Raw genomic sequence first — 51,706 nt, forward strand, 5'->3', positions numbered from 1 at the left:
CATTCGGCCCATACGCCTTTGGGCGGCGCGGGCAAGACGGGGCTTGCTGGACAGGCCGATCGGTTGCGCTAAACAACCGATCCTGAGAGGAAACCGCCGCCATGACACCCCCGATCTTCGACCGCCTGCGCCTGCCCGTGATCGGTTCGCCGCTGTTCATCATCTCCGGTCCCGAATTGGTGATCGCGCAGTGCAAGGCGGGGATCGTCGGCTCGTTCCCGGCGCTCAACGCGCGGCCGCAGACGCTGCTCGACGAATGGCTCCACCGGATCACCGAGGAACTGGCCGCGCACGACCGCGCCCATCCCGAGGCGCCCGCCGCGCCGTTCGCGGTCAACCAGATCGTCCACAAGTCGAACGATCGGCTGGAGCAGGACCTCGCCACCTGCGCCAAATGGCGGGTGCCGATCGTCATAACCTCGCTCGGTGCGCGCGAGGACCTCAACACCGCGGTGCACGGCTGGGGCGGCATCACGCTCCACGACGTGATCGACGACCGCTTCGCGCGCAAGGCGATCGAGAAAGGCGCGGACGGGCTGATCGCGGTCGCGGCGGGTGCCGGCGGCCATGCCGGCACGCTGTCGCCGTTCGCGATCGTGCAGGAGATCCGCCAATGGTTCGACGGACCGCTGGCGCTGTCGGGATCGATCGCCAGCGGCGGCGCGATCCTCGCGGCGCAGGCGATGGGCGCCGATTTCGCTTATATCGGCTCGCCGTTCATCGCGACGGAAGAGGCGAATGCCGCGCCCGATTATAAGGCGTCGATCGTCGACAGCCGCGCGGCCGACATCGTCTATTCCAATCTGTTCACCGGCGTGCACGGCAATTACCTGCGCAGCTCGATCGCCGCATCGGGGCTCGACCCCGACAATCTGCCCGAGGGCGACCTCAAGACGATGAATTTCGGCGGCGGCGACGGCAGCAAGGCCAAGGCGTGGCGCGACATCTGGGGGTCCGGACAGGGTATCGGCGTGATCGACAAGGTCGAGAGCGTCGCCGACCGCGTCGCACGATTCGGGGCGGAATATGCCGCGGCGAAGGCGCGCCTGCTCGGCTGAGCCGTGCGTCGTGTTGGACGACATGGACAAGATGGACACCTTAACGGAAACGATCGGCTCAGATCGTTTCCGTTTTTGACATGACGCCAGTCCTTCTCTTCTAGGCAGGGAAGGCCTTTGGAGGAGAACGGGGCGCGCCATGTCGCCGGTCTAGCGGGCGTCGCCGATGTAGGACAGACCGCGGTTCAGAAGGCCAGCGCGAGACGATCGTGGAGATGGTGGACCGGGCTCGGCGTCGGGTGCGGCACCTGCGCATCGTCGAGCAGGCCGACGCGGCGATGGAGATTGGCGCTGGCGGCGACCAGACCCTGCGCGCGCACCGGCAGCGCGCGGACGAGATCGGCGTCGAACTGCGGCGCGCTGCCGAGCCGGCGCGTCGGGTCGAGCGCCTCGCGCGGCTTGATCTCGCCGGCGTCGATGGCACGCTGGGTGAGCAGCCAGGCGATGACGTGCATCAACCGCGTGGTGATCTTGAGCGATTCACAGGAGAAGCCGACGCGGATCAGCGGATCGAGCGTCTCGCGCTCCAGCCGGCCCTCGCTGTCAAAATAGTCGCGCGCCTCGTCGGCGAGCAGCATCGCCTCGGTATAAAGCGAGTCGATCAGACGATCGTGGATGCGTGATTCGCTGCTGCTGCGGGTCATGACCGTTGGGTGGCACAAGCCCCCCGGCTTGGACAGGTGCCGCAACGGTCCCGATTGTGCCGATTGTGCCGAAGTGATTCGGTCCGGGACGAAATAATCTCAGGCGATGATGTCGGGGATCAGTTGATCCTCGCAATTGGCGATCTCGTCGCGCAGCCGCAGCTTGCGCTTCTTGAGTCGCGCGACCTGCAACTGGTCGGGCACGCCGGTCGCGGTGAGCGCGTCGATCGCGGCATCCAGATCGCGATGCTCGGTGCGCAGTGCGTCGAGCCGGGCGATGATCTGTGCTTCGTCCATGCCTAATCCCCTGCCGCCTGCGTGGCTCCCCTAGCCCAGCCGCGGGCGCGGACCAAGTCGTCGCACGTAGCCACTCGGCTAATCGCGTTCGTCGCTTTGCGATGAGGACTTTTAACCTCTTCGATGGTTTACTCAGTCCCCCAACACGCATGCATCAGGAGGAACCGAAATGCAGACGACGCATCAACAGGCACTGGAGACCAAGCATGCCGCGCTCGACCGCCGCATCGCCGACGAGGTCCACCGCCCGTTGCCCGACGCCGCAATCCTCACCGACCTGAAACGCAAGAAGCTGAAGCTCAAGGAAGAGCTCAGCGGCCTGTAAGGCCCTTCGGCCCCTCCCGTCGCGGAGGGGCCTTTTGCATCGGGGTCATGCGGGACGCCTGCTCAGATGCCCCGACGGTCAATCCCGCCTTATCCTTTGGGCCCGCTCACCGGCTTGCGGGCCTTCTTGGGATCGATCGGCGAGTCGAGTGCGATGCCGATCCGGCCTTCGGTGCACCAGGCGACCTTGCCGGTCACCTTGCCGATACCGCGCAGCTCCAGCGCCACCGGCGTGCCCGGCTCCTTGACGCGGGCGCAGTCGACCATCAGCCCGCCCTCCGACAGATTGCGGACGCGTACGTCGCGGACCGTCGTCTCTTCCTCGAAGCGCAATTGCGCCATGAGGAACAGGCTGTCGCGCGAACGGCTGCGCTGCGACCCACCGGCCGCATCGGCCTTGTCGAACGGGTCGTGGGAGTAGCTGTCCATAAACGAAGCCTGTGTGACCGTGCGGGATTAGGCGCCGGCGCCTAATGGCCGATGGTGGCGAAAGCGTTAACCGCCCACGCCGGTTCAATCCTCGCGCGAGATCTTCTCGTTGCGCTCGTGCCGCTCCTGCGCCTCCAGCGTCATCGTCGCGATCGGACGCGCCTCCAGCCGGCCGAGGCTGATCGGTTCGCCGGTCACTTCGCAATAGCCGTATTCGCCCTCGTCGATGCGGCGGATCGCCGCCTCGATCTTCGAGACCAATTTGCGCTGGCGATCGCGGGTGCGCAGCTCGATCGACCAGTCGGTCTCGCTCGACGCGCGATCGGTGAGATCGGCCTCGCGCAGCGAGTCGACCTGGAGCTGGTTGAGCGTGCCCGCCGCATCCTGAAGGATCGCGTCCTTCCAGCGCAGCAGCTTGTTGCGGAAATACGCCTGCTGACGCCGCGTCATGAACGGTTCGTCGTTGCTGGGTCGATAGCCATCGTCGGCATCGTTGGCCGCCGGCGGATTAGTCGTTACATCGTCTATCTGACTGACTTGCGTTGCCATACCACTCTCCCTCCGGCCCCATGATGACCTCGGGGCCGCCCCCAAATGGTTGAAGCGCCTATAATCGCGCCCGAAAGGAACCACAAGCGATGAGAGTTGCCGAATCGTACGCCTCGGCGTTCTTTTATTGCAGCATGCCGGCGGACAGAATGCGACCGCGCCGCGACGGGGCGGTCGTGGTTAACGGCGAATCAAACATCTGTTCCACTCTGGTACGTTAACGGCGATCGCGACACATCAGCGTGGTGAAAAGGCGATATCGGTGCGACAAAGTGCCGAAGGTTCTTGCACTTAATCGTTTCTTTGGCCCTTTGTCCTATGGCAGCACCGCCGTGCTGCGAGCGGGATTCTGGGGCATGGCCACCAGCAACGAGAAAGAGACCTTATGTCCGTAAGGATGGCCTTGGCGAAATTATGCGCTTGCGCATGCGGGGGAGCGTTGATCGGTGGCGGTGCCGTGCACGTCGCCGAGCGACCGAACCGACCCGTCTACGTCAAGCAGGTCAAGAAGCGCGTCGTCGTGCGGCGGCAGGTCGCCGCGGTGCAGCGCCAGGGTGTGCGCCGCCGCGTCGTCACGACGACCACGACGAGCTGCGCCCCCGCGGTCGTGACGGTGGCCAGCCAGGCGGCGCCCGTACCGGTGCCGCTGCCCGCGGCGCAAGGCTTCATCGGCGGCGGTGGCGGCGGCGTACCCGTGGTGGTCGGCGGCAGCGGCGGGTTCGGCGGCGGCTTTTCCGGCGGGTTCGGCGGTGGCTTCTTCGGCGGCGGATCGTCCGGATCGAGCGGCAGCGTCGTGATCTCGTCGACGTCGAGCGGCGGGTCAAGCTCGACCAGCAGTTCCTCGTCGGGCAGTTCGTCGTCGTCGGGCAACGTGTCGAGTTCGTCGTCGGGCAACATATCGAGCTCGTCGTCGACCAGCAGCTCGACCGGTGGCGCCAACGTCGACATCAACAACAATAACAACAATTCCAACAGCAATCAGAATTCGAACAACAACCAGAATTCCAATACGAACAACAACAGCAACAACCAGAGCCAGAACCAGGGGCAAAACCAGAACCAGGGCCAGAATCAGAACCAGAATCAGGGCCAGGGGCAGAACCAGAACAATTACGGGTCGAGCTCGAAGGGCTGGAGCACCAGCGGCGGCTGGTCGTCGAACGGTGGCTGGACTTCGAGCGGCCATCACGGCGGCCCGCCGGGACCGCCGGGATCGTCGGGCGGTCCGCCCGCGCCGGTGCCGGCCCCGCCGATGGTGCTGCTGTTCGGCGCCGCCGCCGCCGCGCTGATCGCCCGCAAGCGGTTCGCCAAGCCACAGGCGGCCTGATCAACGGACAGGCAAAGGGGTGCCGGATTCGCGTCCGGCACCCCTTGTCGCATCAGGCTGTCGTCAGGCGGCGCTGAGCGCCTTCTCGATGTCGGGCACCGGATGACCGGTGAGATCCTTGGCCAGCTCGCCGGCGAGGCGGTTGCTGACCTCCTTGTGATAGTGGCGACGCAACTCGCCAAGTGTCTTCGGCGGCGCGACGATGATCAGCGAATCGAACTCGTTGGCGAGTGCGCGGCGCTTGAGCATGTCGGCGGTGTCGGCGGCGAACCGATCCTCCTCCTGCTGATGGAAATCGACCTCGTCCATCGTGCCCATCTGCGTCGCGCTGGCACCGCCGGCGGCATCGGTCTTCTGGTCGCGATCGGCAGGATTGACGCGTTCCTCGGCGTGTTCAACCTGCAGGTTGGGGAATTCGGCATCGCCCTCGTTGCGGAAGAACAGGGCCTTGCGGCCGTCGGCGACCAGTACGAAGGCATTGTGGGGGACCTGCATCGGGTTACTCCTGATCGTTGGACTCGGGGGGTCAACGCCGCCGAGGGCGATGGGGTTGCCGACTTGCGCGGTCGGGGGCGCGGCGGCATAGCCGCCGGATCATGCACGACATCCGCGCCATCCGGGACGATCCCGCCGCTTTCGACGCCGCCCTCGCCCGCCGCGGCGTCGCCCCGCAGGCCGCGGGGCTGCTGTCGCTCGACGACGCGCGCCGCGTCGCGATCGCCGCCGCCCAGGACGCGCAGACCCGCCGCAACGATCTGTCGAAGCAGATCGGCCAGGCCAAGGCGCAGAAGGACGAGGCGCGCGCACAGGCGTTGATGGCCGAGGTCGCCGCGCTAAAGGATCTGCTGCCGCAGCTCGAGGCCGGCGAGGCCGATGCGGCGGAGCGGCTGAACACGACGCTCGCCGCCCTGCCCAATCTGCCCGCCGCCGACGTGCCCGCCGGCGAGGACGAGAGCGGCAACGTCGTCGTCCACCAGCGCGGCACGCCGCCAGCCTTCGCCTTCCCGGCGCGCGAACATGACGCGATCGGGCCAGCGATCGGCCTGGATTTCGAGACCGGTGTCGCGATCGCCGGCGCGCGCTTCACGCTGGTGCGCGGGCCGGCGGCGCGGCTGCAACGGGCACTCGGCCAGTTCATGCTCGACACGCTGACCCGCGACCATGGCTTCGAGGAAGTGGCGCCGCCGCTGCTGGTCAAGGACGAGGCGGTGTTCGGCACCGGGCAATTGCCCAAATTCGCCGAAGACCTGTTCCGCACCACCGACGGCCGCTGGCTGATCCCGACCGCCGAGGTGTCGCTGACCAATATCGTGCGCGAGGCGATCCTGCCGGCAAGCGAGCTTCCGCTGCGCTTCGCCGCGCTGACGCCCTGCTTCCGCTCGGAAGCGGGTGCGGCGGGGCGCGACACGCGCGGCTATATCCGCCAGCATCAGTTTGACAAGGTCGAGATGGTGTCGATCGTCGCCGAGGACGCGTCCGAGGCGGAGCACGAGCGGATGACGCAATGTGCCGAGAGCATCCTCGACGCGCTTGACCTGCCCTATCGGCGGATGCTGCTGTGCGCGGGCGACATGGGCTTTACCGCGCGGCGCACCTACGACCTCGAGGTCTGGCTGCCGGGGCAGGATACGTATCGCGAGATTTCGAGCTGCTCGACCTGCGGCGACTTCCAGGCGCGGCGGATGAACGCGCGCTACCGTGCCGAGGGGGAGAAGGCGACGCGCTTCGTCCACACGCTCAATGGTTCGGGGCTGGCGGTCGGCCGGACGCTGGTCGCGGTGCTGGAGAATTACCAGCAGGCGGACGGCTCGGTCGCGGTGCCGGCGGTGCTCCAGCCGTATCTCGGCGGGCTCGACCGGCTCGAAGCCAAGCGCTGACGGCATGGCGCGGGGGCGGATCGCAGGCAGTCTGGCGCTGGCCGGCCTGACGCTGTCCGCCTGTATCCCGAGCGTCAATGCGCCGCCATCGGTGGAGCGCGCGCCGCCGCCGCAACGCGCCCCACAGTATAGCGAACCCGCGCCGCGCAACGAACCGCCGCCGCCGCGGTCCACCCCGCCCGTTCGCCACCTGCCGCCGACCCGTCCCGCCGCACGCGGCGACGTGGCGATGCCGCGCACGGCGCGCCCGGCGTGGGAGGCACGGCCGGTCACGCCCGATGCGCGGGTCGTCGCCGAGCAGAGCTATGTCGTCGCGCCCGGCGATTCGCTGCGCCGCGTCGCCGAGCGTACCGGCGCGGGATCGGAGGCGATCGCGCGCGCGAACGGGCTGGCGCCGCCCTATACGATCCGCGCCGGCCAGCGGCTGACCATCCCGGGCGGGCGCTATCACCTCGTCCGTCCCGGCGAGACGGGCATCGCCATCGCCCGCGCCTATGGCGTCGAATGGTCGCGCATCGTCGCCGCCAATGCGCTCGAGGAACCCTATGTGCTGCGCGCCGGGCAGCGTGTGCTGATCCCCGGCGATCCCGGCGCCGCGCCAAGCCGTGCCGATCGCGCGGCGGCGTTCAAGCTCGACATCGACGACATCCTGACCGGTGGCGAGCCCGCGGCGGCACCGCGTCAGGCCCCTGCCAAGCCGGTCGCCAACCCCGACCGCGTGCTCCCGCCGACCGCCGTCGTCGCGGCGCCGGCACGGTTGCAGGGCGGCTTCGTCTGGCCGGTCGACGGCAAGGTCGTCCGCCGCTTCGGGCCGGGCAAGAGCGGCGAACGCAACGACGGGATCAAGATCGCGGTGCCGGTGTCGACGCCGGTCCATGCGACCGCCGACGGCGTCGTCGCTTATGCCGGTGACGGCATCGCCGCGCTCGGCGGGCTCGTCATCGTCCGCCACGGCAACGGCTGGACCAGCGTCTACGGCCATGCCGCCAAGCTGCTCGTCCAGCGCGGGCAGAGCGTCAAGCGCGGCCAGACGATCGCGCTGTCGGGCGATACCGGCTTCGCCGACCAGCCCGAACTGCATTTCGAGTTGCGCAAGGGCCGCACGCCGGTCGATCCGCAGAGCCAATTGCCAAGGCGGTAACATCCGGCAGCTGCGGAGGGTGACGGGCGCCGCGTCGCTTGCTAACCGGCGCGGATGACCTACCAGTCCGACCTGCTGAGCACGCTCGCCTCGCGCGGCTATATCCACCAGCTCACCGATGCCGCCGCGCTCGATGCGCTCGCGACGAAGACGGTGATGCCGGGCTATATCGGCTTCGATCCGACCGCGCCGTCGCTCCATGTCGGCAGCCTCGTCCAGATCATGTTGCTGCGCCGGCTTCAGGAGACCGGCCACAAGCCGATCGTGCTGATGGGTGGCGGTACCGGCAAGATCGGCGACCCCAGCTTCAAGGACGAGGCGCGCAAGCTGCTCGGCGAGGATGGCATCAAGGCGAACGTCGCGTCGATCAAGCGGATCTTCGAGCGCTTCCTGACCTTCGGCGACGGCCCCACCGACGCGGTGATGGTCGACAATGCCGAATGGCTCGACCGGCTGGAATATATCCCCTTCCTGCGCGACGTCGGCCAGCATTTCTCGGTCAACCGGATGCTGTCGTTCGACTCGGTCAAGCTGCGTCTCGACCGCGAGCAATCGCTGAGCTTCCTCGAATTCAACTATATGATCCTGCAGGCCTATGACTTCCTCGAGCTGTCGCGGCGCGCCGGCTGCCGGTTGCAGATGGGCGGCAGCGATCAATGGGGCAATATCGTCAACGGCATCGAGCTGGCCCGCCGCATGGACAGCACCGAGGTGTTCGGCGTCACCACGCCGCTGATCACCACCGCCGACGGCGGCAAGATGGGCAAGACGATGGCCGGTGCGGTATGGCTGCACGAGGATCAGTTGCCGCATTTCGATTACTGGCAATTCTGGCGCAACACCGACGATCGCGACGTCGGCCGCTTCCTGCGGTTGTTCACCGACCTGCCGCTCGACGAGATCGCGCGGCTGGAGGCGCTGCCCGGCGCGGAGATCAACGAAGCGAAGAAGGTGCTCGCCAACGAGGCGACCGCGATGTGCCGCGGTCGTGCGGCGGCGGACCAGGCGGCGGAGACGGCGCGCCGCACCTTCGAGGAGGGCGCCAGCGGCGATGCCTTGCCGAACGTTGCGGTATCCGGCGGGTCGATCGCGGTGGTCGATGCTTTGGTCGCGCTCGGTTTCGCCAAGTCGAAGGGCGAGGCACGGCGGCTGATCGCCGGTGGCGGCGCGCGCATCGACGGCGAGAAGGTGAGCGACGAGGCGGCGACGATCGCGCTCGGCGAGGCCGAGGTGCGGGTGTCGGCGGGCAAGAAGCTGCACGGGCTGCTCACCCCCGCGCGGTAAGGACTCGTAAACGCATCGCCCGGTAGGGATAAGTCCGAAATGGTCTGGAGTAGGATCGTTTCGGAGGAGTCTGGTGGTGATTGCAGCGACCCTGTCCGACGACCGCAGCGAACCGCGCGACGAGGTTCATCACCGCAGCAGCGCGATGCTCGCCGACGAGCGTCGCGTCACGGTGCTGATCGTCAATCTGTCGCCGTCGGGTCTGATGATCCGCAGCGACGTGGCGGTCGCGGCCGGCGACTGGCTCTTCATCCGGCTGCCCGCGGTGGGCGACGTGCGCGTCGTCGTGCGCTGGGCGCTGGGCGCTGGGCGGCCGGATCGGCTGCCAGTTGGAGCGGCCGATCCCCGCGAACCGCTATCATGCCGTGCTGGGGGCGATGGCAGGGTAGCGGTTCCTGGGGGATCGCGGGGCTCCCGCTTTGTCCTCCCCCTTGCGGGGCGGGGCAATCGCAGATGACTATTCGGCGTGCTGCGACGGTATTTACATTCCCGTCATGCTGGACTTGGTCCGGCATCCCGCTTCTTCGCATCGTCCGAAGAAGCGAGACCCCGGCGCAAGGCCGGGGTGACGGATTGGGTTTGGCAAGTCGTCCGGGTCACTCGATCATTCATATGCGATCGCCCTGCCCACAAGGAGGGAGGATAAAGCACGCTCCTCTGGGCGCGTTACCCCGATCGCAGCAGCGCGACCCCGGCATCGCGGTCGAACAAGTAGAGCGCCACGCGCGCCGCCTGCCCCCTTGGTCCCTCCAGCCCGCCGTCGCGGTCGATCAGCAGCCGCGCGTCGTCCTGCGCGCATTGCAGCAGGTCGGCAAGCATTTCGGGGAGCGCGAGGCGGAAGGTCACCTCGCCCGACTGGCGCGTGCCGAGCAGTTCGCCGCCGCCGCGCAGGCGCAGATCCTCCTCCGCGATGCGGAAGCCGTCGTTGCTCTCGCGCATCAGGGCGAGCCGCGCGCGCGACGTCTCGCTCAGCGAGGCACCGCGCAACAGCAGGCAGCGCGACAGACCGCCGCCACGCCCCACCCGGCCGCGGAGCTGGTGGAGCTGGGCAAGGCCGAAGCGATCGGCATGTTCGATGACAATCAGCGTCGCATTGGGCACGTCGACGCCGACCTCGATCACCGTCGTCGCGACGAGCACGCTCAGCCGGTTGGCGGAGAAGGCTTCCATCACCGCGTCCTTCTCGGCGGGCTTCATCCGGCCGTGGACGACGCCGATCCGCTCGCCGAAGCGGTTGCGCAGCGTTTCTGCGCGCATCTCGGCGGCGGCGAGGTCGCTCTTCTCGCTTTCCTCCACCAACGGGCAGACCCAATAGGCCTGACCGCCGTCGGCCATATGGCGGCCGATCGCGTTGATCACCTCGTCGAGCCGGTCTTCGGAGACGACGCGCGTCTCGATCGGCTCGCGACCCGGCGGCATCTCGTCGAGCCGGCTGACGTCCATCTCGCCATATTGCGCGAGGGTCAGCGTGCGCGGGATCGGCGTCGCGGTCATCGCGAGCAGGTGCGGCGGTGCCTTGCCCTTGGCCTGCAACAGCAGGCGCTGCGCGACGCCGAAGCGATGCTGCTCGTCGACGACGACGAGGCCGAGGTCCTTGTAGCCGACCGCCTCCTGGAAGATCGCATGCGTGCCGACGAGGATGTCGATTTCGCCGCTGGCGAGCGCCATCAGCGTCGCCTCGCGTGCCTTGCCCTTGTCGCGGCCGGTGAGGACGGCGATCTCGATCGGCAGGCCGGCGAGCAATTTGCGCAGGCTGTCGTAATGCTGGCGGGCGAGGATCTCGGTGGGCGCGAGCATCGCGCCCTGCGCCCCGGCCTCGACCGCGATCAGGAGGGACATGGCGGCGACCAGCGTCTTGCCCGAACCGACATCGCCTTGCAGCAGCCGCAGCATCGGCGCGGTCTGCGCAAGGTCGCCCTCGATCTCCGCCACCGAGCGGGTCTGCGCGCCGGTCGGTGTGTAGGGCAGGCGCAGCAGGTCGCGCAGCTGGCCGTCGCCGACCAGCGCCCTGCCCCGCCGCTTGCGCGTATCGGCGCGGACCAGCGTCATCGCGAGCTGGTTGGCAAAGATCTCGTCATAGGCGAGGCGTTCGCGGGCGGTCTTGTCGGCCGGGTCGGCGTGGATGCGCTGCAAGGCCTCGCGCCAGTCGGGCCAGCCGCGCTTGGCCTTGAGGCCGGGCTCGATCCATTCGGCGAGCTCGGGCGCGCGCTCGATCGCCTGCGCGGCGAAGCCGGCGAGACGGCGCGAGGTCAGGCCTTCCGACAGCGGATAGATCGCCTCGCGCTCGCGGAAGACCTCGTCGGGTTCGCCGAGGTCCGGATGGATGATCTGGAGCGTCTCGCCGTAGCTTTCGAGCTTGCCCGACACGCGGCGCGGCTCGCCGAGCGGCAGCAGCTTCTTCACCCAGCCCGACGAGCCGCCAAAATACACTAAGTTCACGCTATTGCCGGCCGCGTCGGTGGCCTGGACGCGGGTCGGGCCGCGGCCAGTGCTCGTCTTATAATCGCGTGGAATCAATGTGATAGCGATGATGCGGCCGGCATCGGCGACATCCAGCGCGTCGCGCGGCAGGCGATCGATCCAGCCGCTGGGCAGATGGAAGGCGACGTCGACGACGCGGGCGAGGCCGAGCCGGTCGAGCGGCTTGGCGAGGCCGGGGCCGACCCCCTTCAGGGCGGTGACCTCGGCGAACAGCGGATTGAGGATATCGGGGCGCATGACTACATGACCGCTATACCGTACCCGACCGCCGCGGCCAGCGGTTGCCGGGCGATTTGCATGGGATTGTCGATGGATCACGCCACCCGCCTCAAGCGCATGAAGTTCCGTGCCTGGCATCGCGGCACCAAGGAGGCCGATCTGATGATCGGCGGCTTCTTCGACGCGCACGGCGCGGACTGGACGCCGGAACAGCTCGACTGGTTCGAAACGCTGCTGGAGGAGCAGGACGTCGACATCATGGGCTGGGCGATCGGATCGCTGCCCTGCCCGCCCGAATGGGACGGGCCGATGATGATGCAGATGCGTTCGCTGAGCTACGTGCCGGTCAGCCGCTGACACTGTCGGCGGTTTGCGAAGGTCTCGCCGCCTCCACCCGTCACCCCGGACTTGTTCCGGGGTCCACCGGGCCGCAGGGGTCCGCTCATGCCTCCAGCCCCGCTCCCCGCCGCGGGGTGGACCCCGGAACAAGTCCGGGGTGACGGGGAATATTAGGGCGAGCTACCTGCTCCATCGGCCGACCCATTTCGTTCATGCCATCTCCCGGCGCCTCGTCCTCAAAGGCGCCCAACCGAGAAAAAAATGCCCGATCTGAAGACGATCCTGTCCGCCAAATCCCCGCTGACGCTCGCCGGCGTGCCCGCCGGGTTCCAGCCGTCGCTGCTCGCCGATCTCGCGCGCGCCGCGGCGCACAGCGGCAAGGGCGGCCGTGCGGTGTTCGTCGCGCCGGACGATGCGGCGATGCGCGCGGTCGCGGCGACGGCAGCGTTCTTCGCGCCCGAGCTGGAGGTCATCAGCTTCCCGGCGTGGGATTGCCTGCCCTATGATCGCGCCAGCCCGACGCTGCGCATCATGGCGGAGCGGATCGCGGCCTTGTGGCAGTTGCAGCGACCGAAGAAGACGCCGCAACTCGTCCTCACCACCGCCAATGCGGCGACGCAGCGCGTGCTGACGCCGTTCCGCATCCGCCAGCTCGTCGCGACGCTGGAGCCCGGCGCGCGGATCGATCGCGACGATCTCGCCCGGCTGTTGCAGGCAAACGGCTATGTCCGCACCGAGACGGTCCACGACCAGGGCGAATATGCGGTGCGCGGCGGCATCCTCGACCTGTTTCCGAGCGGCGAGGAGCAGGCGCTGCGTCTCGATTTCTTCGGCGACGAGATCGAGACGGTGCGCACCTTCTCCCCCGAGGACCAGCGCACCACCGGGCGGATCGACGGCTTCACGCTGCTCCCCGCGTCGGAAGCGCTGCTCGACGAGGAGTCGATCAAGCGCTTCCGCACCCGCTATCGCGACAAGTTCGGCGCCACCGCGACCGGCGATCCCCTGTATCAGGCGATCAGCGACGGGCGGCGGCTCGCCGGCATGGAACATTGGCTGCCGCTGTTCGAGGAGAAACTGGCGACGCTGTTCGACCATCTCTCCGACGACGTGGTGGTGCGCGACTTCGGCGTCACCGGCGCCGCCGAGGGGCGGATGGAATCGATCGCCGATTATTATGAAAACCGCCAGCGCGCCGAGGCGGCGCAGCCGGGCAGCTATCGGCCGCTCGCCGCGAAGACGCTGTATCTCGACGCCAAGGAATGGGCGGCAAGCCTCGATGCGTCGCGTGCGCATCTGACGACGCCGTTCCACGAGCCGGAAAGCGCCACCGTGCTCGACTTCGACGTCGACGGACCGCGCGACTTCGGCCCCGAACGCTCGGCCAGCGCCAACGTCTACGAGGCGGTGGTCGATCATCTCAAGGGCTTGCGCAAGGCGGGCAAGAAGCCCGTCCTCGCGAGCTATTCGGTCGGTGCGCGCGAGCGGCTGGGCAATCTGCTCAAAGACCATGGCCTCCACGGCGGCAAGGCGGCGGACAGCTGGCAGGAGGCGCTGGGCGTCGCCGATACGGGCAAGTCGGCGGGCGTCGCGCTCGTCGTGCTGCCGCTCGACCACGGCTTCACCGCGCCCGACGTCGCCGTGCTCACCGAGCAGGACATGCTCGGCGACCGGCTGGTGCGGCGCGCCAAGCGCAAGAAGTCCGCCGACGCCTTCCTCGCCGAGATCGCCGCGCTGACGCCGGGCGACCTCGTCGTCCACAGCGACCACGGCATCGGCAAATATCTCGGCCTGACCTCGATCCCGGTCGGCAAGAGCCCGCACGATTGCGTCGCGGTCGAATATGCCGGCGGCGACAAATTGTTCGTGCCGGTCGAGAATCTCGAAGTGCTGTCGCGCTACGGCTCGAACGAGGAAGGCGCGAGCCTCGACCGGCTCGGCGGCGAGGCGTGGCAGCGGCGCAAGTCGAAGATGAAGGAGCGGATTCGCGAGATCGCGGGCGAGCTCATCAAGACCGCCGCCGAACGCGCATTGCACCCCGGCGACGTGCTCGAACCCGATGTCAGCGGCTATCCGAGCTTCGTCGACCGTTTCCCCTACGCCGAAACCGACGATCAGGATCGCGCGATCGAGGACGTGCTCGGCGACCTGTCGGCGGGCAAGCCGATGGACCGGCTGATCGTCGGCGACGTCGGCTTCGGCAAGACCGAGATCGCGCTGCGCGCCGCCTTCGTCGCGGCGATGGCGGGCAAGCAGGTCGCGGTGGTCTGCCCGACGACGCTGCTTGCGCGCCAGCATTACAACAATTTCAGCGCCCGCTTCGAAGGCTTCCCGATGAACATGGGGCGGCTGTCGAGGCTCGTCCCCGCGGGCGAGGCCAAGGCGGTCAAGGAAGGGCTCGCCGGCGGCACGGTCGACGTCGTCATCGGCACGCATGCGTTGCTGGCGAAGAATATCGACTTCAAACGGCTCGGTCTCGTCATCGTCGACGAGGAGCAGAGGTTCGGCGTGACGCACAAGGAGCGGCTGAAGGCGCTGCGTGCCGACGTGCATATGCTGACGCTGACCGCGACGCCGATCCCGCGCACGTTGCAGATGGCGATGAGCGGCATCCGCGAGCTGTCGGTAATCCAGACGCCGCCGGTCGACCGGCTCGCGGTGCGCACCTACGTGATCCCCTGGGACCCGGTGGTGCTGCGCGAGGCGCTGCTGCGCGAACATTATCGCGGCGGGCAGAGCTTCATCGTCACGCCGCGCGTCGCCGACCTGCCCGATCTCGAGGAATATCTGCGCAACGAGGTGCCGGAGATCCGCTACGTCGTCGCGCACGGCCAGATGAGCCCGACCGAGGTCGAGGAACGGATGAGCGCCTTCTACGACAAGAAGTTCGAGGTGCTCGTCTCGACGACGATCATCGAGAGCGGCATCGACATCGCCTCTGCCAATACGATCATCGTCAACCGCGCCGACCGGTTCGGCCTGGCGCAGCTCTATCAGCTGCGCGGGCGGGTCGGGCGGTCGAAGACGCGCGCCTACGCCTATCTCGTAACCCCGCCCGAGCGGCAGATGACCGAGACCGCGGAAAAGCGGCTCAAGGTGTTGTCGGATCTCGATTCGCTGGGGGCCGGTTTCCAGCTCGCCAGCCACGATCTCGATATCCGCGGCGCGGGCAATCTGCTCGGCGACGAGCAATCGGGGCATATCAAGGAGGTCGGCTACGAACTCTACCAGTCGATGCTGGAAGAGGCGATCATGGACGCCAAGGCGGGCGGCATGGCGCTGCGCCCGCGCGACTTCTCGCCGCAGATCACGGTGGATGCGCCGATCCTGATCCCGGACGATTACGTGCCGGACCTCGATCTGCGGATGGGCCTGTATCGCCGCTTGAACGAGCTGGAGGACAATCGCGAGATCGAGGCGTTCGCCGCCGAGATGATCGACCGGTTCGGGCCGCTGCCCGACGCGACCGACAATCTGATCCGGGTGATCGAGATCAAGCTCAATGCGCGCAAGGCGTGCATCGCCAAGATGGACGTCGGACCGCGCGGCGTGCTGGTCGGCTTCCACGACGATACGCCGCCCAACGTTCCCGGGCTGCTGGCCTATGTCGAGCGGCTGAACGGCGTCGCGAAGCTGCGGCCGGACAGCAAGCTGGTGCTCCAGCGGGCGTGGCCGGATGCGAAGTCGCGGCTGCATGGCGCGCTGCAATTGTCCAAGGGGCTGGCGAAGGCGGCGGGGTGAACGGCTCGCGGCCATGCCTCGTTCGCCCCGAGCTTGTCGGAGGGCCTGCGTCTCACCTGCCCCCTTCGACAGGCTCAGGGCGAACGGAGGTGGGTGCGGTGGTCGGAGGGTCTGATGAAGGCAGCGGGGTAACGTAAGGGGGGACTGGGGTCAGGCACGCTTTCAGGATGCGTCGCTCGTTCTCCCCGTCTACCATTCGGACCGCCCTGCTGGGATGGAACCGCCCCCATCCGTCATCCCGGCGAAAGCCGGGACCCATGGCCCCGCTACGCTGGCGGCGGCACGCCACCACCGCACCCGTCCCGCAACCATGGGTCCCGGCTTTCGCCGGGATGACGAATTGGGGAGACGGTGGCGCCCCCCTACAATCGCCCTCTTCGCGTCTTTGCGTCTTCGCGTGAATTGATCCACCGCGCCTCTGCGCGCCCTTCGTAAACCCCGTCGCCGCCGCCGCAGGCCGCCCCCTCGACTCGCCTGTGGCCGAACCAGCACGGACCCCGCTCATCTGACCGCCCCTGCCCTTCCGGGTAAAAACGGCCGCTCAACTGCTATGATCGGAGACGATCTTCCAGCCGGCCGCCTGCCGCTCGAACAGCAGCGAGGTGACGCCGGCATCCTGCTTGCCGCCGGGATAGTCGAGCAGCCACTTCGCCCAGAGCATCCGATGGTTCGCGTCGATCCGGCGGAAGCCGAGCATGCGGAACGACAACCGCCCCCGCGCGGCAGGATCGGCACCGTAAGTCTTCGCATAGCGCGCGGCGATCGCCGGCTTGCCGCGGACGAGGCCGTCCTTGGTGACGAACACCGCATCCTCGGCATAGACGGCGAGGAAGCGCGGCATGTCGCCCGCGCTCCAGCCGGCGGCGCTGTCGGTCATGACCGCGGTGATCGCCGCCTCCGCGGTCGTCGGTGCCGCTGCCGCGGCGAGCATCATCGGTACGATCAGCATCGCGTCCCCTCCACCATCGCCGCGAGCGCCGTCTCGTCGAGCGGCTCGGCGAGCCAATAGCCTTGCAGATAGGCGCAGCCCTCCGCGGCGAGCAAAGCGCGCTGGATGTCGGTCTCCACCCCCTCGGCGATCACCGGCAGGTCGAGCGAGCGCGCCAGCGTCATCACCGCGCGCACCACGCCGCGCTGCCGCGCGGTCGCGGCAATGCCGCAGGCGAGCGCCTTGTCGAGCTTGAGATAGTCGAGCGGCAGCGCGGTGAGATAGGCGAGGCTCGAATAACCGGTGCCGAAATCGTCGAGCGCCACCCGCACGCCCGCCGCGCGCAACGTGGCGAGGACCTCGGCGGCAGCCTCCAGATTGCGGATCGCGCCGGTCTCGGTGATCTCGACGGTGAGGCGGTCGAACGGCACGCCGCTCGCCGCGACCCGGTCGAGGAACAGCGCGGCGAAGCCCGGCCGGCCGAGATCGCCGGCGGTGAGGTTGAGCGAGACGCGCAAGGCCGACAGCGCGGCGGGCCAGGCGGCGACGCGGGCGAGCACCAGCCGCTGGATGTGATCGGACAGAGCGATTCCGAGGTCGGCGCGGTCGGCGGCGGCGAACAGCGCGTCGGCGCCGAGCGGGCCGAGCCGGCCGTGATGCCAGCGCGCCAGTGCCTCGACGCCGGTGATCGTCCGCGTATCGATCCGCGCCTGCGGCTGGAACAGCACGTCGATCTCGCCGCGCTCGATCGCGAGATGAAGGTCGATCGCCAGCGAATCGAGCGGCGCGGCGCCCTCCGGCCCGGCGACGCGGATCATCGCGCCGTCGCTCGCCTTGGCGGCGACCAGCGCCTCGCCGGCGCGGCGGAGCAGCCGCGCGGCATCGTCGTCGGGGCCGCTCGCCGCCATGCCCCAGCGGCTGCCGAGCACCGCCTGGCGCGCGCCGACCAGCAGCGGCTGGGCGAGCGCGGCGTCGAGCGCGGCGGCGAGCGTGGCGAGCGTCGCCGGCGCCGCGGCGGCGGCGACGATCATGTCGCCGCCGGTCGGCGCGGCGACGAAGCCGGCCGGGCCGAGCAGCGCCAGCGTGATCGCCTCGACCCGCGCGCGCGCCGCGGCGATCAGCGCGTCGCCGACCGCGCGGCCGCGCGCCGCGTTGAGGATGTCGAGCCGCGACAGCGCGATCATCAGCACGCCGACCGGCGTGCCCGCGGCGAGGCGGCTGCCGATCCATGCTTCGGCATCGCCCGCCTCGACGCTGATGCCGATGCCGCGCCCGCGGCGCTCGCCGGGCTCGCGTGGCGGCGTGCGGGCGGCGAAGCGGATCGCCTGGTGGAGCTCGGCGGGATCGCCGCGGTCGATCAGAAAGTGGGTGGCGCCGGCGACGTGCAGTTCGTCGAGCGCCGCGCCGTCGTCGACCACCGCGAGCAACGCGCCGCCGGTCGCCCCGGCGAGACCGCCGAGCGCGCGGACGCCGGCGAGGGCGCCGGCGGGATCGCCGCGGCCGTCGACCAGCAACAGCGCCGGCCGGCTCGCCAGCGCGCGTGCCGCGACCCCCTCGCCGCCCTCGTCGGCGACGATCCGCCAGCCGGGCAGATCGCCGACCGCGGCGTCGCCCGCACTGCGGGCCGCGCCCGAAACGATGAACAGCGTCGCCCGCTCGGCCTCGATACCCATTGCCCCCTGCCTAAGCCCCTGACCGCAAAGCGGCAATGGCAGGTGGTGGCGATCTGTCGAACGGGAACGGACTTGTCGCTGGACGGTTGACCGCCTAGCTCCATCCTATGACCAGCGTTCTCCCCCAATCCGCCGCGGCGCTGGTCGATCCCCAGGGTCGCACCATCCGCTATCTCCGCATCTCGGTCACCGACCGGTGCGACCTGCGCTGCCGCTATTGCATGGCCGAGCAGATGACCTTCCTGCCGCGTGCCAAGCTGCTCAGCCTCGACGAGATCGCGATCATCGCCGAGCGGTTCATCGCGCGCGGCGTGACCAAGATCCGCCTGTCGGGCGGCGAGCCGCTGGTGCGCCGCGACGTCGGCGATCTGGTGCGGCGGCTCGGCCGCCACGTCGGCGCCGGGCTCGACGAACTGACGATGACGACCAATGCGACGCGGCTCGACCAGCATGCGCAGGAGATGGTCGACGCCGGCATCCGCCGGATCAACGTCAGCCTCGACAGCCTCGACGCCAAGCGCTTCCGCTACATCACCCGGCACGGCGACCTCGACCAAGTGCTGCGCGGGATCGCCGCGGCGAAGGCGGCGGGGCTCGCGGTCAAGATCAACATGGTCGCGCTCGCCGGGCTCAACGAGGACGAGATCCCGGCGATGCTGCGCTGGTGCGTCGACAAGGGCCACGATCTGTCGCTGATCGAGACGATGCCGCTTGGCGCGATCGACGAGGATCGCACCGATCGCTTCGTGCCGCTGACCCGCGTGCTCGCCGATCTCCAGACGCAATTCGCCTTGCACCGCGACGCGCATCGTACGGGTGGGCCGGCGCGCTATTGGCGGGTCGAGGGGACGGCGACGAAGCTCGGCCTGATCTCGCCGCTCACCGCCAATTTCTGCGACGGTTGCAACCGCGTGCGGCTGACCACCGAGGGCAAGCTCTATCTATGCCTCGGCCATGACGATCAGGTCGATCTCAAGGCGGCGCTGCGCGACGGCGGCATCGACGGGCTCGACGCGGCGATCGATCTCGGCCTCACCCGCAAGCCGGCGCGGCACGATTTCCGCATCGGCCGCGACGCCGCCCCCGCGGTCGCCCGTCACATGAGCGTTACCGGCGGATGAGCTACGAGCGGCGGGCGCTGGTCGCCTCCCCGACGGCCCCCGCCCAGGCCGCGGCGGCGGAGCTTGCCGACGCGCTCGACTGGGTCGATCCCGCCGAGGCCGACGTGATCATCGCACTGGGTGGCGACGGTTTCATGTTGCAGACGCTGCACGGGCTGCTCGACCGGCGCGCGGCGCCGGTGCCGGTGTTCGGGATGAACCTCGGCACGGTCGGCTTCCTGATGAACGAATGGCGCCGCCACGGCATCGGCGAGCGGCTCGACCGCGCCAAATCGTTCAAGGTGACGCCGCTCGCCGCGACGATCACCGGCATCGACGGCCGCGTCCATCGCGCGCCGGCGATCAACGAGGTGTCGCTGCTGCGCGAGACGCGGCAGACCGCGAAGCTGGAAGTGACCGTCAACGACCGCGTCGTCATGCCCGAACTCGCCTGCGACGGCATCCTCGTCGCGACGCCGGCGGGATCGACCGCCTACAATCTGTCGGCGCAGGGGCCGATCCTGCCGCTCGGCTCGAACATGCTGGCGCTGACCCCGATCAGCCCGTTCCGGCCGCGGCGCTGGCGCGGCGCGATCCTGCCCGACAAGGCGCGGATCACGCTGCGCGTGCTCGACCCCGCCAAGCGCCCGGTCTCGGCGGTCGCCGACCAGCGCGAGTTCCGCGACGTCGCCGAGGTGGCGATCTGCATGGACCGCGCGCGCGAGCTGACCTTGCTGTTCGACCCCGAGCACGCGCTCGACGACCGCATCACGATGGAGCAGTTCGTCTCCTGACACGAAGCTGTGGAAAAAGGTGACAACGGGGTTGCACTCCGATTTCTGGCGGCTATAGACCCCCTCCACGACGCAACGTTCCCTGATAGCTCAGCGGTAGAGCTCTCGACTGTTAATCGAGCGGCCGTAGGTTCGAATCCTACTCAGGGAGCCACTTTCTACCCCAGAATTGCGTCGTTTCTGCCTCCCTCAGGGTTGAGGCATTATGACACGTATTATTACACGCGTTATGACATTCCCGGTCTGTTCTAAGCCGCATCATCCAGCCGCGAATCGTCTTCATTGTCGAGCGGCGAACCCGCGATAATCTGGGCAATGTGCTCGACGCGCAGTTTGGCTATGCGGCGAGCCTTCTCCTGGTTCGCCTTGTTGTAGATCCGGGTGACCTCCAGCGTGCTGTGACCGCTGACCGCCCGAACGTCGTCGGTGCCGCTGTCCCCGATCTCCGTGATCCCGCCATGCCGAAAGCTCGTGAACTTCAGATCCTTCGGCAGCCCGGCGGCATCGCGAATGCGGCGGTGCAGCTGGACCTGATAGCTCGGCGTGTACGGCTTGCCGGTCCGCTCATCGCGCACGATCAGCCCGCCGTCCTCCGCCCGGTTCATCCGGCCGAGCTCGGCCTCAAGCTCGGGGTATAGCTCGAGCCGGTCATCGCCCTCACCATCGACCAACGGGATGTCGACGTGGTTGCCCGTCTTCGACTGCACCAGCGCCAGGCTGCGGCCCGCTTGGTATCCGTCCCAGCGCACGCCGCGGCTGACCCGACCATCCGGATCAACGAATCCGAAGGCGTCGTAGACTCGCTGGCAGGCTTCGAAGCACAGCGCAGCGGCTGTCGCCATGCTCTGCTTGCCCATCTGGCGCGCCGCCTCGCGGTATGCGTCATATTCGGCGCGCGTGGCGGCCCGATTGCCGCGCCCGCTGCCGCTGCTCGACTTGATGCCCATGCCCGAGAAGGGGTTGAGCTTCAGGCCGGTTGCCTTCGTGTGGCGAACACCCTGATTCCAGACGAGCCGGCACACCTGCATCATGTAGGAGCCCTGCCGCTCGCCGTGCTTCGCCTTCGCCTTTTTGTAGAGGGCGTCGGCGGCTGTCGCGTCGAACGCCGCGGCGCGGCGCTGCCCAACGGTGCCCGCGCGCATCTCAATCGCTGCGACCATGTCCATCGCCAGCCGGTAGCCGGTGCGCGTGTTGTGCCGCAGGTCGCCGAATTTATCGAGACGGCGATACCAGTCGAACAGCCAGGCGACCGATCCCGGCGTGAGCTTGGCCGTCTCGCCTTCTCGCCACTGCGTGAACGCCTCGTTGAGCGCCTTGGCACGGTTGATCGCGGCGGCGACGTCAGTGCCAAGCGGCGATGAAATGACCGGGCACGTCCTGCCGTGCCGCATTGCGGGCGGCGCTGCCCACTTGGGCCGAACCCAGAAATAGGCTCGCTCGCCGCTCGCGCGCTTATGCACCTGCACGTACGAAGGGAGGCGCTCATTCGCCAAAGTCGAGATCCTCTTCGATGATGGACGTGAAGAGCGCGGCGAGGGCCACGTCGAGATCGCTCCTGAGGGCCAGCATCGCCCCGCGCGGCCCACGGGGGCGGAAGTTGACCGCGCCCGCTTTCTCCCAGGCGCGCAGCTGGGCCTCGCCCACGCCGGTATAGGCCAGCGCCAAGTCGCGATTCATCCCAGCCGGCCAGTCCGGCAGCTTCTCCAGCGCCAAGCCCATCAGCGGCACTCCCCCATTCGATATTGGCGCCAGTACCGGTCCCACCGCACAGCAGCACCGGCCGCAATTGCGGCACACGACAGGCTGCGCCCGTCCGGCAGCGTGCAGCGCGCGACGATGCGGCTGTAGCTCTTGCCCTGCGGCTGGCAGGTGAGGCGCTTGCCGAGCGTCAGGCTCGACACTATCCGCTGAGCCCGCGCCGCGGCGCGATCGTCGCAGGTATAGGCGGCGCGGCGTGCGGCCGGACGGCGGCATGGCGCGGCGCTCTCGAAGTCTGGCGCCTGGATGCCAGCGATACGGATCTTCTGACCCGATCGGCACCAGAGCGGCCCGTCCCCGTCATGAACTTGCACGACCTCGCAGGTGAACGGCGGGAGCGGCGTCAAGATGCCTCCCCTTTGTCGTTCTGCTGGAGGGCGGCGCTAGCAAGGTCGAGCAGCCACGGAAGCGCGTTGACGGCCTCCACGATCAGCAGGGCATTCGGTCCGTACGGGTCGGTCCCGGCACGACGATGTTCAGCCATGCCGACCTCACCGACCATGCTATCCTTGGCGGTAGCTACGATGGGGCGGAACGGGCCGATGCCCCGGTCGTCGCGCTCAACACCCCGTATCCATCCCCAGTCGTCGTACAAGGTCGGGCGGTACACCCACGGTTGCGCGGAGGCCTCCGTCAAACGCTGACGAAGCTGCGTAATTTGCGCCAGCCGGTCAGCGCAGATCGCTGCAACGGCGGTGGTCATTGTCATGCGGGCGCACTCCACGCGATGATTGGTTCGGCGTAGGCGAGCATTAGTGGATGACGGGGGTGGCCACACTTTGCTGGTGCGCCAATCGCCATTGGGCGCAAGTGACCGAAAATGTCGGCCACCCTCTGCCAGCGCTTGCGCAAGACGCGTGGCTGCTTTGTCACCGGCCCCCACGCGAAGACCGCGCGATCCACCTCGGCGGCTATGCGCAACAGATGATCGTCGTTCTCCGGGCCGATCGGGTCTACCGCTTGGCCAAGCTGGCGGACGTCCGTCGCCCGATAGGCGAACAGATTGCCGACGATGATCCTGCCCCACTGGTTGCGGTCGCCAAAGCCACGGAGCTTGCGGATCGTCGCGTCGTCCTGCTCCGCATCGGCTGTGGACGGGTTGACCATAATGACGGCGGTGGCACCCATGCCGGCGCAATCGCGGGTCAGGCGATATCGATACTGACCGCAATCGCTGATGATAGCGCTCATGCCTCACCCCCGTCGCCAGCGGGCTTGAGGGCGGCTTCGGCGATCTCCATCGGGTCTATATCCGGGTCGGCGATCAACTCGGTCGAACCGTCTGGCATCTGCTTCAATTTGCCCTTGGCGATCCGCTTCAATGCCGCGCGATACCTCGCCGCCTGTTCCAGCAAGTCCCCGCCGGGGGTGGTGGCTAGAGGTAGGCGCTTCTGTCCGTCCGCCTCTGCAATCAGCGCGTCAATCCGATCCACGACAGTCTCTGCCGGGCTGTCATCGCACCAGAGCGTGTCAGTGGCGGCTTTCAAGATGGCGCGCTTGGCGACTGCAAGAGCCTGCCGCAGCATCTGCACCTCCCCGCCGCCCGTCGCATTGGCGGCTAGGGCCAATTTCAGGCGGGCATGTGCCGGATCGACATGACCCATGAAATCCCTCAGCGTGGCTTCGAGGTCGTCATCCATCCATTCCAGCTCATCGAGCCGATCGGAAAGGAACTGTGCCGCCTCCCCCAACCCCGCCCCGGTGTCGCTCGCGACCTTGGGCTCGCCCCCTTCCAGAGACGCAGGATCGTTCATCCACTGCTCGTCGGGTTGCGCGTGGCTGCGATGAAAGTCGGTTGTGCCATCTTCATTGCAGCATGCATTAGCGGCATCGCTCGCGACCTTGCTTGCATGGGGAGCGGCTTCAAGCGCCTCCGTAATCGAGCCGTGTCCCTTGCCCTGCGCAATTTCGAGCCACCAGCGCGCGTCCGATAGATATGCCGCGTTTTCGACTGCTAGATCGGTGTCGCTCGCGTCCTTGGGGGCTGCGGCGAGCATGGCGATCGTATAGTCGAGCGCCCATTGCTCATGCGGCCCGAGCCACTTTTCCTCGCGCTTGAACCGTTCGAGGAAATACGTCGCCCGAGCGGGGTTCATTGTTCCGATGCACCCCTCCCGCGTTTCCCCCGCCGGAACCGCGGCATCGCTCGCGGGCGGGGTGGCGATCTTGGGAGCGCAAAGGATCGCAACGATCTCTTGCATGACCAGCGTGATCTCATCCATCACGGGGTTGCATTTGAGGCCATGCAGCGACACCCAAAGGCGTTCCCACTGTTCGTCTGTCACTGCCTCGCGAACACATATGATATCTTCGCGAACGTCATCGGGAATGCTCGTGGTCGGGGTGGCTGGCACAACTTCGTCACCGGGAAGTAAATGGTCCGTCTCGCGATAGACGTATTCGTGGATGGGATTGGAGCAACTACAACCGCTGATAAGCCCGCCGCCTTCAATGCAGCAAAGAGCAGCTTTGTAACGGACCTTCATGACGGTAACTCCATATCAGCGTGCATGCGAGCGAGGCGCACAGCATCCTCACGGTTGTCGGTCCAATCGGCGAAAACTTTGTCGCCGTGAAAATTGATGCTATAGATATGCCAGCTATCGCAGCCGCTCTGTTCCGCGTGGAATATGCCAGCCTTGCTGTAGCACGCGAACGGCACCGCCCGCGCATCGGGCAGCACAGCGGGAGTGGGGGAAGAGGTCATGCTGTGGGGTCCTTTTTGATCGACGCGGCAACCCAGGCGCGCATGCGCTGCCAGCGCTCTTCCGGCGTCTCGCGGCGCTGCTCTTTCCAGTTCCATCCCTCTTCGTCGTTGAGATATTCGATCTCGCGGACCAATGGCTCGGCGACACCGAAAGCGTTTGCGATCGGGCCGGGATCATCTGGATCTAAGCTGCCAAGGTTGACGCCGCGTCGGACGCCAAGGCTGCCAATGGCACAGACATTGCCGTCACGCTCCAGGTCGCCCGTAATCAGGCGCTTTTCCGGCAGGGCATCAAGAGCGTCAGCCAAATCGCGCAGGAACGCCTGTCCGCGCTTGCCTCTGATCGAGCTGGCGACGACGCCGCGCCACCTGATGTGCGCCCAGTTGTCCTCTTGAGTGCCTTCGCCCTCGTGATATCCCGCACGGCTCACTTAGAACCCTCCTGCGTCGAAGGGTGGGCGGCGGCACGGGCAGCGTAGATGGCATCGTCTGCGCCATTCGGACCAGCCTTGATGATCCAAGGTCCGTAGACAGATGGCCCGTTTTCCGGAAACCACGATACCAGATCGACCAGCGCATCGTGCAACCGCTCCACCTCCCCCGCCATCGGTGCGGGGCTATGGGTGGCGAGGGCGGCGCGAGTGTCGCGCTCAACCATGTCGAGAGCCGCGTTGAAAGCAGCGCTCCACACCGGGTCCATCGTCGGCACAGAACGCTTCGCCAGCGAAGCACGCAAAGCCTTCCGCAGACCTTCCGCAACCGGGCGGGGGTCGGAGTGGGCGATGCGGTGGCGAAGGGCGGTGATGATCGTCGCCACCTCTTTGCGCTCGCCGACAAAGCCGTCTCCGTCGCAATGGCGGTGCATCATGTCGTATTCGACAAGGCGCATCACTTCGGTCAGGCGCTCGACGCTCACCGCCACCTCGTTGCTTGCGGCGGTCATCACAGCGAGATCCCGAACAGAGCGATCGAGACGATCAGCAGCGCGCGGACCGCGACGCGGAGCGCCGCCCGCGACGCGTGCCGCTCGCACCGGTCGCAACCGCAGTCGGCGGCATGCTCGAAAGGTCGATCATACGGGCACGCCGGCGGCGCATCGGCGAAGTTGGTCGGATAGTCCGGGTCGCGCAGCGCGCGAGCGATGAACGCGGCGATCATGCGCGCACCTTAAGGGCTGGCGCGGCGGCGGCTTCGACACCGCGGCGCTGGGGGTTGCGTGCGACGTGGGGCGTCGCCGAAGCAGCTGGGAAAACGGGACCGCGTAGCGCGGCGCGCATGCGTGGCAGCGCCGGCGCGATCGTCGCGACCATGGCGTAAAGGGAGAAGCCCCCTGCCCCGGCGAAGACGCAGGGGGACAGCACGCCGAGGGCGTGGGCGGCATGATCCATCAAGGTCATCGGCGATCTCGCAGATAGGGGTCGAATTCGGTTTGGCGGAAAGGTCGATGAGCCCAGCCGTCGGGCATCACCCATTGCAGCTGGCCGGCCGGGCTGATGATGCGGACCCGGCCGTCGACGCGGGCCTTGACCGGCACCAGCGGGCATTCGAATTCGAACACCTCAGGCAGCGTGCCGAGCCCGGTCCAGATCTCGCTTTGGTTCGCCTGGCGCTTCACCATCATCGACTTGGCGGTCGGGATATCGATGTTGAGGCGGATCATCGTCGCCTCCTGCTCCTCGGTGAACCGGGCGCCGCCCTCCCAGCCGAACTTGTTCTTCACCGCGCCGCGGATCGTGCCGAACCACGGGTCGCGCGGCTTGCTGGGAATCCAGAAGGCGGTCAGCGGCTGTCGAGCGATCGCCGGCTTGTTCGGATCAGCGAGCATCGCGGCTTGCCTCCAAATATGCGATCGCGTCGGCCCCTGCCTTGGCGCGCAGCCCGGCGCCGCGCGCGACGACGCGGGCGATCTTCGCCTCGGCCTCGGCCTCGGCATGCTCGCGCTCGGCAGCGGACCGGGCGATATCGATATGGCTCAGGACCACAGCCAAGGTCGGCAGCTGATCCTTGCGCGGCGTGCGCAGTCCGTTTGCCGTGGAGACGAGGAGCGCCAGCGCGCGGGGCGGCACGGCAAGCTTCTCGGCGCGCGTCCGGATGGTGTCGCGCAGGTCGGCCCGCTCCACTCGCATTTTGACGATGCGGCCGTATCCCTCGTTCTCGTCGAGATCGAGCAGCTGCTGGTCCATCTGCTCGAGGCGACGGACCGTATAGCGCAGGTCGTCGATCGCCTGGATCAGGTCGGGGTCGTTAATCGTGCCGACGGTCATCGCGACGCCTCCGCGGCGAACTGGGCTTCCCATTCACGGGCGCCCGGCCACTGCTGCCAGTATGCCGCAGCGAGCACCGTGGCGTCCTTCGTCGGCAGGCCGAGCTCGAACGTCCGCCACCCGATCGCGTGCTGCGTCGTGTGGCAGTGGTTGCAGAGCGGGATACAGTGCTTGTCGGAGACCTTCGTGCCAATGCCCTTGCCGCCTGCGTGGTCGACGTGGGCCGATACGATCCGGTTGCGCTCCTCGCCCGGCGCTTGGCCGCACTTCGCGCACGGCAGCTTGCGAAGCCAACGCTTGAACTCGTCCGCGCACTTCCATGCGGGGCGGCCGGCGCGGGGCGGCTTGCGGGTCTGGAACATCGACCGCGGAAGAGAGGCGGCACGCATCAGAACGGCACATCGTCATCGGCGGTGACAAACCGCTCGACACGCAGGGCCTCGAACGTCACGCGGGCGACCGGCGCCAAGACGAAGAAGGATCTTCCCGGATAGATCTTGGCAAGGCGCGATGCTTCGGCCTCAGCCGCCTCACGCGTCAGGTGGCGATACCGGGGCGGATCACGCTGCTCGCACCAGACGAGCCAGAATGGAATGACGCCTTCGACGTTCATGCCGCGCGCGCCCGCTTGGTGACGGTGCTGAGGCTTGAAAGGGCCGCGGTGAGGTCCGCGCCCTGCCCCTGCATCGACGCGCCGTGTGCGTGGGCATGGACGGTCCAGAGCTCGCGCCCGGCGACATGCTGCATCGAGATCGAACAGCTGCCGGACACGCCGGCCAGCGACCGGATGGCTTGCTGCGCGTCGGCGATCATGCGCGCACCTGCTGGCGCATTGCACGGCCGAACTCGCGGCGGCCGCGCACCGGCGTGCCGGAGTTGCGGCGCAGACCGCCCGCCATATCGATCAGGAAGCGCTCAGTCGCGCCATCTAATTCCGTGATGAGAGATGCGGCTTGTGCCACGGGGAGCCTCCATGCCGGTGCGTCCGGCTATGGGGAGCTATGTACGACCTTCGTATTAGCAGGTCAAACGATATTCGTACAACTGTGACAAAGTTTTCACATTGCTCAGTTCGCCTGCGTCCACCTCAAGGCCGCAAGCGTTCCTATCTTGATGTAGATTGCTCTTGCGATGTTGGAAAATTCGACTGAAGAACGAAACCAGAACTTACATGCGAAATTGCACGAGAGGAGCTACAATGGGTCGCGCGATAAGGCCCGCTGATGATGCGCAGCAGGATGCCGATTTCACCCGCGCTTTGATTGAGCGCCTTGACGACGTAAACCTTCGAAGAAGCCCTCAACATGGCTCTCACTCACGCGAAGATGAGGCCTTGATGCGAACTCGGAGAACGCTTGAATATCTAGCGCAAGCTCTTCTACCTGCTCGGGAATGCGGTCAGCATCCGCGTTCAGCCTGGCCGCGACGTATCGAACGACCAGCCTTGCGACTGGTAAGCTCAGCGGAGGAATCGCCTCATCTGCCTGACGCGGCGCTAGGTTGAACGCCTCCACCAGTTGGACCCCCTCGTCATAGGTAAGGCGCCGTGGCTTGCCCGTCTTTCCAGCAGGATTGTAAAGTTTGGTGGCATTCGGAGTGGCCACGCCGAGCACGTCAGCGATAGCAGCATGCGTGATGCCGCGTGCTTTAAGCTCGGACAGAATACGGTCAGCGCTCTCCATTCGGCCTAGGTAGCACCCTCGCGGGACAGGCGGCATAAATAAGGTCGCACTGCCACTTGCGCTTATTGTACGATAGTCGTATAGCCGATTCATGGCTACCGTTTCAGAGATGATTGAGGGCTTGGGTGGGGTGCGCCGAACTGGCGTTGTCTTGGGCTTGGCTCCCACCACCGTGCAGCACTGGAAGCAGCATAACCGAGCTCCGTCTTGGCGAATCGCGGCTCTTGAAGCCGCCTATCACGCAAGCTTTGAGCAACAAGCAAGCGGGGTGGCAGCATAATGGCCAGCTCAATGATCGGTCCGCTCAGCCTTATTGTCTGTACGGAAGGCGCGAACGCTTCGATCGCCTCCCTTGCGGCGGCAATCGAGCAGTCACCGGCGACCTTCGAGTGCCTGTTGAATGGCGAGCTTCGTGGCGTTGTATTGGGCGACGATACTGTCGGCCTGCTTCGCGTCGAATCCATCGAGGGCGCCGCAACCGGGGCATCGGTATTGCATGGTGTGCGGGTCCTTCCCGACCAGCGATACCTCGAACTTGTGGCCGCAGTCGTGGCGAACGGGGATGCGTACGTCTCCAGCGATATCCATGGCTGGCCTATCCTTTCGTCGGTGTGTTGCAGCACGACGATGGCGGAAGGGGCTGCGCTGTCAAGGCGCGGCCCTGGAAGCCGGTTGGCGGTATAGATGCGCAGCGCCATCACTTTCATCATCGTCATGGCGATCGGCGCGGCGCTCGCGCTGCTGCTCGACCGGCTCGGCCTCGGCTTCATTGCCGGTTTCGCGCTGGGCGTCGCATATCTCATGGCCGCATCGCTCGGCATCAACACATGGGGACGGTCGGCATGAAGACGCTGGCAATCGTTCTGGCCTGCTGGTCGCTGGTCGCGCTGGTCGCCGCGGTGATCTTCCTGGCTTTGTTCGGCCGCGGCGCGCGCGAGGAGCTCACGCGCGATCGCGATGCGGATGAACTTGGGCGCGAGGTGCAGGGTCTCGGTGTTCATGGCGGATCGTATGGCCACGGCGAGGGCGCAAGGTCATGACGAAGCGCGTGCTGATCACGAAAAGCTCTTCGAAGCAGGCGGCGGCGGATGCGCTGGCCGAGGCGAAGCGCCGCAACAAGTGGTCGAACGCCGACCTCGGCGACGCGATGGACTGCAGCGAGGGCAGTGTCCGCAACCGGCTCGACGACGAGGACGTCGCGAACCAAATGCTAGTGCACGAACTTCGCCGCATCACCCAGGCCGACGGTCCGGCGGTCGCGAACCGGATCTTCGCCGACACGAACTTCCGCCTGACCCAGATGGACGCCTGCGGTGCGCCGGTGAACGCGCTCGCCTGTGCGGCTGAGCATGCGCGCACTGCCAGCGACCTGATCCAGGCACTGTCCGACGGGCAGATCGACATCGACGAGGCCCGCCACCTGCTCCCGCAGATGGTGAGCTTATCGAACAGCCTCATGGGGCTGAAAGCACATCTTCGAGCAATCATCGACGGCACCGCGCCGAAGACCTGAGGACAACGTAACCGGCGGCCAACCCCGCCCAGGAGACCATCAATGACGAACACGGGCAGCGCGCCCGCGGGAAACCGCGTCGGCGCGATGGGAAACTTGCGTCCGGCGCCTCAGGCTCAGTTCCGGCTTCTGCCGGTGCCGTTGCCGCGCGCTCTTCCGATCTCGGCGGAGTGGAACGGCCTCATCGCGAAGTTCAACGCGTCGTGACCGCAGTCGTCCTCGCAGGCGACTGCCGCACCCTCATGGCTGACATGGAAGGCTGCTCGATCGACAGCATCGTAACGGATGCGCCGTACGAGCTCGGCTTCATGGGTCGCAGCTGGGACAGCACCGGCGTCGCCTATGACGTCGCGACGTGGCGCGCGGCGTGGCAGGTGCTCAAGCCCGGCGGATGGCTGGTCTGCTTCGGCGGCTCGCGCACCTATCACCGCATGGCCTGCGCGATCGAGGATGCCGGGTTCGAAATCCGCGATCAGATCATGTGGATCTACGGCAGCGGCTTTCCGAAGGGCGGCAATCGCGACGGCAAGGGGACCTGCCTGAAGCCGGCGCATGAGCCGATCGTCCTCGCCCGCAAGCCGCTGATCGGCAGCGTTGCCCGCAATGAGGCAGCGTTCGGCACCGGCGCGCTTAACATCGACGCGTGCCGGGTGCACGGCGATGATGCGCAGGGCGGCGCTTACACCGTCAAGCGGTTGAAGCCAGGCGCCACCCTTGAGAAGACCGGCGGCAATTGGCGGCCGGAAGAGGGCGGTGCGCTTTATCATGGCGAGATGAAGGCCGGGCGGTGGCCTGCCAACATCGTTCACGATGGCAGTGATGACGTGGTCGATGCTTTCCCCTCGGCTCCTGGCCAGCTGCGCGCCGTCGGGCCACAGCATGGGGCAAAGCCGTCGATCAACGTCTACGGCGATTTCGGCCCGCGCGAACAGTTCGAGCCGCGCGGCGACGCCGGCAGCGCTGCCCGCTTCTTCTATTGCGCCAAGGCGTCGAAGGCCGACCGCGACGAGGGACTCGATCAGTTCGAGCCGCAGGCGTTCGTCCAGTTCCAGACCGGCAACGGCGAGAGCGGCGCGGCCAGCAGTCTGAGCGAAGGTCGCGACACTCAATATCGCAACACGCATCCGACGGTGAAGCCGACGGCTCTGATGCGCTGGCTGGTCCGCTTGGTGACGCCGATCGGCGGCACCGTGCTCGACCCTTTCACCGGTTCGGGCTCGACCGGGAAGGCCGCCGTGCTCGAAGGTCGCAACTTCGTCGGGTGCGAATTGACGGCGGATTACCTGCCGATCGCCCGCGCGCGCATCGCCACCGCGGAGGCTGCGGTTGCCGAAGAGGCCGCGCGCCCCGCCACACAACCCGACCTGTTCACGACGGAGGCCGCGTAATGGCTGACATAATCGACGAAGCGCAGACGCTCACCGATACGCTGAGCGAGCGGACGATCGCCGCGGCGCGCGCGGCGGCGCAGCAGCCTGACCCGGTGCTGGGCAACTGCGAGGCCTGCCTTGACGAGGAGGTCATGGTGCGCGGCTGCGGCGGCATCCTGCGCTGCACGCCCTGCCGGTCGAAGTGGGAGAAGCGGAAGTGAGCCGCCACACCTTCCGCGCGCAGCTGGGCGCCGCGCTCGATCCGCAGTTCGGCGACACGATGCGCGACAGCGCGGCGCGGTCCAGCTGCGAGGCCCTGCTGCGATCGCAGCTGCGCGCCGGCGAACACCTCCTCACTCTGCCAGTCGCCCGCGGTCTCGCCGAGGCCATCGGCATGCCGGCGGCGCACGTTCGCCCGGCCAACACCCTCACCACCACCGAAGGAGCATCACGATGACCGAGGAACGACAGGACGGCATGGGCGGCGGCCAAGTTGCCGCGGACGAACTCCGCCTCCTCGTCGAGCGCGTCGAGCGTCTCGAAGAAGAGAAGAAGGGCATCGCCGACGACATCAAGGACGTCTTCGCCGAGGCGAAGGGCCGGGGCTACGACGGCACGGCCATCCGCGAAATCCTGAAGATCCGCCGCAAGAAGAAAGAGGAGTACCAGGAGGAGCAGTCGATCCTCGAAGTCTACATGCAAGCGCTGGGGATGATCTGATGACGTCCTCCGCCAGCATTGCATTCGAGACGCGCCAGCTTTCTCGCGCGCTGCGGGATTTGCGCGGCGCGGTCATGCGCCGTTCGTCGATTCCGGTACTCGGCTGCGTGCTGGTGGAGGTCGGCGCCGACGGCGTTGCCACCCTGAGCGCCACCGACATGGACGTGATGGCGCAACGCCGCGTCCAGCTGGTGTCTGCATCCGGCCCGGTGCGGTTCGCTATCGATGCTCACCGTCTTGCCGACGTGGTCAACACCTTCGACGGCGGCAGCCAGTGCGCGATCGAGGTCAGCCCCGGCGCCGCCGTCGTCAGGTCTGGGCGCTCACGTCTGCGCTTCTCGACCATGCTGCCAGATTCCTTCCCGGTTTTGCAGCAGCGCCAAGTTGCCGCATCGTTCGAGATACCGGCCTCGTCGCTGTTGGACGCGGCTAGCAAGGTCCGCCACGCGATCGGCGACCACCCGGTTCGCTACTATCTCAACGGCTATTTCGCCCACGTTCGTGAAGGCCGACTTCGGCTCGTCTGCTGTGACGGCGACCGCTTGGCCCGCCATATCGCCGCCCTGCCTGAGGGCGCGGCTGAAATGCCCGACAGCATCATTGCGAAATCGGCAGTCGATCTCGTCCGCCAAGCCGCCGAGAGCCATGAAGGGTTGCTCGGCATGGCGTTCGGCGATGACAAGATCACCTTCACGGCGGGGGAATTCACCCTCGTTTCAAAGGTCGTCGAGGGTACGTACCCGCAATACGACCAGATCATCCCCGCGGCGGCGCCCGTCTCCGCGACCGTTGATCGCGACGATCTCGTCGCCGCCCTTTCTCGCATGGCGATTGCCACGGACGGCAAGACGCGGGTGATCCGCATCACCGTCGACGGAGAGTGGATGACAATCGCCGGCCAGTCCGCCGATCACGGCGACGCCGAGGAGCAGCTGCAGCTTACCGCCGCCCACACCGGCGAGGCGCTGACGATCAACTTCAACCTGAAGTTTCTCCGGGACGCGCTGGGCGCCCTGGATGTCGACGACGTCACGATCGGCATGACGAACCCCAGCACTGCCGCCGTCATCTCCAGCCCCTCCGCCCCGGAGCTCGCGCTGGTTGTCGGCTCAACCCGTAGCTGAAGGACTGAGCATGCCCGACTTCCCACAGCATACCCGCGACCTCGCCAAGGCGATCGCAATCGGCGACCTCAAGGGCGCGGCGTCTGCCCTCGACATGATGGGTCGCGACGAAGAGCGCTGCTCGAGCGAGATGATCGCACGAGGCCGTGCTGACGCCTGCCGGATCAACGGGCGCCCCGCGCTCCCGCAGATGGCGGAAGCCGCCTGATGCGCTGGCCGCTGCCCGCACACTGGCACGCTGCCCTGTGTCGGCAGCGGCTTGCCCGTGAGATCGACGCCAGCCTCGCCGCCCGCTCGAAAGGGCGACGGCCGGCGGCATCGGAATCGAAGCGCTTTGAGCATGCCCGACCCAAGGTCGAGCAGTTGCGCACCCTCATCGCCGAGCAGGTGAACTCGCAATGATCCGCTATCTCGACGTCTGCTCGGGCTACAGCGCCTTCACGCTCGCGTCGACGGGCCTCGGCTTTCAGTGCGTTGGCTATTCCGAAATCGAGGCGTTCCCGCGCGCCATCCTTGAACAGCGCCACGGTGCGGCGGCGGTCGAATGGGATCACCGCCACCGCGCCGGCGCGAACAGCACGCCGCTTTTCGGCGACTTCACCCAGATCGAGGCTCACCATGTTGGACCTGTTGACCTCCTTGCCGGAGGTACCCCCTGCCAAGCGTTCAGCGTCGCCGGAAAGCGCCTCGGACTGGACGACCCGCGCGGCAACCTCACCCTTGAATTCTTGGCGCTGGCTCGACGCGTTCGCGCGCCCTGGCTGGTATGGGAGAATGTCCCCGGCTTCCTGTCGCACGACGGAGGACGAACGATGGGAACCTTCCTCCGGCTCCTGGGGCAACTCGGGTATGGGTGGGCCTACCGAGTGCTGGACGCTCAATATATCCGAGTGGACGGGTTCGAGGGGGCCGTGCCCCAGCGGCGGCGACGTCTGTTCGTTGCCGCACATCTTGGAGACAGCGCCGGTCCCGCAGCGGTACTTTTTGAGCGCGAAAGCCTGCGCGGGCATCCTGCGCCGCGCCGCGAAGCGGGGCAAGGCATTGCCGGCGCTGTTGCACCGAGCCTTGTCAGCAGTGGGCGCGGAGTTGGCCGCACCGGCGAAACGCGCGGCCAAGACCCTGTCGTAGCGGTGGCATTCGGCGGCAACGACACTCGGGGACCTATCGACGTAGCCACGGCCAGGAACGCGCATGGTGGACCGCACGGCAGGCTGGATTTTGAAAGTGAAACCTTTGTCGCCCAATCCGTCGCGGCAACACTCACCCGGGGAGCTGAAAGTAAAGGTAAGGGCGGCTATGCGGGCCGGCGGCAGGAAGACGATGTCAACCTGGTGGCGCTGCCAGTGTGTCTCCACGCCGACGCAATAGGGCGCAGCGGCAACGCTGTTACACCGTCCGCCGACGCCTCCGGCAACGTCCGCCTCCGCGACCCCGGCATGGGTGTCAGCGAAGGGGCGGCATTCGGACTTACCACCGGGCAGCCTCACGCTGTAGCTTTCAGCGTTCGCGGTCGCGATGGCGAGCCGCAGGCGGAGGTTGCCCCGGATGGCCTCGCCCCATCTCTTCGAGCGGTCGGCGGCGGCTCGTCGCACGCCTTCGTCGCGGATCAGTGGGCAGTGCGCCGCCTGACCCCGACCGAGTGCGAGCGCCTCATGGGCGTGCCGGACGGTTTCACCGCGATCACCTACCGGGGCAAGCCGGCGGCAGACGGGCCGCGCTACAAGGCGCTCGGCAACAGCCAGGCCGTCAACTGCATGCGCTGGATCGCGCACGGGGTCGCCGACGTCATGGCGGCGCAGGCTGGCGCGGAGGCGCGCGCAGCGTGAGTGTCCGGATTATGACGGCCGTCTGGACCGTGAACCTCCCCGATAGCGAGAAGATCGTCCTGCTGGCGCTGGCTGACTGCGCGAACGACGAAGGCCTGTGCTGGCCGTCGATGGCAACGCTTGCCGCCAAGTGCAGCAAGAGCGACCGCACGGTGCAGGCCGCGATCAAGTCGCTGGTCTCGTCGGGTCACATGAGCCGCAGCGAGGTGCCTGGGAAGGGCTGCCGTTACATTATCCATCCCACCCCCGAAGCCGCTTCACCCCCGAAGCCTCTGCGGGGCGAAATGGCTTCACCCCCGAAGGGAACGACGCAGACCCCCGAAGCCGCTTCGGACAAACCATCAAGAACCATCACCTCTCCGGAGGCTTCGCCTCCTCCGAGACGCGCGCCGCGAGCCGAGCCGGCGGTGAGACCGCATCGCTTGCCCGACGACTGGAAGCAGGAGCGCTTCGGCGACGACACCGTCGCTCGGGAGATCGTCGACCGCCGCGGCAAGGAATGGGCCCGGGCCGCGCTGGAGAGCTTCCGCAACTGGGCAGCCAACGCCGACGACCGCGTCGGGCGAAAGCGGGACTGGCAGCGAGCATGGGCAAATTGGGTAATCGAGCAGGACAACCGACATGGGCAACGATCAGGGCAGCGTGTGGCAGGAAACGACCGGGGCGGTTCGGCGGGCAATGGTCGAGGGACCACGGTCGCAGCTGCAGACCGGTTCCTCGCGCGGCGCGGTCTCGCCTGAGCTTGAGCCTGCCGACCCCGTCGAGTTCGTCACGATCCTGACGCCGTGCCTCCAGCTGGTCGCCCCGGTCGGCATGAACGAGGACGATCGGGATATCTGGTTCGAGGCTGCGCAGTTGGCGTTGATCGACGTGCCGGCGGACCTGCTGCGCCGCGGTGCCCAGTATGCGCTGCTGCACGCCGATCATCCGTCGAAGATCGTCCCGGCGATCATGCGTGAGATCGGCGACAGCCTGCGCGCGCGTCGCAACGTTGGCGCGGCGGAGGCGGCGATTTGGCAGGGCGCGGACAATCGCCCCGCCGCCCTGCCCGCGCCTGGCGGCGAGCGCGCCACCAAGGACGAGCTCGACAGCATCTGTCGCCAATACGGCGTCGGTCGATACGCTAAGGCGACCGCCGGCAGTCCGCATCGCCCAACTCCGGTTGCTCCGACCGCCGACCCGTCGCGCCCGAGCAAGGCGCCGTCGCCGGAGGATTACAAGCGTCTGTTCGGGATCGATCCGGCGGAGGAGCAGCGCAAGGGCGAGGCCATGCGATCACAGGCAGAGGCGGCATGACGTGGCGTGGCACGATGGCCGCACCTTTTACGCCTGCGACTGCGGCGCGCGCGACGAGCGGACCGGCGATGCACCGCCGACCCTGCCCTGCTGGAACTGCAAGGGCGGCATCATGGCGCAGTGGGTGCCACCGGCGGTCGCCGCGGTGCGCGCAAAGGGAGGCTCGGTATAATGGATAAGGTTGGCTTCTGGATTTTGGGGATATGCTTTTCCCCTTTCTGGGTCGGTGCCCTTGGCTTCCTCTTTTCCGAGGGGCGCAAGCGGCTTGTCAGGCCCCAGCCTATCGTGTCGCTTGTACGAGACCTGCTCGGCGTTGATTCCGGGTGGTTGGTCGGCCCCACCACGATCCGGCACCATACCGGCGTGCTGATCAGCCTCCGTTATAACAGCCAAGTGCAGGCGATTGAGGTGGAGGGCGCTAGGCTCCCCCTCCGGCCAGCGGATATCTATCAAGTCGAGCGCGCGGTCGTCCGGCTGCGGAAGCGGCGGCAGGCGATCACCGATGCCGAGGCGGCCGCTGTATTGAAGAAGCGCGCACAGGAATTTGCGCAGCAGGTCGAACGCTTCGCCGACAGCAGGCGCACCGGCGCATAGCCGCCGAGCAACCAACATTCGAAATCTATAAGGCGAGCGGGGTTCAGGAAGATGGCACGGGCAAAGGGCAGGAGCAGGAAGGCGCGGCTTGCCGTCAGCAGGTCGAAGGCGGCGCGGATCGTGGACGCCACGCCCGAGCGGCTGGCCAAGAGCGATCACAGCGAGTTCATCAACCCGGCCGAGATCGATAGCAGTGAGCAGACGATCGCGCGCGTGCGGCGCTTTCGGGATAGCTGGATCGACCGGCTCTACCGGCGCGGCATGCTGACCTATGCGCAGTGGTACGCCTGCGGCTGGTATCAGCGGATCCACGCCCAGGCGTTCGCCGCACCGCGCGTGGTGGCAGACTACGGTCGCGGCTGCGGTGGGCTCGGCGATCAGAGCTATGGCATCGCACAGTCGGAGGCGATGGCCGCGGCGCGTCGTCAGTATCGTGAGGCGCGTGATCGCCTGCCCGTGCAGATGGTGCAGCTGGTGGAGGCCGTGGTCCTGCACGATGACGTGCCAGCATTCAGCTACGGCCAGCAGCGCGCGCGCTTCGTGGCGCGCATTGCCGCCTCGGTTCAGCCCCTCGCCGAATGGTTGCACGCGCCGGGTGCTGATGCCGCTTGACGCATGCTCTCTTTCGGAGTAGCCAATCACTAAGTGGTAGAGCCGCGCCCGCAAGGGTCCGCGGCTCTCGTCGTTTTCAGGCTCGGAGGCGGTCATGTGACGAAGCGCCTTCGAGGCCGCGCCGGGGTTGAGCAGCGTAAGCGTCGCCTCGCCTCCGAACCCATCTGCCGGTATTGCATCGATCGCGGCATCATCGAGCCGTCAACCGTGCCCGACCACATCATCCCGCTCGCACAAGGCGGGCTCGACATCGACACGAACATCCGCTGCCTCTGCGACCGGTGCCACAAAGCGGTGACCGCCGAGCAGTTCGGGCAGCAGCGGCGTGCCGGCCTCGCGGCTTGCGATGCCCACGGCATGCCGACCGACCCCGCCCACCCGTGGGCAGTTGCGACTACCTCGCAGCCGCAGCGGGATCGGTCCGGATCGGCCTAGCCCGGTCAGAAACGGACCCGAGAAGGTCCGGCGCGGGCCGATCAGCACCCGGGGGTGGGCCAAAAGTCCAGAGCCGACCCAAGGGACACCGGCGCCCCCCGCATTTTTATTGCTAATACAGGAAATGCTCCATGGCCCGTCGCCAGCGCATCGACAGCGCGGCGGGAGCGGTGGCGACGATGGCCGCGGCCGCGCGCGACCTCTCGCCGCCGGCGCACATCAAGATCCGTAAGGGCGATCTCCCGTTCTGGGATGTCGTCATTGCCGAGAAGCCGAAGTCCGAATGGACCGACAGCGATCTCGTCGTCGCCGCCAACTTGGCGCGCGCAATGGCAGATGCGGAGCGGGTCGCCGGCTACTCGGTGGTCGGCGGCGGCAACATCAATCGCAAGGCTCTGCTCGAAACGGTGGAGATCAGCGACAAGCTGGCGCGCCGTATCGTCACGCTACGCCGCGCGCTGGGCCTCGACAACCGGGCGAAGAACGGCGAGCAGCGGGACGTCGAGCGGCGCCGGGCGCACGCCGAGGAGATCGAGGGCGGGCACAACCCGATGTCGGGCGATGAGGACAGCCTCCTGGCGAGGCCTGTCGGCAGCGCGTGACACGCGGCGAGCGCGTCATCGCGTTCATTCATCGCTACTGCTTGGTTCCCGAGGGCAAGCTGGTCGGCAAGCCGTTGCGGCTGGAGGCGTTCCAGCAGCGATTCATTCTGGAGGTCTACGACAACCCCGCAGGCACGACGGAGGGCATCCTCTCCATCGCGCGCAAGAATGGCAAGTCCGGCCTGATCGCCGCCATCCTCCTCGCGCACATCGCGGGTCCGGAGGCGCGGCTCAATAGCCAGATCGTCAGCGGCGCGCGCTCTCGCGAGCAAGCGGCGCTCGTCTTCAATCTCGCGGCCAAGATGGTCGCAATGTCGCCGGATCTGTCGAAGCTCATCCGTATCGTCCCGTCGGGCAAGCGCCTGATCGGGCTGGCGCGGAACGTCGAATACAAAGCGCTGGCCGCGGAGGGTTCGACCTCGCACGGTCTGTCGCCGGTACTGGCGATCCTCGACGAGCTCGGCCAGGTCCGTGGCGATCACGACGACTTCGTCGAGGCGATCGAGACGGCCAGCGGCGCATATGACGACGCGCTGCGGCTGATCATCTCTACCCAGGCGCCGACCGACGCCGACATGCTGTCGGTGAAGATTGACGACGCGCGGCGGTCGAACGATCCGAAGATCGTCTGCCACGTCTATGAAGCGCCGGCCGACTGCAACGTGCTAAACCCGGAAGCGCATCGCGCCGCCAATCCAGCGCTCGGGACATTCCGTTCGGAGGTCGAACTGCTCGCCGCGGCGGAGAAGGCCAGCCGCATGCCGTCGGCGGAGAATGGCTTCCGCAACCTGTATCTCAACCAGCGGGTCAATCGGTTCTCGCCCTTCATCGCCCCCGGCGTCTGGCTTGCTTGCAACGGCGATGTCGATGAGGAGGCGTTCCGACAGGGAGAGGTGTTCGGCGGGCTCGACCTCGCGGAAACGACCGACCTCTGCGCCTTCGTGCTTATCGCGTTCTGGCAGGGAAAGTGGCACGTCAAGGCGTGGTTCTGGAAGCCTGGGCAGACGGTCGCCGATCACGCAAAGCGCGATCGCGTGCCGTACGAGCGCTGGGTCAAGGAAGGGCTGATCGAAACGACGCCCGGCGTCGCGGTCGATTACGAGTTCGTCGCGACGAAGATCGGCGAGGTCACCGACGGCATGAACGTCGGCCGCATCGGGTTCGACCGGTATCGGTTCAAGACGCTTGAGGCGCAGATGAGCAAGTTGGGCATCACCCTGCCCTTCGAGCCGTTCGGCCAAGGGCACGTCAGCATGGCGCCGGCGATGGACACGACCGAGATCGCGTTCCTCAACGGTCAGGTCGCCCACGGCGGCAACCCGGTGATGACGATGTGTGCCGCTAACGCGGTCGTTGAGAAGAACGCCGCAGGCGATCGGAAGCTGAACAAGGCGAAGTCGACCGGCAGGATCGACGGGATGGTGGCGCTGGTCATGGCGATGGGCGTCGCTGCTGCTCAAGCGGCGGAGGGACCCTCCGTCTACGAAGACCGCGGCTTGCTGTCGTTCTGAAGGAGGTCGGATGAAGCTGTTCGGCCTCACGATCACGCGCGAGCCTGATGACATGCACCTGCCGCGCATCGCTGCGCTGGGGGCGACGCCTTATTCTTGGGACCTCAGCGACCCTCGAACCGCGGACTATCTGCGTGGCGGGCGTATGACGGCGTCCGGCAAGACGGTCACCGAGAAGTCGGCGCTGAGCAACTCAACCTTCTTCCGTGCTGTGAACCTGATCAGCGGTGCGATTGGCATGCTGCCAGTCAACCTGCTGAAGAAAACGGACGCGGGGGCGGAAAAGGCGGATGGCCACCCGGTGCAGCGCCTGCTGCGCACCCGGCCGAACGACTGGCAAACGCCGCTTCAGTTCAAGGCGTATATGCAGGGTCGCGCCCTGCTGCATGGCAACGCCTACGCCTTCAAGGTTCGGTCAGGTGCGCGGGTCATCTCCCTTGTGCCCCTTGACCCGCGGCGGGTCGCGGTGAAGCTCGATTCGGACTGGCGCCGCGAATATTGCTGGACGAAGCCAGACGGCAAGCAGGTGACGCTCACCCAAGATGACGTCTTGCATCTGACGGCGCCATTCTCGTCGGATGGCATCACCGGCGATGCCCTCCTCAACGTGGCGGCGGAAGCTCTTGGCCTCGCTGAAACGGCTGACGAGGCGGCCGCCCGGCTGCTGCGCAACGGCGCTTACGTCGGCGGCGTGTTGAAGCATCCAAAGCAGCTTTCGCGCGAGGCAATCCTCAACCTGCGGCAGCAGTTCGAGGATCGCTATGCCGGCGCAGAAAATGCCGGAAAGTGGCTGGTCGCCGAAGAGGGTATGGAGCCCTCCCCGTTCGGCATGAACGGGCAGCAGGCGCAGGGACTCGAACAGCGTCAGCATCAGGCGGAAGAGGTGTCCCGCTTTACTGGCGTGCCCCGCCCCCTGCTTATGTTCGACGAGACCAGCTGGGGTACCGGCATCGAGGTGCTCGGCATCTTTCTGGTGACCTACTGCCTCCAGCCTTGGTTCACGGCATGGGAAGAGGCGATCGAGCGGTCGCTGCTAACCGAAGCTGAGCAGGCCACGCACGACGTAAAATTCAATGCCGGCGCTCTGCTTCGCGGCTCGCTGAAGGATCAGGCGGAGATCTTGGCGAAGATGATCGGCGGACCGGGCGCTGCCGGCTGGGGCGTTCCCAACGAGGCCCGCGAGATGATGGACATGAACCACCAGCCTTGGGGCGACTCCCCGGCCTGGATGACCCCCGAGGTGGACAATGCGTCGCAGCCCTAACCTTCGTGTGTTCGCCAAACAGCGCCCGGCCGCGCTGCCCATGCCGGGCTCGCGCGACGTTTCCGCCCTCGCGAAGCCGAACGTCCTTGATCGCTGGAACGACGATGGCGCCGGTGTCCGAGCCGTCGCGGCCGGCGACAACGTCATCACCATGTTCGGCGCGATCGGGGAGGACTATTGGTCCGATAAACCCATCACCGCGAAAAACGTCGCCGCTCAGTTGCGCGCGATCGGCGACCGCCCCGTCGAGTTGCAGATCAACTCACCTGGTGGCGACATGTTCGAGGGCATCGCCATCTATAACGTGCTGCGCGAGCACCCGCAGGACATCACCGTCAAGGTGATGGGCATGGCAGCGAGCGCCGCCTCCATCATCGCCATGGCCGGCAATACGATCGAGATCGGCGCGGCATCGTTCATCATGGTGCATAATTGCTGGGTGGTCGCCATCGGCAACCGGCACGACATGGCCGAAACGGCGACCTTCCTCGAGCCGTTCGACCAGGCCATGGCCGACTTGTACGCGCAACGCACGGGCAGCGATGTCGCCGACATCCAGAAGTGGATGGACGCGGAGACGTTCATGTCGGGCAGCATGGCGATCGAGCGCGGCTTCGCTGACACGATGCTTGCGGCTGATCAGGTGACGGTCGACGAAGAGGCGCAAGCCTCCGACCGTCATGTCAACGAGCTGCGCGCGATGGAACTGACGCTCGTCGCCGGCGGCCACACGCGCACCGAGGCGCGCGCGCGCATCAACAAGATCAAGGGCACGCCAGGCGCTGCCCTCGAACCCGCTACCACGCCGGGCGCTGGTGGCATCGCAACCGACGATCTCGTCGGCCTTCTCGCCGCATTCCACTGAGAGGTATATAATGAAGACCCCTGCGATGCTCGCCCTTGCCGCGAGCAGCGCGCTGGCCATGCCGCGCGCCATTGCCGCCTCGCCGATCCGAATGGACGGCGCCGATCCCAGGGCGCTGATCGAAGAGATTGGCCGCCAAGTTACCGCCATGCGCGCCAAGCAGGACGCCTTGGCGGCCAAGGTCGATCCGCTCGACACCGCCCAGATCGCGGCGATGAACGAGTCGATCAGCACCATGCAGTCGTCGCTCGACAGTTTCGCCACGCAGATTGCGGCGGCCAAGCTCGGGCAGGGCAACGGTCCGGCACAGCCCGAAAACCCGGAATATTCGGCGGCGTTCAACGCACATATCCGCAAGAACGAGGTAAGCGCCGCCATGTCGGTCGGCTCGAACCCGGACGGCGGTTACACCGCGCCCGTCGAATGGGATCGCACGATCCAGGGTCGCCTGAAGCTGATTTCGCCGATGCGCCAGTACGCCACCGTCGAGACGGTCGGCACCGCTGGCTTCGTGAAACTGTTCAACGATCGTGCGGTCGGCTCCGGCTGGGTCGGTGAGACGGCTAGCCGCCCCGCCACCAGCACGCCGCAGCTGTCGCCGCTCACCTTCGGAAACGGCGAGATCTACGCCTTCCCGTTCGTGACGCAGCAGCTGCTCGACGACAGCCAGATCGACATCGAAACCTGGCTCGCCGGCGAGGTCTCGACCGAATTCGATCGTCAGGAGGCAATCGCCTTCCTTTCCGGCAACGGCACCAACAAGCCGCAGGGCCTGCTCAACTATCTGACCGGCGGCACCGCCGCGGCCGTCCACCCCTGGGGCGACATCAAGGTCGCCAACAGCGGCACGGCGGCGGCGATCGACAAGCCCGACGCGATCGTCAAGCTCGTCTACTCACTGCCGACCGCGTACCAAGGCAATGCCCGGTTCTTCGCCAACCTCAACACGCACGGCGCGTTGCGGCTGATGAAGGATGGCCAGGGCAACTACCTCTGGCAGCCCAGCTATCAGGCAGGCGAGCCGGCGACGCTGATGGGCCGTCCGCTCGTCGAGATGCCCGATCTGCCGGACGTCGCCGCGGGCTCGTTCTCGCTGCTCTATGGCGACATGGCCGAGACCTATCTGATCATGGATCGGATCGGTGTCCGGGTCATCCGCGACGCGCTGACCAACAAGCCGTTCATCGGCTTCTACACCACCAAGCGTGTCGGCGGCGGGGTCAAGAATCCCGATGCCATGAAGGCGCTCAAGACCAGCGCCTAACCTCCGCCGGGCCGGCAACGTCGGCCCGGTTCTTCGAAGCCGCGGTGAGCCACGGTTTCGGCGAACCCAGGAGAACGTCATGACCACCAAGACCGAAAAGCAGCCGGTCCACGCGACCACGCAGGCCGATCTCGACACCTCGGGCGCAGCCAATCTGGCGCCGGCGACCGAGTTCGACGCCGCAGGCGTGCCGCAGCAGATCGTGCCGGACGTCGATCCCGAGCATCCGGCCGTCGATAACGACCCGCGCGCCAACACGACCAAGCAGCAGAACCAGATCGACTTCAACGATCCAAACCTGTCGGGCGCCGAGGCGGTCGCGCAGAACCTGAAGGCCGGCGAGTAAGGTCGTGCGGGTCTTCGTCGTCACCCCTCCCACACCTGTCGTCACCCTCGAAGAGGCGAAGCGTCATCTGCGGGTAGAGGGTGAGGACGAGGACGGCCTGATCCAAGCCTATGTCGATGCCGCCACTGGGCATATCGACGGACCCGACGGGTGGCTCGGCCGCGCACTCGGCCCGCAGATGCTTGAGGCGCGGTTCGGCGCCGGCTGCGGCAGCACGGTGCGCCTGCCCTATCCGCCCTTCATCGAACTGGTGAGCGTCTCCTATCTCGACTCCGATGGGATCGAGCAGATGGCGGACCTCGCGGACCTTGAAGCGTTCGGTTCTGATCTCGCGCCGGCCCGCGGCAATTGGCCTTGGTCGGCGGGCACGCTGCGCCGCGAAGGTGTCCGCGTCCGCTACCGCGCCGGCTATACCGTCGTCCCCGGCCCCATCCGCGCCGCCATCCTGCTGATGGCCGGCGACCTCTACCGGAATCGCGAGACCGTCGCCGCCACGGCGATGACCGCGGTCCCCATGTCGACCACCGTCGAGAACCTGCTCGCCCCCTTCCGGGTCTATATCTGATGGACGCGGGTTCGCTCGACCGGCGCATCAAGCTGCTGCGCGCCGGCACGGTCACCAACGAATACGGGGACGCCGTCGACGGCTTCGCCGATCTGGCCACCGTATGGGCATCGGTGAAGCCGGCGCCCGGCAAGGAGAGACTCTCAAGCGCCGAGGTCGCCGCGTCGGCACCGACGGTCTTCACGATCCGCTATAGCAGCGCGGTTGCCGACCTCTCGCCGCGCGATCGCATCGAATATCCTGTCGGCTCCGACCGCACCTTCGACATCAAGAGCGTCGTCGAGATTGGGAGGCGCGACGGCATTGAGATCGCCGCGATCGGTAGCGCCAACCCGTGACGGTCCGGATCAAGGTCGAATGGATGCTTGCGAGATAACATAGTTTGGGGCAGACCTTGACAACGAAGGAGCTGTCAATGCCCAACCCTCACGGTCGCCCTAGAACACCTCTCAAGACCCGGTTCGACGCAAAATTCGTGATCGATCCTATATCTGGCTGCTGGGAGTGGAAAGGGAGCAAAACCCCGAAGGGGTACGGACTAATTGGCGAGGGCGGTGGCGCTGGCAAAGTGAGGCCTGCCCACCGTGTCTCATACGAACTGTATATCGGACCTATTCCCGAAGGCATGGTTTTAGATCACGTCGTGTGTAACAACAGGGGATGTGTAAATCCGCATCATTTGAAACCGGTGACAAATCGGATCAATATCTTGCGAGGGACCGCGCCCACGGCGGTTAACAATGCCAAAGAAAGCTGCATCAAAGGACATGCCTTTTCAGGCAGCAACCTGTTCATCCAATGGAATGGCGGTCGGGGCTGCGCAACCTGCCGAACCGAATATCAAAGAGAGTATCAGCGCAAACGCCGCGCCGCACTGAGGGCTGGCCGTAATGAGAAGCACGATCCGCGTTGATGGTCTGAAGGAGCTCGACAAGGCTCTCGGCGAACTGGCAAAAGCCGCGGCAAAGGCCACGCTGCGCCGCATCGCCGTTAAGGCGCTGCAGCCGTTTGATCAGGCATGGCGGGCGAACGCCCCTCACCTGACCGGGCAACTGGATGAGAGCGGCGGTGTCGGCACGAAGCTGACGCGGCGCCAAGCCAGCCTGAACCGCAAGCGCGAGGACAAGTCGTTCGTTGAGGTGTTCGCGGGGCCGGACAATCCCGCGGCGGTGCCGCAGGAGTTCGGTACCGTCACCCAGCGCGCACAGCCGTTCGTGCGCCCCGCCTGGGACGCCACGAAAGACGGCGCGCTTGAGACCGTGAAGACTGGGCTCGGCGACGAGATCCAGAAGACGGCGCAGCGCATCGCCCGGAAGGCGGCGCGGCGCGCAGCAGGGGGCTGACGCATGAGCATGAGCGCCGACCTCCGCGACCGGCTGAATGCTGCCGGCGTGGCGGGCGGTGCGGTTTACAGGGATGAGCGGCCGCAGGGCTCGCCTCTCCCGGCGATTATACTGTTCGTCCCCAGCGACCCGCGGCCCAGCACGCACGACGGCCGGCAGAAGCTCCGCGAAACGCGGGTGCAGCTGGATTGCCAAGCGGCGAGCCGCGGCGCGGCAGACGACATTGCCGAGGCGGCGATCACTGCGGCTGAGACGGCGGGCATCTTCGGCGGGACGCGCTTCTCGCGTTCCTTCGTCGATAGCCAGCGCACCTATTCCGAACGCTCCGATGCGGGCGTCACCACCTTCGTCAATTCGCTCGACCTGTTGGTCTGGCACGAACCGGCCGCATAGGAGGGCCTTCAATGTCTGACGCACAATTGGGCTACGGCTCGAAGTTCCTGATGGCCGCGCTGGCGAACTCGACCACGCTGACGAAGCTGGCCGAGGTCACCAGTGTGTCGCTGCCGAACGAGCAGGTCGCCGAGGTCGAGGTCACCCATTACGAAAGCCCCGGCCGCACCCGCGAATATATCGCGGGCCTCAACGACGCCGGCGAGATCACGATGGGTATGAATTGGATTGCCGGGTCGGCGACCGACAAGCTGATCGCCGCGGCGAAGGCCGACGGCAAGGTTCGCACGATGCGCGTGGTGGTGCCGGATGCGACGGCCAACGGGCAGATGTTCACCTTCCCGGGCTTCGTACGCGGTTACGAACGCGATGCGCCGATCGACGACAAAATGACCGCGCAGGTCACCATTCGAATCGCCGGCGCCGTGACCCAGGCGAACGGCGCCAGCGATCCGACGGTGATCGGCTCGTAATGGCCACTCCGGCGGGAAGAGTCGCCTTCGAGGCGAACGGCAAATCCGAAACCCTGCAGTTCACGACCAACCGGCTGTGCCTGCTCGAGGACCAAACGCGGCTGACAACTCTGGAGGTCGCCACTGAACTCGCGCTGGGTAAGACGCAGCCGCTCGGCGTCAGCAAGAAAACGCTGCGCGCACTATTCTGGGCGGGCTGCGGCGACGGCAATATGACGCAGGCCGAGGCCGGCGATCTTGTCGATACAATCGGCCACGGTCTCGCGGTCTCGCTGGCGATCGAGGCGTTCGACGCAGCCTTTCCGGAAGCGGTCGAAGACCAGGGGGATGGCAAGACCGTCGGCAACCCTCGGTAGGCGGCGGCTGGCTGGCAGCGCATGAGGAGTGGTGCGCCTTGGGGCTGCCTTCCGATTTGTTCTGGCAGCAGACGCCGCGGGTGAACCTTTCGGCCTTGAAGGGTGCCTCTCGCTATGAGCGGCGAGCCCTTGAGCGATCAGCGCTTCAGGCGCAGTGGATCGGCAGCTTCGCGCAATGCCACCCCAAGCATTACCCCGACATCGGAAAGATGATCGGGCGACCGTCGTCCGCAGGGCGGCCCCGCATGGCGGGTCAAGACATCGGCGCAGCAATGCGCGCTTGGGCGCGGAGGAGTAGCTAATGCCATCTTCCGTGATCGGCGCGCTTCGCGTTTCGCTGGGCTTGGACAGCGCGCAGTTCGAGTCCGGCGCCGCGAAGGCGGAGAAGCGCGCTGGCCAGTTGGGTGATCGGCTGAGCAGCGCGCTAAAAGCACCGATCAGCACGGCCACGGTCCTGAAGGGGACGATCGCGGGCCTCGCGGGCGCCATCGCCCTTGACCAGCTGGCGGGGGCGACGCAGCGCGCACTCGACTATGCTGATGCGATTGCCGACCTGTCGGACCGGACGGGCGCCAGCACTAAGATCATTCAGGAATTCCGATACGCAGCGCAGCTGTCCGGATCGAGCGTCGAGGCGGCGGACGGCGCGCTGGAAAAATTCGCCCGCACGCAGGGACTCGCTCAGGCCGGCGGTGACGCACAGGTAAAGCTGTTCCGGGAACTCGGCGTCACCTCGACCGACTTCGACACCGCGCTTCGGCAGACGATGGACGGCCTCGCCAAACTTCCCACCGTTCAGCAGCGCAATGCCGTCGCGCTCCAGCTGTTCGGTAAGCAAGCGGCATCGCTCACCAGCCTACTCGGCCAAGGCAGCGCCGGCTTCTCCGAACTGGCCAACCGCGCAAACGAACTCGGGGTCGTGCTACGCGACGACGTCATCCGGAACGCAGGCAGCGCCAACGATCAACTCGACACGATGAAGATGATCGTGAACGCACAGTTTGCGAACGTCGTGGCTCAGAATGCCTCGTCGCTCACGGCAATGGCGCAGGGTATCACCGACGTCACCTCGGCAATTATCAAGTTCCTGGCGAGCAACCCGCAGACGGCCCTTGCCATTATGGGTGGTCTCGCCGGATCGCGCGGCGGGCCGATCGGCGCGGCGCTCGGCGCGGCCGGCGGGTTCATCGCAGGCGATAAGCTCGCTCAGGTGTCCGACGACAACAACAATGATCTCGCGTTCCGGCGCAAGCAATTCCGCGCGGCCATCGCGAACCGCCGCGCGGCGCAAGCGGCTAGGTCGTCAGGGGGGCTGTTCTCCATCCGCCAAGCCCAGGGCCAAGGCTCCGCGCAGAACGGCACGGCGGCAGAGGTGGTTCGTCAAGGCAAGCTTTATCTGGCTGCGATCCGTGCGAAGCAGAGCGCTCCGAAGGCCTCGGGCGGCAAGGTGCCGCTGGTCGGCGATGCCGAAGCCAAGGCTGCCTCATCTAAGGCGGCAGCTGATGCCAAGCGGCTCGCGTCGGAGCAAAAAAGGGAGGCCGCTCACGCCCTAGAGGTGCAGCGCCGCTTCGAGCATGAACTCGCTCAGTCGCGTAACGACGAACTCGAATCCCAGCTGGACCTGACGACCGATCAGACCGAGCGCGTGAACATCCAGCAGCAGCTGCTTGCGAACGATCGCGATGCAGCGCTGGAACAGATCGCCACGAACAAGGACTTGAGCGCGGCTCAGAAGAAGCAGCTGTCCGACAGCGCCGAGATCGTATTCGCCAACAAGAACCGCCTCCTGCACATTCAGGATCAGGAGGAGCTCGCCCGGCAGGAGCTCGATAAGGCAGAGGCGCAAGGGCGGGACGCTCAGGATATCCTGCAAGCCCAGGCCGACCTCGCCCGCACGGCGAAGGAGCGCGGCGCGATTGAGCAGCAGATCCTCGACGTCCAATTCGCGCTGCTGAAGCAGGCGAAGCAGGTCGAGATAGATAATGCGGTGCGACGGGGAGATCAGGACTCCGCCAACCTTGCGCGGGGGCAGCTATCCAACCTCGGCACGCTGCAAGGTTTGGCGAAGGCCAAGGTCGCTCGCCAGAACCAGGGGCCCCTCGCCTCCTACCTTGACAGCATCCCGCGCACAGCGGACGAGATGAACGAGGCGCTGGAGAAGGTGCAGGCCGATGGGCTGGAATCGCTGATCGACGGCATTTCGAAGACGAAGGGCAGCTTCAAGGATCTGGCCAGCGTGGTCAGCAGCGTCGCAGACGACATCATCTCCTCCCTGCTCAAGATCGGATTGCAAAAGGGCGTTGCGGCGCTGTTCGGTAGCATCCTCGGCGGTGGAAATGGTGTCGGGGCGTATGCCAGCCCGTTCGCAAGCACCGGCTCGTCGTTCGTGCCCGATAGCAGCGGGCTCAACCTGTCCGGCTATCGGGCCGCTGGCGGGCCAGTCATCGGCGGCAAGAACTATGTGGTCGGCGAACGCGGTCCCGAACTGTTCACGGCGCCGCACAGCGGGACGATCATCGCGAACGACAATATCGGTTCCGGTGGGGCGATGAAGTTCGAGCAGAACATTAACTTCAGCGGCGGGGTCGATCTCGCCACCCGCGAGGAGGTCACCCGCATGGCCGGCTTGACCAAGCAGCAGACGCTGAAGGCGATCAGCGAGGCTAACCGGCGCCGATGACCGAGTTCGCCTGGCCCGCCGGGCTCGCGCCCTATCGCGTGAGCTTCTACCTCCAGCCGCACACCGGCGGCGCAGAGAGCCCGCTCACGCGCGTCCGGAAGGTCTACGAACTATCGGCGCCGCGCTGGATCTCGCGTCTTACCTTCCGCGGTGGCTATGACGGTGCGCCGCGGCTTTACGACGCTGGCGGCTTCGGTCCCGTGCTCGACTCGCTCGTCGCCGACATGCGTGGCGGGGCGGTGCTGACCCGCTTCCACGACTTCCGCCGCCCAGCGCCGGTGCATCCGGTCAGCGTCGTGAGCCGGCTGACGACCCGCGCCGCGGCGAAGGGAGCGACGAGCATCATCGTCGACGGCTTCGCACCGTACAGCGTCGCGCTGAGCCTGGGGGACTATGTCGGCGGCGATGGGCGCCCGCACCTCACCTCGAGGCTGCTGACCTTGGCTGCCGGCGGCAAGATTACCGGGTTGGGCAGCATCATGGCTGATGCAACCGGCGCCGCGATAATCGGCTTCAATCCGCCGCTGTCCGTGGCGATCCCGGCCGGCGCGCCACTGGCTTGGCCGGTGACGGGGCTGTTCGAGATGACCAGCGAGGACGCGGGCCAGAATGAGACCGACGTCGGCGAGCTCACCGAATACGCGATCGACTTCGTGGAGCACCTGCTGTGAGCCGCGACCTTCCCTCTTCCCTGGCCGCAGCTGTCGCTGACCGCGTCGTCCGCCCGTTCCTCGCCGTCCATATCGACTTCCCCGATCCCGTCTTCGCATGGACTGGGACCGGCACCATCCTGTTTCAAGGCAACGAGTGGACCGGCATCCACAGCATCGGCGCAATCGATACGATCGGAGAAGGCACCGACGGATCGGCGACCGGCGTCAAGGCAACCCTCTACGAAGTGCCGTCGAACTTCCGGGACGATATTCGCGATCAGGCCGTCCGCGGCTGCGCCTTCGAGTTCTACGTGGGCGCGCTCGACGAGACGTTCCAGCAGGTCGTTGGGTTCAAGCTGATCTGGAGGGGCCGGCTCGGCGGCTTCGAGGTCGTCGACGCAGGCGAGACGATCACCGTCACCGCCAGCGGCGAGAGTCGGCAGATCGATCAGCGCCGCCCAACGATCAAGCGCTTCACGAACGAGTGGCAGCAGCGCCGCTACCCAGGCGACCGGTTCTTCGAATACGTGCCGCGCATGGCCGAGATACCAATCGTCTGGGCCAAGGCGGCCCAGGGTGTCTGATCCCGATTGGTCGGAGCACTGCGGGGATCGCTGGCGCTTGGCGGTGTTGGCGGCGGACGGATTCGACATCTGCGACGTCGTCGGCCCGTCGCCGCGCCGACCGCGGGATTGGGTCGCAATGATGCGCCGGCTTGGCGTTCGGAATCTTTCGGGCGTGGTGAGCGCCGTTCATGGCCAGCCGATCGACCCGCGCCTCGCGCGCCGCGGCGATCTCGTCCGGTCCGGCTGGGCGCTCGGCATCTGCCGTGGGGAGGTGGCGGAGTTCTTCAACGCCGCCCGTCCGATGGTCGAGGTCGATGAAGCTTGGCCGTTACAGGCAAGACTGTAAGCTTCGACGGAAGGCGTCGTTGAGCTTGAAGGCGCGTCGCACCTCGAAAGTGCGTTGAGCACCACCGTCCAAGATCGTCACGGTGACGGCCGGGTTCGGATTGCCCCACATCATCGTGACGCGACCTTCGCCGCGAACAGTGTTCGGCGCGCCGAGCTTCGTAAGAGCCGAAGCAGAGCATTCCTCTAGAGCCAAAGCGCTCTTCTGAGTCGTGCCGGCGATCACCGGGGGCTTCGCCCTCATGTCTTCGGCGGTTGCGCACCCCGCGAGGGCGGCGGCGGCGAGAATCGTCGGCAGAATTTTCATGTGACCTCCGTGCGAAAGTACGTTGGCCGGAGATTGTTTGATGGGCAAGGTGCTCCGGGTAGTGGCA

General features: G+C 66.8%; 75 protein-coding genes and 1 tRNA gene (1 of these 76 only partly in view). 48 read left to right on the forward strand and 28 right to left on the reverse strand.

Annotated elements, in window-relative coordinates:
* Positions 1 to 101 precede the first annotated feature (101 nt).
* The gene (locus AC07UH_RS16190) at positions 102 to 1,058 is read left to right on the forward strand and encodes an NAD(P)H-dependent flavin oxidoreductase (protein WP_495181068.1); all 957 of its coding nucleotides are present in this window, start codon (positions 102 to 104) and stop codon (positions 1,056 to 1,058) included.
* Between the two features lie 185 nt (positions 1,059 to 1,243).
* Here AC07UH_RS16190 and AC07UH_RS16195 read toward each other — a convergent pair whose 3' ends face one another.
* Both AC07UH_RS16195 and AC07UH_RS16200 read right to left on the reverse strand, forming a co-directional pair.
* Positions 1,244 to 1,702 (reverse strand): DUF1465 family protein, encoded by a 459-nt coding sequence (locus AC07UH_RS16195; protein ID WP_495181069.1) that lies wholly within the window; start codon positions 1,700 to 1,702, stop codon positions 1,244 to 1,246.
* A 99-nt stretch (positions 1,703 to 1,801) separates the two neighbouring features.
* A complete protein-coding gene (locus AC07UH_RS16200; RefSeq protein ID WP_038658294.1) occupies positions 1,802 to 1,999 on the reverse strand; it encodes a YdcH family protein in 198 nt (65 codons plus the stop codon).
* Between the two features lie 169 nt (positions 2,000 to 2,168).
* On the opposite strand from AC07UH_RS16200, the gene AC07UH_RS16205 reads away from it, so the two are divergent.
* Positions 2,169 to 2,324 (forward strand): DUF465 domain-containing protein, encoded by a 156-nt coding sequence (locus AC07UH_RS16205; protein ID WP_081974265.1) that lies wholly within the window; start codon positions 2,169 to 2,171, stop codon positions 2,322 to 2,324.
* 89 nt (positions 2,325 to 2,413) lie between these two features.
* Here the strand turns inward: AC07UH_RS16205 and AC07UH_RS16210 are convergent, their stop codons facing one another.
* A complete protein-coding gene (locus tag AC07UH_RS16210; RefSeq protein WP_495181070.1) occupies positions 2,414 to 2,752 on the reverse strand; it encodes a PilZ domain-containing protein in 339 nt (112 codons plus the stop codon).
* 84 nt (positions 2,753 to 2,836) lie between these two features.
* Positions 2,837 to 3,301 (reverse strand): RNA polymerase-binding protein DksA, encoded by a 465-nt coding sequence (gene dksA, locus AC07UH_RS16215; protein WP_038658291.1) that lies wholly within the window; start codon positions 3,299 to 3,301, stop codon positions 2,837 to 2,839.
* Positions 3,302 to 3,740: 439 nt separating this feature from the next.
* On the opposite strand from dksA, the gene AC07UH_RS16220 reads away from it, so the two are divergent.
* Positions 3,741 to 4,628, forward strand: a complete 888-nt coding sequence (locus AC07UH_RS16220) for a hypothetical protein (RefSeq protein ID WP_495181071.1) — start codon at positions 3,741 to 3,743, stop codon at positions 4,626 to 4,628.
* Positions 4,629 to 4,691: 63 nt separating this feature from the next.
* Here the strand turns inward: AC07UH_RS16220 and AC07UH_RS16225 are convergent, their stop codons facing one another.
* The gene (locus AC07UH_RS16225) at positions 4,692 to 5,123 is read right to left on the reverse strand and encodes a host attachment family protein (protein WP_038658288.1); all 432 of its coding nucleotides are present in this window, start codon (positions 5,121 to 5,123) and stop codon (positions 4,692 to 4,694) included.
* A 101-nt stretch (positions 5,124 to 5,224) separates the two neighbouring features.
* Between AC07UH_RS16225 and serS the strand changes: the two genes are divergently transcribed.
* The 4 genes from serS to AC07UH_RS16245 all read left to right on the forward strand — a co-directional run bounded on the left by serS (position 5,225) and on the right by AC07UH_RS16245 (position 9,387).
* A complete protein-coding gene (gene serS / locus AC07UH_RS16230; RefSeq protein ID WP_495181072.1) occupies positions 5,225 to 6,505 on the forward strand; it encodes a serine--tRNA ligase in 1,281 nt (426 codons plus the stop codon).
* 4 nt (positions 6,506 to 6,509) lie between these two features.
* Positions 6,510 to 7,646: a peptidoglycan DD-metalloendopeptidase family protein gene (locus AC07UH_RS16235; RefSeq protein WP_495181073.1), complete on the forward strand. Its 1,137-nt coding sequence runs from the start codon at positions 6,510 to 6,512 to the stop codon at positions 7,644 to 7,646.
* 54 nt (positions 7,647 to 7,700) lie between these two features.
* Complete coding sequence (gene tyrS / locus AC07UH_RS16240) at positions 7,701 to 8,930, forward strand: tyrosine--tRNA ligase (protein ID WP_495181074.1); 1,230 nt, start codon at positions 7,701 to 7,703, stop codon at positions 8,928 to 8,930.
* A 76-nt stretch (positions 8,931 to 9,006) separates the two neighbouring features.
* Positions 9,007 to 9,387, forward strand: coding sequence for a PilZ domain-containing protein (locus AC07UH_RS16245; RefSeq protein ID WP_495181075.1), 381 nt, complete (start codon positions 9,007 to 9,009; stop codon positions 9,385 to 9,387).
* A 209-nt stretch (positions 9,388 to 9,596) separates the two neighbouring features.
* Here the strand turns inward: AC07UH_RS16245 and recG are convergent, their stop codons facing one another.
* A complete protein-coding gene (gene recG / locus AC07UH_RS16250; RefSeq protein WP_495181076.1) occupies positions 9,597 to 11,648 on the reverse strand; it encodes an ATP-dependent DNA helicase RecG in 2,052 nt (683 codons plus the stop codon).
* A gap of 72 nt (positions 11,649 to 11,720) precedes the next feature.
* On the opposite strand from recG, the gene AC07UH_RS16255 reads away from it, so the two are divergent.
* Entirely contained in the window at positions 11,721 to 11,987 is a 267-nt protein-coding gene (locus tag AC07UH_RS16255; protein ID WP_038658272.1) for an FAD assembly factor SdhE, read from the forward strand.
* Positions 11,988 to 12,230: 243 nt separating this feature from the next.
* Entirely contained in the window at positions 12,231 to 15,710 is a 3,480-nt protein-coding gene (mfd, locus tag AC07UH_RS16260; RefSeq protein ID WP_495181077.1) for a transcription-repair coupling factor, read from the forward strand.
* Positions 15,711 to 16,251: 541 nt separating this feature from the next.
* On the opposite strand, the gene AC07UH_RS16265 is transcribed toward mfd, so the two are convergent.
* The gene (locus AC07UH_RS16265) at positions 16,252 to 16,659 is read right to left on the reverse strand and encodes a YybH family protein (RefSeq protein WP_495181078.1); all 408 of its coding nucleotides are present in this window, start codon (positions 16,657 to 16,659) and stop codon (positions 16,252 to 16,254) included.
* A complete protein-coding gene (locus AC07UH_RS16270) occupies positions 16,653 to 18,311 on the reverse strand; it encodes an EAL domain-containing protein (RefSeq protein WP_495181079.1) in 1,659 nt (552 codons plus the stop codon). The genes AC07UH_RS16265 and AC07UH_RS16270 overlap by 7 nt, the downstream gene beginning before the upstream one ends.
* Positions 18,312 to 18,418: 107 nt before the next feature.
* Between AC07UH_RS16270 and moaA the strand changes: the two genes are divergently transcribed.
* The 3 genes from moaA to AC07UH_RS16285 all read left to right on the forward strand — a co-directional run bounded on the left by moaA (position 18,419) and on the right by AC07UH_RS16285 (position 20,359).
* Positions 18,419 to 19,432, forward strand: a complete 1,014-nt coding sequence (gene moaA, locus AC07UH_RS16275; RefSeq protein WP_495181080.1) for a GTP 3',8-cyclase MoaA — start codon at positions 18,419 to 18,421, stop codon at positions 19,430 to 19,432.
* Positions 19,429 to 20,205: an NAD kinase gene (locus AC07UH_RS16280; RefSeq protein WP_038658258.1), complete on the forward strand. Its 777-nt coding sequence runs from the start codon at positions 19,429 to 19,431 to the stop codon at positions 20,203 to 20,205. The genes moaA and AC07UH_RS16280 overlap by 4 nt, the downstream gene beginning before the upstream one ends.
* A 79-nt stretch (positions 20,206 to 20,284) precedes the next feature.
* Positions 20,285 to 20,359: transfer RNA gene (locus AC07UH_RS16285), tRNA-Asn, on the forward strand.
* 94 nt (positions 20,360 to 20,453) lie between these two features.
* Here AC07UH_RS16285 and AC07UH_RS16290 read toward each other — a convergent pair.
* The 19 genes from AC07UH_RS16290 to AC07UH_RS16380 form a co-directional block, all read right to left on the reverse strand.
* Positions 20,454 to 21,698: a site-specific integrase gene (locus AC07UH_RS16290; protein ID WP_495181081.1), complete on the reverse strand. Its 1,245-nt coding sequence runs from the start codon at positions 21,696 to 21,698 to the stop codon at positions 20,454 to 20,456.
* The gene (locus tag AC07UH_RS16295; protein WP_495181082.1) at positions 21,688 to 21,924 is read right to left on the reverse strand and encodes a hypothetical protein; all 237 of its coding nucleotides are present in this window, start codon (positions 21,922 to 21,924) and stop codon (positions 21,688 to 21,690) included. The genes AC07UH_RS16290 and AC07UH_RS16295 overlap by 11 nt, the downstream gene beginning before the upstream one ends.
* The gene (locus tag AC07UH_RS16300; RefSeq protein WP_495181083.1) at positions 21,924 to 22,310 is read right to left on the reverse strand and encodes a thermonuclease family protein; all 387 of its coding nucleotides are present in this window, start codon (positions 22,308 to 22,310) and stop codon (positions 21,924 to 21,926) included. The genes AC07UH_RS16295 and AC07UH_RS16300 overlap by 1 nt, the downstream gene beginning before the upstream one ends.
* Positions 22,307 to 22,672 carry a hypothetical protein gene (locus AC07UH_RS16305; protein ID WP_495181084.1) on the reverse strand — a complete coding sequence of 122 codons (366 nt, stop codon included), beginning with the start codon at positions 22,670 to 22,672 and terminating at the stop codon, positions 22,307 to 22,309. Before AC07UH_RS16305 ends, AC07UH_RS16300 begins: the two co-directional genes overlap by 4 nt.
* Positions 22,669 to 23,154, reverse strand: coding sequence for a DUF1643 domain-containing protein (locus AC07UH_RS16310; protein WP_495181085.1), 486 nt, complete (start codon positions 23,152 to 23,154; stop codon positions 22,669 to 22,671). Before AC07UH_RS16310 ends, AC07UH_RS16305 begins: the two co-directional genes overlap by 4 nt.
* Positions 23,151 to 24,449, reverse strand: coding sequence for a hypothetical protein (locus AC07UH_RS16315; protein WP_495181086.1), 1,299 nt, complete (start codon positions 24,447 to 24,449; stop codon positions 23,151 to 23,153). Before AC07UH_RS16315 ends, AC07UH_RS16310 begins: the two co-directional genes overlap by 4 nt.
* Positions 24,446 to 24,670, reverse strand: coding sequence for a hypothetical protein (locus AC07UH_RS16320; protein ID WP_495181087.1), 225 nt, complete (start codon positions 24,668 to 24,670; stop codon positions 24,446 to 24,448). The genes AC07UH_RS16315 and AC07UH_RS16320 overlap by 4 nt, the downstream gene beginning before the upstream one ends.
* Positions 24,667 to 25,101 (reverse strand): hypothetical protein, encoded by a 435-nt coding sequence (locus AC07UH_RS16325; protein ID WP_495181088.1) that lies wholly within the window; start codon positions 25,099 to 25,101, stop codon positions 24,667 to 24,669. Before AC07UH_RS16325 ends, AC07UH_RS16320 begins: the two co-directional genes overlap by 4 nt.
* Positions 25,098 to 25,613 carry a hypothetical protein gene (locus tag AC07UH_RS16330; RefSeq protein WP_495181089.1) on the reverse strand — a complete coding sequence of 172 codons (516 nt, stop codon included), beginning with the start codon at positions 25,611 to 25,613 and terminating at the stop codon, positions 25,098 to 25,100. The genes AC07UH_RS16325 and AC07UH_RS16330 overlap by 4 nt, the downstream gene beginning before the upstream one ends.
* Positions 25,613 to 25,828 carry a hypothetical protein gene (locus tag AC07UH_RS16335; protein WP_495181090.1) on the reverse strand — a complete coding sequence of 72 codons (216 nt, stop codon included), beginning with the start codon at positions 25,826 to 25,828 and terminating at the stop codon, positions 25,613 to 25,615. The genes AC07UH_RS16330 and AC07UH_RS16335 overlap by 1 nt, the downstream gene beginning before the upstream one ends.
* Positions 25,825 to 26,067 (reverse strand): hypothetical protein, encoded by a 243-nt coding sequence (locus AC07UH_RS16340; RefSeq protein ID WP_495189953.1) that lies wholly within the window; start codon positions 26,065 to 26,067, stop codon positions 25,825 to 25,827. The genes AC07UH_RS16335 and AC07UH_RS16340 overlap by 4 nt, the downstream gene beginning before the upstream one ends.
* A complete protein-coding gene (locus tag AC07UH_RS16345; protein ID WP_495181091.1) occupies positions 26,064 to 26,495 on the reverse strand; it encodes a hypothetical protein in 432 nt (143 codons plus the stop codon). Before AC07UH_RS16345 ends, AC07UH_RS16340 begins: the two co-directional genes overlap by 4 nt.
* Complete coding sequence (locus tag AC07UH_RS16350; RefSeq protein WP_495181092.1) at positions 26,485 to 26,934, reverse strand: hypothetical protein; 450 nt, start codon at positions 26,932 to 26,934, stop codon at positions 26,485 to 26,487. Before AC07UH_RS16350 ends, AC07UH_RS16345 begins: the two co-directional genes overlap by 11 nt.
* Positions 26,931 to 27,296 (reverse strand): DUF968 domain-containing protein, encoded by a 366-nt coding sequence (locus tag AC07UH_RS16355; protein ID WP_495181093.1) that lies wholly within the window; start codon positions 27,294 to 27,296, stop codon positions 26,931 to 26,933. The genes AC07UH_RS16350 and AC07UH_RS16355 overlap by 4 nt, the downstream gene beginning before the upstream one ends.
* A gap of 26 nt (positions 27,297 to 27,322) precedes the next feature.
* Complete coding sequence (locus tag AC07UH_RS16360; protein WP_495181094.1) at positions 27,323 to 27,547, reverse strand: hypothetical protein; 225 nt, start codon at positions 27,545 to 27,547, stop codon at positions 27,323 to 27,325.
* Positions 27,544 to 27,747: a hypothetical protein gene (locus AC07UH_RS16365; RefSeq protein WP_495181095.1), complete on the reverse strand. Its 204-nt coding sequence runs from the start codon at positions 27,745 to 27,747 to the stop codon at positions 27,544 to 27,546. Before AC07UH_RS16365 ends, AC07UH_RS16360 begins: the two co-directional genes overlap by 4 nt.
* Positions 27,744 to 27,896: a hypothetical protein gene (locus AC07UH_RS16370; RefSeq protein ID WP_495181096.1), complete on the reverse strand. Its 153-nt coding sequence runs from the start codon at positions 27,894 to 27,896 to the stop codon at positions 27,744 to 27,746. The genes AC07UH_RS16365 and AC07UH_RS16370 overlap by 4 nt, the downstream gene beginning before the upstream one ends.
* A 285-nt stretch (positions 27,897 to 28,181) precedes the next feature.
* On the reverse strand, positions 28,182 to 28,616 hold the full coding sequence (locus AC07UH_RS16375) for a hypothetical protein (RefSeq protein ID WP_495181097.1): 435 nt from the start codon (positions 28,614 to 28,616) through the stop codon (positions 28,182 to 28,184).
* 372 nt (positions 28,617 to 28,988) lie between these two features.
* On the reverse strand, positions 28,989 to 29,204 hold the full coding sequence (locus AC07UH_RS16380; protein ID WP_495181098.1) for a hypothetical protein: 216 nt from the start codon (positions 29,202 to 29,204) through the stop codon (positions 28,989 to 28,991).
* Between the two features lie 96 nt (positions 29,205 to 29,300).
* Between AC07UH_RS16380 and AC07UH_RS16385 the strand changes: the two genes are divergently transcribed.
* The 35 genes from AC07UH_RS16385 (at position 29,301) to AC07UH_RS16555 (ending at position 51,333) form a co-directional block, all read left to right on the forward strand.
* Entirely contained in the window at positions 29,301 to 29,462 is a 162-nt protein-coding gene (locus tag AC07UH_RS16385; protein WP_495181099.1) for a hypothetical protein, read from the forward strand.
* Positions 29,459 to 29,656: a hypothetical protein gene (locus AC07UH_RS16390; RefSeq protein WP_495181100.1), complete on the forward strand. Its 198-nt coding sequence runs from the start codon at positions 29,459 to 29,461 to the stop codon at positions 29,654 to 29,656. The genes AC07UH_RS16385 and AC07UH_RS16390 overlap by 4 nt, the downstream gene beginning before the upstream one ends.
* Complete coding sequence (locus tag AC07UH_RS16395; protein ID WP_495181101.1) at positions 29,653 to 30,129, forward strand: hypothetical protein; 477 nt, start codon at positions 29,653 to 29,655, stop codon at positions 30,127 to 30,129. Before AC07UH_RS16390 ends, AC07UH_RS16395 begins: the two co-directional genes overlap by 4 nt.
* 42 nt (positions 30,130 to 30,171) lie before the next feature.
* Entirely contained in the window at positions 30,172 to 30,336 is a 165-nt protein-coding gene (locus AC07UH_RS16400; RefSeq protein WP_495181102.1) for a hypothetical protein, read from the forward strand.
* Positions 30,337 to 30,371: 35 nt separating this feature from the next.
* On the forward strand, positions 30,372 to 31,517 hold the full coding sequence (locus AC07UH_RS16405; protein WP_495181103.1) for a DNA-methyltransferase: 1,146 nt from the start codon (positions 30,372 to 30,374) through the stop codon (positions 31,515 to 31,517).
* A complete protein-coding gene (locus tag AC07UH_RS16410; protein WP_495181104.1) occupies positions 31,517 to 31,720 on the forward strand; it encodes a hypothetical protein in 204 nt (67 codons plus the stop codon). The genes AC07UH_RS16405 and AC07UH_RS16410 overlap by 1 nt, the downstream gene beginning before the upstream one ends.
* The gene (locus AC07UH_RS16415; protein WP_495181105.1) at positions 31,717 to 31,956 is read left to right on the forward strand and encodes a hypothetical protein; all 240 of its coding nucleotides are present in this window, start codon (positions 31,717 to 31,719) and stop codon (positions 31,954 to 31,956) included. The genes AC07UH_RS16410 and AC07UH_RS16415 overlap by 4 nt, the downstream gene beginning before the upstream one ends.
* Complete coding sequence (locus tag AC07UH_RS16420) at positions 31,953 to 32,219, forward strand: DUF2312 domain-containing protein (protein WP_495181106.1); 267 nt, start codon at positions 31,953 to 31,955, stop codon at positions 32,217 to 32,219. The genes AC07UH_RS16415 and AC07UH_RS16420 overlap by 4 nt, the downstream gene beginning before the upstream one ends.
* The gene (gene dnaN / locus AC07UH_RS16425) at positions 32,219 to 33,343 is read left to right on the forward strand and encodes a DNA polymerase III subunit beta (protein ID WP_495181107.1); all 1,125 of its coding nucleotides are present in this window, start codon (positions 32,219 to 32,221) and stop codon (positions 33,341 to 33,343) included. Before AC07UH_RS16420 ends, dnaN begins: the two co-directional genes overlap by 1 nt.
* Before the next feature lie 10 nt (positions 33,344 to 33,353).
* Positions 33,354 to 33,551: a hypothetical protein gene (locus AC07UH_RS16430; RefSeq protein ID WP_495181108.1), complete on the forward strand. Its 198-nt coding sequence runs from the start codon at positions 33,354 to 33,356 to the stop codon at positions 33,549 to 33,551.
* On the forward strand, positions 33,551 to 33,745 hold the full coding sequence (locus tag AC07UH_RS16435; protein WP_495181109.1) for a hypothetical protein: 195 nt from the start codon (positions 33,551 to 33,553) through the stop codon (positions 33,743 to 33,745). The genes AC07UH_RS16430 and AC07UH_RS16435 overlap by 1 nt, the downstream gene beginning before the upstream one ends.
* Positions 33,742 to 35,169, forward strand: a complete 1,428-nt coding sequence (locus AC07UH_RS16440; RefSeq protein ID WP_495181110.1) for a DNA cytosine methyltransferase — start codon at positions 33,742 to 33,744, stop codon at positions 35,167 to 35,169. Before AC07UH_RS16435 ends, AC07UH_RS16440 begins: the two co-directional genes overlap by 4 nt.
* Positions 35,170 to 35,180: 11 nt before the next feature.
* Positions 35,181 to 35,909, forward strand: coding sequence for a helix-turn-helix domain-containing protein (locus AC07UH_RS16445; RefSeq protein WP_495181111.1), 729 nt, complete (start codon positions 35,181 to 35,183; stop codon positions 35,907 to 35,909).
* Positions 35,848 to 36,465, forward strand: coding sequence for a hypothetical protein (locus tag AC07UH_RS16450; protein WP_495181112.1), 618 nt, complete (start codon positions 35,848 to 35,850; stop codon positions 36,463 to 36,465). Before AC07UH_RS16445 ends, AC07UH_RS16450 begins: the two co-directional genes overlap by 62 nt.
* A 1-nt stretch (position 36,466) precedes the next feature.
* Complete coding sequence (locus AC07UH_RS16455; protein WP_495181113.1) at positions 36,467 to 36,637, forward strand: hypothetical protein; 171 nt, start codon at positions 36,467 to 36,469, stop codon at positions 36,635 to 36,637.
* A complete protein-coding gene (locus AC07UH_RS16460) occupies positions 36,637 to 37,059 on the forward strand; it encodes a hypothetical protein (protein ID WP_495181114.1) in 423 nt (140 codons plus the stop codon). The genes AC07UH_RS16455 and AC07UH_RS16460 overlap by 1 nt, the downstream gene beginning before the upstream one ends.
* Before the next feature lie 120 nt (positions 37,060 to 37,179).
* Complete coding sequence (locus AC07UH_RS16465) at positions 37,180 to 37,671, forward strand: hypothetical protein (RefSeq protein ID WP_495181115.1); 492 nt, start codon at positions 37,180 to 37,182, stop codon at positions 37,669 to 37,671.
* 96 nt (positions 37,672 to 37,767) lie between these two features.
* Entirely contained in the window at positions 37,768 to 38,106 is a 339-nt protein-coding gene (locus tag AC07UH_RS16470; protein ID WP_495181116.1) for an HNH endonuclease signature motif containing protein, read from the forward strand.
* A 131-nt stretch (positions 38,107 to 38,237) separates the two neighbouring features.
* Positions 38,238 to 38,708, forward strand: a complete 471-nt coding sequence (locus AC07UH_RS16475) for a hypothetical protein (RefSeq protein WP_495181117.1) — start codon at positions 38,238 to 38,240, stop codon at positions 38,706 to 38,708.
* On the forward strand, positions 38,705 to 40,219 hold the full coding sequence (locus AC07UH_RS16480) for a terminase large subunit (protein WP_495189954.1): 1,515 nt from the start codon (positions 38,705 to 38,707) through the stop codon (positions 40,217 to 40,219). Before AC07UH_RS16475 ends, AC07UH_RS16480 begins: the two co-directional genes overlap by 4 nt.
* Positions 40,220 to 40,229: 10 nt before the next feature.
* Positions 40,230 to 41,483, forward strand: coding sequence for a phage portal protein (locus AC07UH_RS16485; protein ID WP_495181119.1), 1,254 nt, complete (start codon positions 40,230 to 40,232; stop codon positions 41,481 to 41,483).
* 7 nt (positions 41,484 to 41,490) lie between these two features.
* A complete protein-coding gene (locus AC07UH_RS16490) occupies positions 41,491 to 42,348 on the forward strand; it encodes a head maturation protease, ClpP-related (RefSeq protein WP_495181120.1) in 858 nt (285 codons plus the stop codon).
* Positions 42,349 to 42,358: 10 nt separating this feature from the next.
* Complete coding sequence (locus tag AC07UH_RS16495; protein ID WP_495181121.1) at positions 42,359 to 43,612, forward strand: phage major capsid protein; 1,254 nt, start codon at positions 42,359 to 42,361, stop codon at positions 43,610 to 43,612.
* Positions 43,613 to 43,691: 79 nt separating this feature from the next.
* Positions 43,692 to 43,958 carry a hypothetical protein gene (locus tag AC07UH_RS16500; protein WP_495181122.1) on the forward strand — a complete coding sequence of 89 codons (267 nt, stop codon included), beginning with the start codon at positions 43,692 to 43,694 and terminating at the stop codon, positions 43,956 to 43,958.
* Positions 43,959 to 43,962: 4 nt separating this feature from the next.
* A complete protein-coding gene (locus AC07UH_RS16505) occupies positions 43,963 to 44,523 on the forward strand; it encodes a head-tail connector protein (RefSeq protein WP_495181123.1) in 561 nt (186 codons plus the stop codon).
* A complete protein-coding gene (locus tag AC07UH_RS16510; RefSeq protein WP_495181124.1) occupies positions 44,523 to 44,861 on the forward strand; it encodes a phage head closure protein in 339 nt (112 codons plus the stop codon). The genes AC07UH_RS16505 and AC07UH_RS16510 overlap by 1 nt, the downstream gene beginning before the upstream one ends.
* A gap of 77 nt (positions 44,862 to 44,938) precedes the next feature.
* Positions 44,939 to 45,436, forward strand: coding sequence for an HNH endonuclease signature motif containing protein (locus AC07UH_RS16515; protein WP_495181125.1), 498 nt, complete (start codon positions 44,939 to 44,941; stop codon positions 45,434 to 45,436).
* Positions 45,414 to 45,866: an HK97-gp10 family putative phage morphogenesis protein gene (locus tag AC07UH_RS16520; RefSeq protein WP_495181126.1), complete on the forward strand. Its 453-nt coding sequence runs from the start codon at positions 45,414 to 45,416 to the stop codon at positions 45,864 to 45,866. The genes AC07UH_RS16515 and AC07UH_RS16520 overlap by 23 nt, the downstream gene beginning before the upstream one ends.
* A gap of 3 nt (positions 45,867 to 45,869) precedes the next feature.
* The gene (gene gp17 / locus AC07UH_RS16525) at positions 45,870 to 46,259 is read left to right on the forward strand and encodes a tail completion protein gp17 (RefSeq protein ID WP_495181127.1); all 390 of its coding nucleotides are present in this window, start codon (positions 45,870 to 45,872) and stop codon (positions 46,257 to 46,259) included.
* Between the two features lie 11 nt (positions 46,260 to 46,270).
* Positions 46,271 to 46,732 carry a phage tail tube protein gene (locus AC07UH_RS16530; protein ID WP_495181128.1) on the forward strand — a complete coding sequence of 154 codons (462 nt, stop codon included), beginning with the start codon at positions 46,271 to 46,273 and terminating at the stop codon, positions 46,730 to 46,732.
* Complete coding sequence (locus tag AC07UH_RS16535) at positions 46,732 to 47,088, forward strand: hypothetical protein (RefSeq protein ID WP_495181129.1); 357 nt, start codon at positions 46,732 to 46,734, stop codon at positions 47,086 to 47,088. Before AC07UH_RS16530 ends, AC07UH_RS16535 begins: the two co-directional genes overlap by 1 nt.
* A 301-nt stretch (positions 47,089 to 47,389) precedes the next feature.
* Positions 47,390 to 49,768, forward strand: coding sequence for a hypothetical protein (locus tag AC07UH_RS16540; RefSeq protein ID WP_495181130.1), 2,379 nt, complete (start codon positions 47,390 to 47,392; stop codon positions 49,766 to 49,768).
* Positions 49,765 to 50,439: a hypothetical protein gene (locus AC07UH_RS16545; RefSeq protein ID WP_495181131.1), complete on the forward strand. Its 675-nt coding sequence runs from the start codon at positions 49,765 to 49,767 to the stop codon at positions 50,437 to 50,439. The genes AC07UH_RS16540 and AC07UH_RS16545 overlap by 4 nt, the downstream gene beginning before the upstream one ends.
* Positions 50,436 to 51,005, forward strand: a complete 570-nt coding sequence (locus AC07UH_RS16550) for a hypothetical protein (RefSeq protein WP_495181132.1) — start codon at positions 50,436 to 50,438, stop codon at positions 51,003 to 51,005. Before AC07UH_RS16545 ends, AC07UH_RS16550 begins: the two co-directional genes overlap by 4 nt.
* Positions 50,998 to 51,333 (forward strand): DUF6950 family protein, encoded by a 336-nt coding sequence (locus AC07UH_RS16555; protein ID WP_495181133.1) that lies wholly within the window; start codon positions 50,998 to 51,000, stop codon positions 51,331 to 51,333. Before AC07UH_RS16550 ends, AC07UH_RS16555 begins: the two co-directional genes overlap by 8 nt.
* Here AC07UH_RS16555 and AC07UH_RS16560 read toward each other — a convergent pair.
* On the reverse strand, positions 51,316 to 51,639 hold the full coding sequence (locus tag AC07UH_RS16560) for a hypothetical protein (RefSeq protein ID WP_495181134.1): 324 nt from the start codon (positions 51,637 to 51,639) through the stop codon (positions 51,316 to 51,318). The two genes, AC07UH_RS16555 and AC07UH_RS16560, sit on opposite strands and share 18 nt — an antisense overlap.
* A 40-nt stretch (positions 51,640 to 51,679) precedes the next feature.
* On the opposite strand from AC07UH_RS16560, the gene AC07UH_RS16565 reads away from it, so the two are divergent.
* Positions 51,680 to 51,706, forward strand: the 5' end (the start) of a protein-coding gene (locus AC07UH_RS16565) for a Hint domain-containing protein (RefSeq protein ID WP_495181135.1). 2,190 nt of this gene lie beyond the right edge of the window; only the first 27 of its 2,217 coding nucleotides appear in the window; it begins with the start codon at positions 51,680 to 51,682; its stop codon lies beyond the right edge, outside the window.

The sequence above is a fragment of the Sphingomonas sp. GW821-FHT04B01 genome (assembly GCF_059420425.1).

Coding starts and splice junctions, on each gene's coding strand:
- AC07UH_RS16190 (WP_495181068.1), top strand. CDS start 102: ATGACACCCCCGATCTTCGACCGCCTGCGCCTGCCCGTGATCGGTTCG.
- AC07UH_RS16195 (WP_495181069.1), bottom strand. CDS start 1,702: ATGACCCGCAGCAGCAGCGAATCACGCATCCACGATCGTCTGATCGAC.
- AC07UH_RS16200 (WP_038658294.1), bottom strand. CDS start 1,999: ATGGACGAAGCACAGATCATCGCCCGGCTCGACGCACTGCGCACCGAG.
- AC07UH_RS16205 (WP_081974265.1), top strand. CDS start 2,169: ATGCAGACGACGCATCAACAGGCACTGGAGACCAAGCATGCCGCGCTC.
- AC07UH_RS16210 (WP_495181070.1), bottom strand. CDS start 2,752: ATGGACAGCTACTCCCACGACCCGTTCGACAAGGCCGATGCGGCCGGT.
- dksA (WP_038658291.1), bottom strand. CDS start 3,301: ATGGCAACGCAAGTCAGTCAGATAGACGATGTAACGACTAATCCGCCG.
- AC07UH_RS16225 (WP_038658288.1), bottom strand. CDS start 5,123: ATGCAGGTCCCCCACAATGCCTTCGTACTGGTCGCCGACGGCCGCAAG.
- serS (WP_495181072.1), top strand. CDS start 5,225: ATGCACGACATCCGCGCCATCCGGGACGATCCCGCCGCTTTCGACGCC.
- AC07UH_RS16235 (WP_495181073.1), top strand. CDS start 6,510: ATGGCGCGGGGGCGGATCGCAGGCAGTCTGGCGCTGGCCGGCCTGACG.
- tyrS (WP_495181074.1), top strand. CDS start 7,701: ATGACCTACCAGTCCGACCTGCTGAGCACGCTCGCCTCGCGCGGCTAT.
- recG (WP_495181076.1), bottom strand. CDS start 11,648: ATGCGCCCCGATATCCTCAATCCGCTGTTCGCCGAGGTCACCGCCCTG.
- AC07UH_RS16255 (WP_038658272.1), top strand. CDS start 11,721: ATGGATCACGCCACCCGCCTCAAGCGCATGAAGTTCCGTGCCTGGCAT.
- mfd (WP_495181077.1), top strand. CDS start 12,231: ATGCCCGATCTGAAGACGATCCTGTCCGCCAAATCCCCGCTGACGCTC.
- AC07UH_RS16265 (WP_495181078.1), bottom strand. CDS start 16,659: ATGCTGATCGTACCGATGATGCTCGCCGCGGCAGCGGCACCGACGACC.
- AC07UH_RS16270 (WP_495181079.1), bottom strand. CDS start 18,311: ATGGGTATCGAGGCCGAGCGGGCGACGCTGTTCATCGTTTCGGGCGCG.
- moaA (WP_495181080.1), top strand. CDS start 18,419: ATGACCAGCGTTCTCCCCCAATCCGCCGCGGCGCTGGTCGATCCCCAG.
- AC07UH_RS16280 (WP_038658258.1), top strand. CDS start 19,429: ATGAGCTACGAGCGGCGGGCGCTGGTCGCCTCCCCGACGGCCCCCGCC.
- AC07UH_RS16295 (WP_495181082.1), bottom strand. CDS start 21,924: ATGGGCTTGGCGCTGGAGAAGCTGCCGGACTGGCCGGCTGGGATGAAT.
- AC07UH_RS16305 (WP_495181084.1), bottom strand. CDS start 22,672: ATGACAATGACCACCGCCGTTGCAGCGATCTGCGCTGACCGGCTGGCG.
- AC07UH_RS16310 (WP_495181085.1), bottom strand. CDS start 23,154: ATGAGCGCTATCATCAGCGATTGCGGTCAGTATCGATATCGCCTGACC.
- AC07UH_RS16315 (WP_495181086.1), bottom strand. CDS start 24,449: ATGAAGGTCCGTTACAAAGCTGCTCTTTGCTGCATTGAAGGCGGCGGG.
- AC07UH_RS16320 (WP_495181087.1), bottom strand. CDS start 24,670: ATGACCTCTTCCCCCACTCCCGCTGTGCTGCCCGATGCGCGGGCGGTG.
- AC07UH_RS16330 (WP_495181089.1), bottom strand. CDS start 25,613: ATGACCGCCGCAAGCAACGAGGTGGCGGTGAGCGTCGAGCGCCTGACC.
- AC07UH_RS16335 (WP_495181090.1), bottom strand. CDS start 25,828: ATGATCGCCGCGTTCATCGCTCGCGCGCTGCGCGACCCGGACTATCCG.
- AC07UH_RS16340 (WP_495189953.1), bottom strand. CDS start 26,067: ATGACCTTGATGGATCATGCCGCCCACGCCCTCGGCGTGCTGTCCCCC.
- AC07UH_RS16345 (WP_495181091.1), bottom strand. CDS start 26,495: ATGCTCGCTGATCCGAACAAGCCGGCGATCGCTCGACAGCCGCTGACC.
- AC07UH_RS16350 (WP_495181092.1), bottom strand. CDS start 26,934: ATGACCGTCGGCACGATTAACGACCCCGACCTGATCCAGGCGATCGAC.
- AC07UH_RS16355 (WP_495181093.1), bottom strand. CDS start 27,296: ATGTTCCAGACCCGCAAGCCGCCCCGCGCCGGCCGCCCCGCATGGAAG.
- AC07UH_RS16360 (WP_495181094.1), bottom strand. CDS start 27,547: ATGAACGTCGAAGGCGTCATTCCATTCTGGCTCGTCTGGTGCGAGCAG.
- AC07UH_RS16365 (WP_495181095.1), bottom strand. CDS start 27,747: ATGATCGCCGACGCGCAGCAAGCCATCCGGTCGCTGGCCGGCGTGTCC.
- AC07UH_RS16375 (WP_495181097.1), bottom strand. CDS start 28,616: ATGGAGAGCGCTGACCGTATTCTGTCCGAGCTTAAAGCACGCGGCATC.
- AC07UH_RS16380 (WP_495181098.1), bottom strand. CDS start 29,204: ATGGATATCGCTGGAGACGTACGCATCCCCGTTCGCCACGACTGCGGC.
- AC07UH_RS16385 (WP_495181099.1), top strand. CDS start 29,301: ATGCGCAGCGCCATCACTTTCATCATCGTCATGGCGATCGGCGCGGCG.
- AC07UH_RS16390 (WP_495181100.1), top strand. CDS start 29,459: ATGAAGACGCTGGCAATCGTTCTGGCCTGCTGGTCGCTGGTCGCGCTG.
- AC07UH_RS16395 (WP_495181101.1), top strand. CDS start 29,653: ATGACGAAGCGCGTGCTGATCACGAAAAGCTCTTCGAAGCAGGCGGCG.
- AC07UH_RS16400 (WP_495181102.1), top strand. CDS start 30,172: ATGACGAACACGGGCAGCGCGCCCGCGGGAAACCGCGTCGGCGCGATG.
- AC07UH_RS16405 (WP_495181103.1), top strand. CDS start 30,372: ATGGCTGACATGGAAGGCTGCTCGATCGACAGCATCGTAACGGATGCG.
- AC07UH_RS16410 (WP_495181104.1), top strand. CDS start 31,517: ATGGCTGACATAATCGACGAAGCGCAGACGCTCACCGATACGCTGAGC.
- AC07UH_RS16420 (WP_495181106.1), top strand. CDS start 31,953: ATGACCGAGGAACGACAGGACGGCATGGGCGGCGGCCAAGTTGCCGCG.
- dnaN (WP_495181107.1), top strand. CDS start 32,219: ATGACGTCCTCCGCCAGCATTGCATTCGAGACGCGCCAGCTTTCTCGC.
- AC07UH_RS16430 (WP_495181108.1), top strand. CDS start 33,354: ATGCCCGACTTCCCACAGCATACCCGCGACCTCGCCAAGGCGATCGCA.
- AC07UH_RS16435 (WP_495181109.1), top strand. CDS start 33,551: ATGCGCTGGCCGCTGCCCGCACACTGGCACGCTGCCCTGTGTCGGCAG.
- AC07UH_RS16440 (WP_495181110.1), top strand. CDS start 33,742: ATGATCCGCTATCTCGACGTCTGCTCGGGCTACAGCGCCTTCACGCTC.
- AC07UH_RS16445 (WP_495181111.1), top strand. CDS start 35,181: ATGACGGCCGTCTGGACCGTGAACCTCCCCGATAGCGAGAAGATCGTC.
- AC07UH_RS16450 (WP_495181112.1), top strand. CDS start 35,848: ATGGTCGAGGGACCACGGTCGCAGCTGCAGACCGGTTCCTCGCGCGGC.
- AC07UH_RS16460 (WP_495181114.1), top strand. CDS start 36,637: ATGGATAAGGTTGGCTTCTGGATTTTGGGGATATGCTTTTCCCCTTTC.
- AC07UH_RS16475 (WP_495181117.1), top strand. CDS start 38,238: ATGGCCCGTCGCCAGCGCATCGACAGCGCGGCGGGAGCGGTGGCGACG.
- AC07UH_RS16485 (WP_495181119.1), top strand. CDS start 40,230: ATGAAGCTGTTCGGCCTCACGATCACGCGCGAGCCTGATGACATGCAC.
- AC07UH_RS16495 (WP_495181121.1), top strand. CDS start 42,359: ATGAAGACCCCTGCGATGCTCGCCCTTGCCGCGAGCAGCGCGCTGGCC.
- AC07UH_RS16500 (WP_495181122.1), top strand. CDS start 43,692: ATGACCACCAAGACCGAAAAGCAGCCGGTCCACGCGACCACGCAGGCC.
- AC07UH_RS16510 (WP_495181124.1), top strand. CDS start 44,523: ATGGACGCGGGTTCGCTCGACCGGCGCATCAAGCTGCTGCGCGCCGGC.
- AC07UH_RS16515 (WP_495181125.1), top strand. CDS start 44,939: ATGCCCAACCCTCACGGTCGCCCTAGAACACCTCTCAAGACCCGGTTC.
- AC07UH_RS16520 (WP_495181126.1), top strand. CDS start 45,414: ATGAGAAGCACGATCCGCGTTGATGGTCTGAAGGAGCTCGACAAGGCT.
- gp17 (WP_495181127.1), top strand. CDS start 45,870: ATGAGCATGAGCGCCGACCTCCGCGACCGGCTGAATGCTGCCGGCGTG.
- AC07UH_RS16530 (WP_495181128.1), top strand. CDS start 46,271: ATGTCTGACGCACAATTGGGCTACGGCTCGAAGTTCCTGATGGCCGCG.
- AC07UH_RS16535 (WP_495181129.1), top strand. CDS start 46,732: ATGGCCACTCCGGCGGGAAGAGTCGCCTTCGAGGCGAACGGCAAATCC.
- AC07UH_RS16540 (WP_495181130.1), top strand. CDS start 47,390: ATGCCATCTTCCGTGATCGGCGCGCTTCGCGTTTCGCTGGGCTTGGAC.
- AC07UH_RS16545 (WP_495181131.1), top strand. CDS start 49,765: ATGACCGAGTTCGCCTGGCCCGCCGGGCTCGCGCCCTATCGCGTGAGC.
- AC07UH_RS16560 (WP_495181134.1), bottom strand. CDS start 51,639: ATGAAAATTCTGCCGACGATTCTCGCCGCCGCCGCCCTCGCGGGGTGC.